At 39.4% G+C, this 57,671-nt stretch carries 55 protein-coding genes and 1 other annotated feature (2 of these 56 cut by a window edge); of the genes, 3 read left to right on the top strand and 52 right to left on the bottom strand.

Annotation, left to right across the window (positions count from 1 at the left end; genetic code table 11):
• The 6 genes from fapR to PQ479_RS13185 form a co-directional block, all read right to left on the bottom strand.
• Nucleotides 1-472, bottom strand: partial view of a transcription factor FapR gene (gene fapR, locus PQ479_RS13210; RefSeq protein WP_047987832.1) — the 5' portion only. It extends 131 nt beyond the left edge of the window; 472 of the gene's 603 nt are visible here — the first part of the coding sequence; its start codon is at nucleotides 470-472; the stop codon falls past the left edge of the window.
• Between the two features lie 82 nt (nucleotides 473-554).
• Nucleotides 555-2,603 carry an ATP-dependent DNA helicase RecG gene (gene recG, locus PQ479_RS13205; RefSeq protein WP_047987831.1) on the bottom strand — a complete coding sequence of 683 codons (2,049 nt, stop codon included), beginning with the start codon at nucleotides 2,601-2,603 and terminating at the stop codon, nucleotides 555-557.
• Nucleotides 2,600-3,487 carry an L-serine ammonia-lyase, iron-sulfur-dependent, subunit alpha gene (gene sdaAA, locus PQ479_RS13200; protein ID WP_047987830.1) on the bottom strand — a complete coding sequence of 296 codons (888 nt, stop codon included), beginning with the start codon at nucleotides 3,485-3,487 and terminating at the stop codon, nucleotides 2,600-2,602. Before sdaAA ends, recG begins: the two co-directional genes overlap by 4 nt.
• Before the next feature lie 12 nt (nucleotides 3,488-3,499).
• Nucleotides 3,500-4,162: an L-serine ammonia-lyase, iron-sulfur-dependent subunit beta gene (gene sdaAB / locus PQ479_RS13195; RefSeq protein ID WP_047987829.1), complete on the bottom strand. Its 663-nt coding sequence runs from the start codon at nucleotides 4,160-4,162 to the stop codon at nucleotides 3,500-3,502.
• A 379-nt stretch (nucleotides 4,163-4,541) separates the two neighbouring features.
• On the bottom strand, nucleotides 4,542-6,227 hold the full coding sequence (locus tag PQ479_RS13190) for a DAK2 domain-containing protein (protein ID WP_047987828.1): 1,686 nt from the start codon (nucleotides 6,225-6,227) through the stop codon (nucleotides 4,542-4,544).
• 23 nt (nucleotides 6,228-6,250) lie between these two features.
• Nucleotides 6,251-6,613 (bottom strand): Asp23/Gls24 family envelope stress response protein, encoded by a 363-nt coding sequence (locus PQ479_RS13185; RefSeq protein WP_047987827.1) that lies wholly within the window; start codon nucleotides 6,611-6,613, stop codon nucleotides 6,251-6,253.
• Nucleotides 6,614-6,836: 223 nt separating this feature from the next.
• Between PQ479_RS13185 and rpmB the strand changes: the two genes are divergently transcribed.
• Nucleotides 6,837-7,025, top strand: coding sequence for a 50S ribosomal protein L28 (gene rpmB, locus PQ479_RS13180; protein ID WP_047987826.1), 189 nt, complete (start codon nucleotides 6,837-6,839; stop codon nucleotides 7,023-7,025).
• A gap of 47 nt (nucleotides 7,026-7,072) precedes the next feature.
• Here the strand turns inward: rpmB and spoVM are convergent, their stop codons facing one another.
• The 16 genes from spoVM to PQ479_RS13095 all read right to left on the bottom strand — a co-directional run bounded on the left by spoVM (nucleotide 7,073) and on the right by PQ479_RS13095 (nucleotide 24,009).
• Complete coding sequence (spoVM, locus tag PQ479_RS13175; protein WP_045486487.1) at nucleotides 7,073-7,153, bottom strand: stage V sporulation protein SpoVM; 81 nt, start codon at nucleotides 7,151-7,153, stop codon at nucleotides 7,073-7,075.
• 535 nt (nucleotides 7,154-7,688) lie between these two features.
• Entirely contained in the window at nucleotides 7,689-7,970 is a 282-nt protein-coding gene (locus PQ479_RS13170; protein WP_047987825.1) for a GNAT family N-acetyltransferase, read from the bottom strand.
• Nucleotides 7,967-8,215, bottom strand: a complete 249-nt coding sequence (locus PQ479_RS13165; RefSeq protein WP_047987824.1) for a (4Fe-4S)-binding protein — start codon at nucleotides 8,213-8,215, stop codon at nucleotides 7,967-7,969. The genes PQ479_RS13170 and PQ479_RS13165 overlap by 4 nt, the downstream gene beginning before the upstream one ends.
• A 332-nt stretch (nucleotides 8,216-8,547) precedes the next feature.
• Nucleotides 8,548-9,195 (bottom strand): ribulose-phosphate 3-epimerase, encoded by a 648-nt coding sequence (rpe, locus tag PQ479_RS13155; protein ID WP_047987823.1) that lies wholly within the window; start codon nucleotides 9,193-9,195, stop codon nucleotides 8,548-8,550.
• Nucleotides 9,192-10,079, bottom strand: coding sequence for a ribosome small subunit-dependent GTPase A (rsgA, locus tag PQ479_RS13150; protein WP_047987822.1), 888 nt, complete (start codon nucleotides 10,077-10,079; stop codon nucleotides 9,192-9,194). The genes rpe and rsgA overlap by 4 nt, the downstream gene beginning before the upstream one ends.
• Nucleotides 10,080-10,099: 20 nt before the next feature.
• Nucleotides 10,100-12,178: a Stk1 family PASTA domain-containing Ser/Thr kinase gene (gene pknB, locus PQ479_RS13145; protein WP_047987821.1), complete on the bottom strand. Its 2,079-nt coding sequence runs from the start codon at nucleotides 12,176-12,178 to the stop codon at nucleotides 10,100-10,102.
• Nucleotides 12,175-12,936 (bottom strand): Stp1/IreP family PP2C-type Ser/Thr phosphatase, encoded by a 762-nt coding sequence (locus tag PQ479_RS13140; RefSeq protein ID WP_273717028.1) that lies wholly within the window; start codon nucleotides 12,934-12,936, stop codon nucleotides 12,175-12,177. The genes pknB and PQ479_RS13140 overlap by 4 nt, the downstream gene beginning before the upstream one ends.
• Nucleotides 12,937-12,983: 47 nt before the next feature.
• On the bottom strand, nucleotides 12,984-14,330 hold the full coding sequence (gene rsmB, locus PQ479_RS13135) for a 16S rRNA (cytosine(967)-C(5))-methyltransferase RsmB (RefSeq protein ID WP_047987819.1): 1,347 nt from the start codon (nucleotides 14,328-14,330) through the stop codon (nucleotides 12,984-12,986).
• Nucleotides 14,327-15,265: a methionyl-tRNA formyltransferase gene (gene fmt, locus PQ479_RS13130; RefSeq protein WP_047987818.1), complete on the bottom strand. Its 939-nt coding sequence runs from the start codon at nucleotides 15,263-15,265 to the stop codon at nucleotides 14,327-14,329. Before fmt ends, rsmB begins: the two co-directional genes overlap by 4 nt.
• A 23-nt stretch (nucleotides 15,266-15,288) precedes the next feature.
• Nucleotides 15,289-17,697, bottom strand: coding sequence for a primosomal protein N' (priA, locus tag PQ479_RS13125; protein ID WP_273717026.1), 2,409 nt, complete (start codon nucleotides 17,695-17,697; stop codon nucleotides 15,289-15,291).
• Complete coding sequence (gene coaBC / locus PQ479_RS13120) at nucleotides 17,697-18,914, bottom strand: bifunctional phosphopantothenoylcysteine decarboxylase/phosphopantothenate--cysteine ligase CoaBC (RefSeq protein WP_047987816.1); 1,218 nt, start codon at nucleotides 18,912-18,914, stop codon at nucleotides 17,697-17,699. The genes priA and coaBC overlap by 1 nt, the downstream gene beginning before the upstream one ends.
• 83 nt (nucleotides 18,915-18,997) lie before the next feature.
• Entirely contained in the window at nucleotides 18,998-19,216 is a 219-nt protein-coding gene (rpoZ, locus tag PQ479_RS13115) for a DNA-directed RNA polymerase subunit omega (RefSeq protein WP_047987815.1), read from the bottom strand.
• A gap of 1 nt (nucleotide 19,217) precedes the next feature.
• A complete protein-coding gene (gene gmk / locus PQ479_RS13110) occupies nucleotides 19,218-19,832 on the bottom strand; it encodes a guanylate kinase (RefSeq protein ID WP_047987814.1) in 615 nt (204 codons plus the stop codon).
• A 46-nt stretch (nucleotides 19,833-19,878) separates the two neighbouring features.
• Nucleotides 19,879-20,142 (bottom strand): extracellular matrix/biofilm regulator RemA, encoded by a 264-nt coding sequence (gene remA / locus PQ479_RS13105; protein ID WP_047987813.1) that lies wholly within the window; start codon nucleotides 20,140-20,142, stop codon nucleotides 19,879-19,881.
• A 93-nt stretch (nucleotides 20,143-20,235) separates the two neighbouring features.
• A complete protein-coding gene (locus tag PQ479_RS13100) occupies nucleotides 20,236-21,117 on the bottom strand; it encodes a YicC/YloC family endoribonuclease (protein WP_047987812.1) in 882 nt (293 codons plus the stop codon).
• A gap of 183 nt (nucleotides 21,118-21,300) precedes the next feature.
• Nucleotides 21,301-24,009, bottom strand: a complete 2,709-nt coding sequence (locus tag PQ479_RS13095) for a calcium-translocating P-type ATPase, SERCA-type (RefSeq protein ID WP_047987811.1) — start codon at nucleotides 24,007-24,009, stop codon at nucleotides 21,301-21,303.
• A gap of 247 nt (nucleotides 24,010-24,256) precedes the next feature.
• On the opposite strand from PQ479_RS13095, the gene PQ479_RS13090 reads away from it, so the two are divergent.
• Nucleotides 24,257-25,975 (top strand): Rqc2 family fibronectin-binding protein, encoded by a 1,719-nt coding sequence (locus PQ479_RS13090; protein WP_047987810.1) that lies wholly within the window; start codon nucleotides 24,257-24,259, stop codon nucleotides 25,973-25,975.
• A 173-nt stretch (nucleotides 25,976-26,148) separates the two neighbouring features.
• On the opposite strand, the gene moaA is transcribed toward PQ479_RS13090, so the two are convergent.
• The 26 genes from moaA to spoIIGA all read right to left on the bottom strand — a co-directional run bounded on the left by moaA (nucleotide 26,149) and on the right by spoIIGA (nucleotide 53,486).
• The gene (moaA, locus tag PQ479_RS13085; RefSeq protein ID WP_047987809.1) at nucleotides 26,149-27,174 is read right to left on the bottom strand and encodes a GTP 3',8-cyclase MoaA; all 1,026 of its coding nucleotides are present in this window, start codon (nucleotides 27,172-27,174) and stop codon (nucleotides 26,149-26,151) included.
• Nucleotides 27,175-27,584: 410 nt separating this feature from the next.
• Nucleotides 27,585-27,950: a DUF3888 domain-containing protein gene (locus tag PQ479_RS13080; protein WP_047987808.1), complete on the bottom strand. Its 366-nt coding sequence runs from the start codon at nucleotides 27,948-27,950 to the stop codon at nucleotides 27,585-27,587.
• Between the two features lie 593 nt (nucleotides 27,951-28,543).
• Nucleotides 28,544-29,179 carry an orotate phosphoribosyltransferase gene (gene pyrE, locus PQ479_RS13075; protein ID WP_047987807.1) on the bottom strand — a complete coding sequence of 212 codons (636 nt, stop codon included), beginning with the start codon at nucleotides 29,177-29,179 and terminating at the stop codon, nucleotides 28,544-28,546.
• Nucleotides 29,160-29,888 carry an orotidine-5'-phosphate decarboxylase gene (gene pyrF, locus PQ479_RS13070; protein WP_047987806.1) on the bottom strand — a complete coding sequence of 243 codons (729 nt, stop codon included), beginning with the start codon at nucleotides 29,886-29,888 and terminating at the stop codon, nucleotides 29,160-29,162. The genes pyrE and pyrF overlap by 20 nt, the downstream gene beginning before the upstream one ends.
• Complete coding sequence (locus PQ479_RS13065) at nucleotides 29,867-30,802, bottom strand: dihydroorotate dehydrogenase (RefSeq protein ID WP_047987805.1); 936 nt, start codon at nucleotides 30,800-30,802, stop codon at nucleotides 29,867-29,869. The genes pyrF and PQ479_RS13065 overlap by 22 nt, the downstream gene beginning before the upstream one ends.
• Nucleotides 30,799-31,581 (bottom strand): dihydroorotate dehydrogenase electron transfer subunit, encoded by a 783-nt coding sequence (locus tag PQ479_RS13060; protein WP_047987804.1) that lies wholly within the window; start codon nucleotides 31,579-31,581, stop codon nucleotides 30,799-30,801. Before PQ479_RS13060 ends, PQ479_RS13065 begins: the two co-directional genes overlap by 4 nt.
• 17 nt (nucleotides 31,582-31,598) lie before the next feature.
• A complete protein-coding gene (carB, locus tag PQ479_RS13055; protein ID WP_047987803.1) occupies nucleotides 31,599-34,790 on the bottom strand; it encodes a carbamoyl-phosphate synthase large subunit in 3,192 nt (1,063 codons plus the stop codon).
• 17 nt (nucleotides 34,791-34,807) lie between these two features.
• Nucleotides 34,808-35,899 carry a carbamoyl phosphate synthase small subunit gene (locus PQ479_RS13050; protein WP_047987802.1) on the bottom strand — a complete coding sequence of 364 codons (1,092 nt, stop codon included), beginning with the start codon at nucleotides 35,897-35,899 and terminating at the stop codon, nucleotides 34,808-34,810.
• Entirely contained in the window at nucleotides 35,896-37,179 is a 1,284-nt protein-coding gene (locus tag PQ479_RS13045) for a dihydroorotase (protein ID WP_047987801.1), read from the bottom strand. Before PQ479_RS13045 ends, PQ479_RS13050 begins: the two co-directional genes overlap by 4 nt.
• Before the next feature lie 24 nt (nucleotides 37,180-37,203).
• Entirely contained in the window at nucleotides 37,204-38,112 is a 909-nt protein-coding gene (locus tag PQ479_RS13040) for an aspartate carbamoyltransferase catalytic subunit (RefSeq protein WP_047987800.1), read from the bottom strand.
• A 147-nt stretch (nucleotides 38,113-38,259) separates the two neighbouring features.
• The gene (locus tag PQ479_RS13035) at nucleotides 38,260-39,606 is read right to left on the bottom strand and encodes a uracil-xanthine permease family protein (protein ID WP_047987799.1); all 1,347 of its coding nucleotides are present in this window, start codon (nucleotides 39,604-39,606) and stop codon (nucleotides 38,260-38,262) included.
• Between the two features lie 156 nt (nucleotides 39,607-39,762).
• Entirely contained in the window at nucleotides 39,763-40,299 is a 537-nt protein-coding gene (gene pyrR / locus PQ479_RS13030) for a bifunctional pyr operon transcriptional regulator/uracil phosphoribosyltransferase PyrR (RefSeq protein ID WP_047987798.1), read from the bottom strand.
• A 203-nt stretch (nucleotides 40,300-40,502) separates the two neighbouring features.
• Nucleotides 40,503-41,417, bottom strand: coding sequence for an RluA family pseudouridine synthase (locus PQ479_RS13025; protein ID WP_047987797.1), 915 nt, complete (start codon nucleotides 41,415-41,417; stop codon nucleotides 40,503-40,505).
• On the bottom strand, nucleotides 41,417-41,887 hold the full coding sequence (gene lspA / locus PQ479_RS13020; protein WP_047987796.1) for a signal peptidase II: 471 nt from the start codon (nucleotides 41,885-41,887) through the stop codon (nucleotides 41,417-41,419). Before lspA ends, PQ479_RS13025 begins: the two co-directional genes overlap by 1 nt.
• Nucleotides 41,888-41,963: 76 nt before the next feature.
• Nucleotides 41,964-42,644, bottom strand: a complete 681-nt coding sequence (locus tag PQ479_RS13015) for a TraR/DksA C4-type zinc finger protein (protein ID WP_047987795.1) — start codon at nucleotides 42,642-42,644, stop codon at nucleotides 41,964-41,966.
• Nucleotides 42,645-42,831: 187 nt separating this feature from the next.
• On the bottom strand, nucleotides 42,832-45,612 hold the full coding sequence (ileS, locus tag PQ479_RS13010; protein WP_047987794.1) for an isoleucine--tRNA ligase: 2,781 nt from the start codon (nucleotides 45,610-45,612) through the stop codon (nucleotides 42,832-42,834).
• A gap of 92 nt (nucleotides 45,613-45,704) precedes the next feature.
• Nucleotides 45,705-45,927, bottom strand: a binding site (T-box leader).
• 53 nt (nucleotides 45,928-45,980) lie between these two features.
• Nucleotides 45,981-46,472, bottom strand: a complete 492-nt coding sequence (locus PQ479_RS13005; protein ID WP_047987793.1) for a DivIVA domain-containing protein — start codon at nucleotides 46,470-46,472, stop codon at nucleotides 45,981-45,983.
• 101 nt (nucleotides 46,473-46,573) lie between these two features.
• Entirely contained in the window at nucleotides 46,574-47,347 is a 774-nt protein-coding gene (locus PQ479_RS13000) for a YlmH family RNA-binding protein (protein WP_047988011.1), read from the bottom strand.
• 22 nt (nucleotides 47,348-47,369) lie between these two features.
• Nucleotides 47,370-47,624 carry a YggT family protein gene (locus PQ479_RS12995; protein WP_047988010.1) on the bottom strand — a complete coding sequence of 85 codons (255 nt, stop codon included), beginning with the start codon at nucleotides 47,622-47,624 and terminating at the stop codon, nucleotides 47,370-47,372.
• A 39-nt stretch (nucleotides 47,625-47,663) separates the two neighbouring features.
• Nucleotides 47,664-48,155: a cell division protein SepF gene (locus PQ479_RS12990; protein ID WP_047987792.1), complete on the bottom strand. Its 492-nt coding sequence runs from the start codon at nucleotides 48,153-48,155 to the stop codon at nucleotides 47,664-47,666.
• A gap of 27 nt (nucleotides 48,156-48,182) precedes the next feature.
• The gene (locus PQ479_RS12985) at nucleotides 48,183-48,872 is read right to left on the bottom strand and encodes a YggS family pyridoxal phosphate-dependent enzyme (RefSeq protein WP_047987791.1); all 690 of its coding nucleotides are present in this window, start codon (nucleotides 48,870-48,872) and stop codon (nucleotides 48,183-48,185) included.
• Nucleotides 48,872-49,702 (bottom strand): peptidoglycan editing factor PgeF, encoded by an 831-nt coding sequence (gene pgeF, locus PQ479_RS12980; RefSeq protein WP_047987790.1) that lies wholly within the window; start codon nucleotides 49,700-49,702, stop codon nucleotides 48,872-48,874. Before pgeF ends, PQ479_RS12985 begins: the two co-directional genes overlap by 1 nt.
• 94 nt (nucleotides 49,703-49,796) lie before the next feature.
• Nucleotides 49,797-50,090, bottom strand: coding sequence for a YlmC/YmxH family sporulation protein (locus PQ479_RS12975; RefSeq protein WP_047987789.1), 294 nt, complete (start codon nucleotides 50,088-50,090; stop codon nucleotides 49,797-49,799).
• A gap of 393 nt (nucleotides 50,091-50,483) precedes the next feature.
• The gene (gene sigG / locus PQ479_RS12970) at nucleotides 50,484-51,269 is read right to left on the bottom strand and encodes an RNA polymerase sporulation sigma factor SigG (RefSeq protein ID WP_047987788.1); all 786 of its coding nucleotides are present in this window, start codon (nucleotides 51,267-51,269) and stop codon (nucleotides 50,484-50,486) included.
• Nucleotides 51,270-51,820: 551 nt separating this feature from the next.
• Nucleotides 51,821-52,540, bottom strand: a complete 720-nt coding sequence (sigE, locus tag PQ479_RS12965; RefSeq protein ID WP_047987787.1) for an RNA polymerase sporulation sigma factor SigE — start codon at nucleotides 52,538-52,540, stop codon at nucleotides 51,821-51,823.
• A 16-nt stretch (nucleotides 52,541-52,556) separates the two neighbouring features.
• Nucleotides 52,557-53,486, bottom strand: coding sequence for a sigma-E processing peptidase SpoIIGA (gene spoIIGA, locus PQ479_RS12960; protein ID WP_047987786.1), 930 nt, complete (start codon nucleotides 53,484-53,486; stop codon nucleotides 52,557-52,559).
• Between the two features lie 394 nt (nucleotides 53,487-53,880).
• Between spoIIGA and PQ479_RS12955 the strand changes: the two genes are divergently transcribed.
• Complete coding sequence (locus PQ479_RS12955; RefSeq protein ID WP_273717025.1) at nucleotides 53,881-54,297, top strand: hypothetical protein; 417 nt, start codon at nucleotides 53,881-53,883, stop codon at nucleotides 54,295-54,297.
• Nucleotides 54,298-54,329: 32 nt separating this feature from the next.
• Here the strand turns inward: PQ479_RS12955 and ftsZ are convergent, their stop codons facing one another.
• The 4 genes from ftsZ to PQ479_RS12935 form a co-directional block, all read right to left on the bottom strand.
• Nucleotides 54,330-55,478 carry a cell division protein FtsZ gene (ftsZ, locus tag PQ479_RS12950; protein ID WP_047987784.1) on the bottom strand — a complete coding sequence of 383 codons (1,149 nt, stop codon included), beginning with the start codon at nucleotides 55,476-55,478 and terminating at the stop codon, nucleotides 54,330-54,332.
• 33 nt (nucleotides 55,479-55,511) lie between these two features.
• On the bottom strand, nucleotides 55,512-56,804 hold the full coding sequence (gene ftsA / locus PQ479_RS12945) for a cell division protein FtsA (protein ID WP_047987783.1): 1,293 nt from the start codon (nucleotides 56,802-56,804) through the stop codon (nucleotides 55,512-55,514).
• A gap of 213 nt (nucleotides 56,805-57,017) precedes the next feature.
• Nucleotides 57,018-57,389, bottom strand: a complete 372-nt coding sequence (locus tag PQ479_RS12940) for a small basic family protein (RefSeq protein ID WP_047987782.1) — start codon at nucleotides 57,387-57,389, stop codon at nucleotides 57,018-57,020.
• A gap of 5 nt (nucleotides 57,390-57,394) precedes the next feature.
• Nucleotides 57,395-57,671, bottom strand: partial view of a DUF881 domain-containing protein gene (locus PQ479_RS12935; RefSeq protein WP_047987781.1) — the 3' portion only. The gene runs 440 nt beyond the window's last position; only the last 277 of its 717 coding nucleotides appear in the window; the start codon falls outside the window, past its right edge — the gene reads right to left on this strand; the stop codon is at nucleotides 57,395-57,397.

Raw genomic sequence — 57,671 nt, 5'->3', positions numbered from 1 at the left:
GCTCTTTTTCCGTCCGTAAAACCTCGGCTTTTGCGATCACGCGTTCTTGTGCTCGTACTTGCCTTGTGAACCGAATAGTCGCCTTATTAGTTAAAGCCATTTCATCATTGATAATGGCGACAGCTAGTGAGTTGGCTTGTGCAAATAAGTGATGGCCTCTGGCAATACCTGTTTTTGCAAATACTTGCTCCGGTTGTATATCTAAAATTGAAATCGCACGATCGTCAAGTTGTAAGTCGACAATCTCACCAATGACTTCTTCCGGTTGCAAAGCTTTCACATCATCAAGCTGCTGCTTAGCTACATCCTTAATTCGTTCTCTTAATTCGGGAATCGCAAGCTCCATTCGATCTAAGCGAATTGTTTGTATGCTGACACTAAAATGGCTCGATAAAGCCTCGTCTGTCATAAATGGATCATTTTCTAATGTTTCTTTCAGTAATCTTTGTCTATCCCTTTTTTTAAGCTTCATATTCTGCACCATCCATCTTTATATGACTAGGTACTAAGAGTAGTATATAATTCTTAGGTAATCATTTCAATACTAAAATTTATTAATCCAGCTTTTCTCCATCAAAAACACCTTGTTCCATTAGGTATTCCCTTAACTTTTGAAAGGCATCATCTTGCCAAAAAACATCACTATTTATAAACTTTGACGCATCTGCCCGTGCTACTTCAAGCGCACGGTAATCGTGGACAACATCAGCCACCTTAAAATTAGGCAAGCCACTCTGTTTTTCACCAAAAAAATCACCTGGTCCACGTAATTCTAAGTCTTTCTCAGATAAAACAAAACCATCATTCGTTTCAGTCATGATACGCATTCGTTCTTTTCCTACTTCAGACTTAGGATCAGCTAATAAAATACAATACGATTGCTCTGAACCACGACCCACTCTCCCTCTTAATTGGTGAAGTTGCGACAGGCCAAACCGCTCGGCATCATAGATCACCATAACCGTTGCATTCGGGACGTTTACACCCACTTCTACAACCGTAGTAGAAACCAGTATTTGGACATCATTTTTACTAAACGCATTCATAACCTCTTCTTTTTCATCCGAATGCAAACGACCATGCATGAGGCCAACTTGATACTGACCCGTAAAAAACTGTTGAATCGTCATATGGACATCTAATGCATTTTGTAAATCAAGCTTTTCCGACTCTTCAATTAATGGACAGATGACATAGGCCTGTCTACCTGCCACTAGTTCTTTTTTTATAAAATCCATTACGCGCTCAAATGTATCTGGTTTCGTCCAATACGTTTCAATTTCTTTACGACCTGCTGGCAATTCATCAATAATTGACACATCCATATCTCCAAAAACAGAGATCGCTAACGTTCTCGGTATCGGTGTTGCCGTCATAAATAGAACGTCTGGATTCTCCCCTTTACTTCTTAAAGCACGTCTTTGCTCTACGCCAAAACGATGCTGCTCATCGGTGATAACTAAAGCTAAATTGTGATAAATAACCTCATCCTGAATGAGAGCGTGCGTACCCACAACAATATCAATATCTCCATTCTGTAACTGTTGTAGGAGCTCTTTCCGCTTTTTTCCTTTTACTTTTCCAGTTAAAAGACAAACCTTTATACCAAACGGTTCAAGTAGCTTTTGTAATGATTGTTCATGCTGTTCCGCTAAAATTTCTGTAGGAACCATCATGGCCGCTTGATAACCTGCCTGAACGATACCAAACATACAGATCGCAGCCACAACCGTTTTACCTGCGCCTACATCACCTTGTAATAATCGATTCATCCGATACGGAGATTGAATATCTGTCATAATTTCTTGCACAACTCTTTGTTGGGCATTCGTTAATGGAAATGGCAATTTTGCTTTAAATTGATCCATTTCTTTGATTGGCAATAAGGTCGCCTTTCCACCAGATTGCTCTCTTTGCCCTTTTCGAAAAGCTTGCATTTTTAATTGAAAAAGTAAAAATTCCTCATAAATCATTCGACGCCTTGCGTGTTTGAGCTGTTCCTTCGATTGGGGAAAATGAAGCTGATAAATGGCGTCCTGGCGGTTAGGAAGTTTATATTGTTCCAACAAATAGGACGGTAAATTTTCTTCCATTTGACTTAAAAATTGTGTACAAGCATTCTTAATATAACGCTTAATGGCCTTACTCGTTAGCTTACCAGCAGCTGAATATATCGGTTCCACTTTACCCGTACTAGAGCTTTGACCAAAATTAGCTTGACTTGCTGTAATCGTCATACGATGCTGGTCCCATTTTCCTGTTACGGTAACTTCTTCACCAAGCTTAAATTTACTTTTTAAATATGGCTGGTTAAAAAATGTCACAGTTATCAAAACTTGATTCACGAGTAGTCTGATAGTTAAGCGACTCTTTTTTTTGCTAAAAAAACGCATCGATGGCTCACTATGGACTACTCCTAAAACCGTAACACGTTCATCATGTTTGACATCGTGTAAATCACGTATATGATAGTCCTCATATCGGAATGGGAGGTACTCTAGCAAATCAAGGATAGTTTCCACTTTAATAGCTTGTAACTGCTCACAAGCTTCATCTCCTATGCCGTGTACTTCTTTTACCGATTGTTTGATCATATTACTCATTGATTAACGACAGCACTACCAAAAATCTTAGCCGCTAATGCTCGCCCTGTTGGTGTAGCAGCTAAACCACCTTCACCCGTTTCACGTAAAGTTTCTGGCATCGTTTGTCCGATTCGATACATGGCGTCAATCACTTCATCACAAGGAATTCGACTAGTAATTCCTGCCAAAGCCATATCAGCAGCAACAATTGCGTTAGAAGCACCCATCGCATTCCTTTTTACACAGGGAACTTCAACTAATCCTGCCACAGGATCACAAACTAGGCCTAACATATTTTTCAAAGCGATAGCCATGGCTTCTGCAGACTGTTTTGGGGTCCCTCCTGCTAATTCTACAAGTGCGGCAGCGGCCATCCCAGTAGCTGATCCTACCTCCGCTTGGCAGCCTCCAGCCGCTCCAGAAATCGATGCGTTATTAGCCACTACAAAACCAAATGCACCTGCAACAAATAAATAACGAATCATTTGCTCTTCCGTTGGGTTTAGTTTATTTTTCATACCAAATAAAACACCAGGAACAACACCCGCAGATCCAGCTGTAGGGGTCGCACAAATCGTTCCCATAGCCGCATTCACTTCATTTGTTGCAACCGCTTTACTAACGGCATCAAGTAATACTTCACTTGAGAGAAATTGACCTTGTTGGATATATCTTTGTAATAAAACCGCATCCCCACCAGTTAGTCCAGACACAGAGCGAACATCTTCAGATATCCCTCTTTCAACAGCCGCTTCCATCACTTGTAGATTTTTACGCATTTTATCATAAATATCTTCTCTTGATTTATCGGTTACATCCATTTCTTGTTCAATCATTATTTCTGATATTTGTTTATTCTCACGTTCTGCTTTTTCAATCAGTTCCGCAACATTTTTAAACATATTCATTCTCCCTTATTCATGAATTTTTGTTACATGTTCAATATGAGGTAGTTTGTTTAATTCATGTAAGACATCTGTATCGACGTTCTGATCCACTTCAATGACCATTAACGCCTCTTGTCCTTTCTCTTTACGGGAAACCTCCATATGTCCGATATTCATACTTTTTGCAGCTAGTACGTTAGCAACAGCTGCGATCACACCCGCTCGATCATTATGCACCACTAATATAGCAGGGTGATTACCAGAAAGCTTTAATTCAAAACCATTTAATTCAATGATTTCAATTTTTCCGCCTCCAATCGAAATACCGACAAGCTCAATTCTTTCCCCACCATGCTCTAAGACAACTTTAACGGTATTAGGGTGTTCCATTTTAGCTTCTTCTTCGATAAAGTGTATCTCCATGCCTTTTGCCTTTGCTAAGTCGATCGCTTTGGGAAGCCTCGGATCATCTGTTTCAAAATCTAGAATACCTGCCACAAGCGCGACATCTGTCCCGTGTCCTTTATAGGTTTTTTCAAAGGAACCAAATAAATGAAAACTTGCTTTTACTGGCTCTTTACCAAATAATGTTCTGGCAACTTTACCAATTCGGGCAGCCCCAGCTGTATGTGAACTGGATGGTCCAACCATAACCGGACCTATAATATCAAAAACTGTACGATATTTCATCGACATTACTCCTTTTATATGAAAGTGCTAACATAGAGCATTGCTCGCCGCTACCGAAAATCCTGCTCCGCGTCCTGCGGGGTGGCACTGAACTAACTAGCTTCGCCATGTCGGTTTTGACTGTTCGCTTACTAAAGACATTCATTTCAGCTCTGAAACAGTAGATATCTCGTCATGACAACCTCATCCGATAGTGTCTGACATAACTTGATAGCTTCGTTACTATATATTAAAAAAATGTTTATCCTTCATAGCCATTCTCTTTTATCTTAGCATGAATTAAAGGAAACGTTAACTATATTAGTCTTTTCCTCATGAAAAAAACTGCTTATTCACGAGGAATAAACAGCTTTTCGTTATTCGTTATCAATGCCCTACTTTATTCTACTGAAATAATGAATGAATAAAGTGGTTGGTCACCTTTATGGAGATCAATCTCTACCTCAGGGTAGCTTTCTTCAATATATTGATAAATAAGCTCAGATTCTTCATCTGTTGCATCTTCACCTTGAAGAATCGTCACGATTTCACTATCCTCATCGATCATTTGATCCATAAGTTTTTTCGTTACATCTAACTTATCTTCTCCACAACTAACGATTTTCTTATCAGAAATTCCCATAAAGTCGTCTTTTTTAATTTCAAGTCCATCCATAGACGTATCACGTACAGCGAATGTCACTTGGCCCGATTTAATCTCAGACATAGCCGACTCCATTAAACCAGCATTCTCTTCCAAACCTTGATTTGGGTTAAATGCTAGTAAGGCAGCTAAACCTTGTGGAACTGTTTTTGATTTCACAACCGAAACATTTTCTGTAGCAACTTCAGCAGCTTGGTCGGCTGCCATAATAATGTTGCTATTATTAGGTAAAATGATGATGTTCTTCGCATGAACTTCTTCAATTGCTTTTACAATATCTTCCGTACTTGGATTCATTGTTTGCCCGCCTTCAATGACGACGCCAGCCCCTAAGCCTTTAAATAACTTCCCTACGCCTTCGCCCATCGTTACAGCAATGATTCCAAATTCACTTTTTTCTTTTGGTGTCTGTTCTGAGGTCGTTGTTTCTTCATAAACAGCATGTCCTTCTTCTAAAAGACTTGTATGCTGCTCGCGCATGTTTTCGATCTTAATATGAATCATCTCGCCATAGACTTGAGCTCGCGATAAAACTTCACCAGGAGTTTCAGCATGGATATGTACCTTTAAAAGGTCTTCATCTGAAACAACTAATAACGAGTCACCGATTTCACTCAAGCTCTCACGAAAAGCATTTTCATTATATGGAGACTCTTTTAATTTTCCCTCTTCAAATCTAACCATTACTTCTGTACAGTAGCCATAAACAATATCTTCTGTCGACATATGACTTTGAGCATGATGCTCAACCTTAATTAATGTATCCATTGCATTCGATTCTTCAGCAAACTCGGCACTTACTTCGCCGCCGCGTAAAATCGCTAAAAACCCTTCATAGATATAAATTAATCCTTGGCCACCAGAATCAACAACCCCAACTTCTTTAAGAACAGGTAATAAATCTGGTGTACGCTTAAGCGAGGCTTTTCCTTCTTTGAGTAAATCCTCCATTACTTTTACGATATCAGATTGTTTCTTGGCTGATGAAACGGCTTGTTTGGCAGCATCCTTTGCGACAGTTAATATCGTTCCTTCAACGGGTTTCATAACAGCTTTATAAGCTGTCTCTACTCCACGTTCAAAAGCTTGAGCAAACTCTGTAGCATTGATTTCCTTTTTTCCCTCAACCGCTTTAGAAAACCCGCGGAATAATTGAGAGAGGATAACTCCTGAATTACCTCGAGCTCCCATTAATAAACCTTTAGCAAAAGCACTAGCAACCTTACCTACATCTTCACTTGTTTGCTGTTTCACTTCTTTAACACCAGAAGTAATCGACAGATTCATATTTGTTCCAGTATCACCATCTGGAACAGGGAAAACATTTAAAGAATCTACAACCTTTACATGGCGTGACAATTGGCCGGCCCCTTCAATGAACATTTGAGCCAGCTTTTGACCTTCAATCTGTTTTATTGACACTTACATTTCCTCCTTAACAGCACCTACGGATTCGTGACACGAACCCCTTGAACGAAAATATTCACGGAATCCACATCAAGACCTAACATTTGTTCTAATTGATATTTGACTTTTGTTTGAACATTATAAGCTACTTCTGAAATTTTTGTACCGTAACTTACAATGATATACATATCAATGTGAATTTCTTCTTCTACTTCACGAATCACGACACCTTTTCGGAAGTTCTCTTTACCTAATAATTCACTTAACCCATCTTTTATTTGTTTTTGAGAAGCCATTCCAACGATTCCGTAACAATCTACAGCCGCTCCACCTGCAATTGTCGCGACAACCTCAGTTGAAACATCTACAACACCTAAATGTGTTTTTAATTCGATAGACAATGTACATTCCTCCTTATGAGTCAACGACTTTTTGGGTTATAGCCATTTTACTATAATCTAGGTATTTTTAAAAGCGCTTTTGAAAGCGTACCATAAACAAGGTGTCAAGTCCATTTACTTGATCATATTTGGTGAATTCTATTGCATTCTCTTATGTGCTATGCTAATATATTCAAGTATGATTCGGATGAATTCGTATTGTATCAATAAGGAGGTGCTTTCCATGGCTCGTAAATGTTACATTACTGGAAAACAGGCTAAAAGCGGTAACAAACGTTCTCACGCTTTAAATAAAACAAAGCGCAGTTGGGGTGTAAACGTTCAAAAGGTTCGTATTTTAGTTGACGGCAAGCCTAAGCGTGTATACGTTTCTGCACGTGCTCTTAAATCAGGTAAAGTAGAACGCGTATAATTGAAAATGAACGAAACAAAAAAACACCGGGATTCGGTGTTTTTTTGTTACCCTTTTTTAAATGAGCTTAGAATGACCTTCACAAATCCACCTATAAATTTCGGTAGCTTGATAGTGTAGAATTTCATAAATCCTCCTCCTCAAACTGATATGACCAACGAATTTACTGCATATAATGACATGTGGGTCATCTATAACTTCCGTACGAAAAGCAAATTCTAGCTAGCCTTTAAGCTAGTTATATACTAGGGGCGTCTTGTATGACGCTCAGCTAAGCTAGATAAGCTCTTTCTTTACTAGTATATTCACCGCTTATAAACTATGCATACTTTTTTCTTAACTGTGAATGACCGATGATCCAAATTCACTTTTCTTTACAATCAAGCTTATGCCACATAATTATAAATATGACAGATCTACAAACAAAGAAAAGACATCATCACCAATTACTGGCGATGATACCTTTTGTGTAATAGTTAGTGCTAATACTCATAGGCGGACGTCTACTTGCTGCTACCGAAAATCATGCTCCACGTCCTATGGTGTGCTGATTGGCTACGCCCCTAGATCTCAGCTCTACCACTACGTCCCGAGGGAGTCTCCGCATGACTCGTCCACTATAACCGGTTCCTTCAGTACCTTTGAACCATTACATCGATTACATTAACGGGATGCTAGGATTTCTTGATATGATTCGTTCTTTTCGAATTCAGATTTTGCAAATGGGCAAAGTGGAATGATTTTTTTCCCTTCTTCTTTCATGCGTTCAACGACGGAAGCCACTAATTTGGCAGCTAGTCCTTCTCCACGCATTGAATTATCAACAAATGTATGGTCAATGATAATTTTATCAGCCCCTATTGGCACAAAGGTAATTTCACCAACGACTTCTCCATGATCATTCTTTACGACATGTCTTTTTTCTTCTTTTGTAATCGTAATCATTGTACATCCCTCTTTTCTACGTATTGCAAAGCACCGCTTGGACACTTTTTGATCGTTTCAATCACTTGATTTGCCTGTTCACGATCTGCACGTATCCAAGGCTTCCTTTTCACATCAAAAACTTCTGGTAAGCTTTGGACACAGTTACCTGAGTGTGTACAGATCTCTTTATTAAAATAAACATCTACATCCTCACCTTGATACCTTCTGTAATCACTCGCTATTAATTCTTCATGTTTAGTCATGTCACCGCCTCCATCCTAATTTAGTTACTTACTTTTATTCCCCTTTTAGACTCTTACTAAAACTTCACACGTCTTGCAGCCTGTTGGAGCGGATCCCACGTACCATTATAAGGCGGAGCATAGGCTAAATCTAAATGTTGCAACTCATCAATATGTATCCCACTGTAAAGGGCTACAGTCAGAACATCAATACGTTTATCAACCCCATTGCCTCCGGTTGTTTCAGCTGTTATGTATTCGATAAACTATGGATAATAAAAACCGATGACCTTTTACTAAAAAAATCATCGGTTTGTTTTTTTAAGTTGATGCTAAAGGCAATGTGCTGCTTTTTATTTGTTTCGAATGGCCTTTATGGCTTCACTTCGATTTGGTTGATTGTAGATAGCAGAGCCTGCTACGAGTACGTTGGCTCCTGCTTCCACACATAGTTTGGCGGTTTCTGCATTAACCCCACCGTCAACCTCAATTTCTACTTCTAATTCTTTTTCCGCTACAAGCTTTGCTACGGCTTCAATCTTAGGTAAAACAGAATGGATAAAAGATTGCCCACCAAATCCGGGATTTACAGTCATAAATAAGATTAAGTCAACATCGTCAAGAATGGGTTCAAGCACACTAACAGAAGTCGCTGGATTAATCACGACACCTGCTTTTACACCTTGCTCTTTGATTAAATGAACCGTTCGATGTAAATGTGGACAAGCTTCGACATGGACAGAAATAATGTCTGCTCCAGCTTTCACGAAATCACTAATGTACGCATCTGGGTTTTCAATCATTAAATGTACATCTAATGGCAGCTTCGTTAAAGGTCGAATTGCTTCCACAACGAGAGGTCCTATCGTAATATTTGGAACAAAATGTCCATCCATAACGTCGATATGAATATAATCCGCTCCACCCTTTTCTACATCGATAATTTCAGCACCTAACTTTGAAAAGTCAGCAGATAATATGGAAGGGGCAATCTTGATCATCGGTCATATCTCCTTTTTTGGGTCAGAATTTCTTCTAAAAACTGTTGATAATGCTCATACCTCGAGGCCGCAATCTCTCCTTGCTCAACCGCATCCTTTACCGCACATTTTGGCTCAGACGTATGTGTGCATCCTCGGAACTTACATTGAGCTAAACGTTCAAGCATTTCTGGAAAATACTCACTTAACTCTTCACCTTCCATTTGCGCAAAGTCTAAAGAACTAAACCCCGGCGTATCTGCAATCAGACCCTCACCAACTTGGATAAGTTCTACATGGCGTGTTGTATGTTTTCCTCGCCCTAAATGATTCGATATTTCATTCGTTTCAATTTTTAAGTCAGCATCTAATACATTTAACAAAGATGATTTCCCTACACCAGATTGTCCAGCAATGACTGATATTTGATCTTTAATAAATGGTAGTAGTTGCTGTGCGGAAGTTTCATCAAGTGTTGTCGTTAACAAGACCGTATAACCGATTTTTTCATACACGCTCTGATACTGTTTGATTGTTTCTACCAGTGTTTCATCGACCAAATCCATCTTGCTTATAATAATAAGTGGTTCAATCCGATTAGATTCAATATGCACTAAAAAACGGTCTAGTAACGCTGCACTGAAACCTGGTTCTTGTGCCGAAAAAACGAGCAATGCTTGGTCTACATTAGCAATCGGTGGGCGAATTAGTTCATTTTTACGCCGAGCGACATCTAGAATATATCCATCCGTACGATTGGCGGCCTCAAATTCAACAGTATCACCAACAAGTGGCTTAATGCCACGGTTACGGAAGTTCCCACGACCGCGACATTGGTACAGTTCATCTCCAGCTTGAACATAATAAAACCCACTTAAAGCTTTCATAATCTTTCCGGTTGCCATGTATACCCTCCAACATTTTGTTATTGATTATATTTCACTACTTCAGATAAATCTTCATTTAATTCGCCATTCACGAACGTTTGAACGATACCGTCCTGTTCTTCACTAACAAGCAAATGAATAATGAATTCTTTCGTTTCCGTTATTTGTTCGTCAACGACAACTCTTTCTTCACCATTTGATTGTACATCCGTGACAACAATACGAATATCAAAAGCCGTACCTGCTAGGTCAGATGGAATTTCCGGCGTTATCCGGACACGTCGCTCTTCTGTCCCCACATCTGCATCCTCTTCTGGTGGCTCTTCCTCATCAGGCTCTGGCTCTTCAACCGGCTCAGGTCCCTTTGAAAGAATGACCCTGACCGTATCTCCAGGTAACAAATTGGAGTATGCATCAGGTGAATAGCTAATAACATGGTCTTCTTCAATCGACACATGGAAATCTTCACGGAAATCCGCCTCAAGACCTTGCTCATCAAAATACTCTTCTACTTCACTGCGACTCATGCCATCCAATGGTTGTAGTCGAAAACGAGAATCGACACTGTACTTTAATTCAATTTCGGTTTCACCTGGTACAACAAGCTCCCCTCTAGAAGGTGTTTGTTCCAAGACGATACCCGGTGTCTGTGTACTTTCCACTTCTTCCGTTTTGACCGCGAAACCTAAATCTTCTAAAATTCTCGTTGCTCTTTCAATCGGTTCACCAATGACACTAGGAATTTCAACTTCTTCATCTGCTAGTAAAACATATAAATGAACAGTTGCTCCCTCTTTAACTACCGAACCAGCAGAAGGCCTTTGTCTGACAACCTGTTCACCTTCAAATTCATCTTCTTCATTAACTTGATTACTCGTAACCTCATGTAACTCAAACACTAAATCAATCCCTAAATCAATCAATTCCTCTTCAGCTTCCTCAACCGTCATGTGAGTAAAATCAGGCACTTCAACCTCATCAACCTTAAATAAACCCGGCATAAAAGCAAAAGTGGCAATCCCAGCGAATAACAATACAATTAAGGCAATGCCAATTCCTATTAACCATCTTTTCGCTTTGGATTTCTTTTTCTTTGGCTTTTTCTCCTTTTTCTTATCAGCTGGTTCCTTTGATTCAGTTTCTTGCTCAGACTTCACCTGAGCCATTTCTGTCTTTGAAGGGGTTGCTTCAATTGTTTTACTTAAGTCAGGCTGGTTTGATAATGATTTAATAATTGGAATCGCTTTTGTGACTTCATGATCGTGATCATGTAAGACAAAAGGCTCTTCATTCACTCGTCCAGGATCCATCGCTGTTTCTAAATCGTATCTCATCGAACGAATCGATTCATAACGATGAAGCGGGTCCTTAACTGTTGCTTTTCGTATTATATTCTCAATACTTTGCGGTAAGCTCGGAATCATCGCTTTTGCTGAAGGAATATCATTTTGCAAATGCTTAATAGCAATAGATACAGCCGTATCACCTGAAAAAGGCAAATTACCTGTTAGCATTTCAAAAAAGACAATACCTAATGAATATAAGTCCGATTTGTAGGTAACATGTCCACCTCTAGCTTGCTCTGGCGATAAATAATGAACAGACCCCATCACCGAATTCGTATGAGTAATCGTTGCTGTACTCATCGCTCTTGCAATACCAAAATCGGCAACCTTTGCCACACCATCGTCACGAATTAAAATATTATGTGGCTTAATGTCACGATGAACAATATGATTATCATGAGCATGAGAAATTGCACTGAGAATTTGATCCATAATCTCAATAGCTTGGTGTAAAGGTAGTGGGCCAACATCTTCAATAAGTTCTTTCAATGTTTGCCCTTTCACATACTCCATGACAATATAGTACGTATCACCATCTTCACCGACATCATAAATATTCACCACATTATCATGGGCTAAACTCGTTGCGGCTTGAGCCTCTCGCCTGAACCTTTTAATAAATTGATTATCGCTAGAAAAGTGGGGTTGCAATACTTTCACTGCTACCATACGGTCTAGAATGACATCGAGCGCCAAATAAACATGGGCCATTCCACCGCCACCAATAACTTCTTTTACTTCATAGCGACCATTAATTCTTTGTCCAATCATTGTTCCATTTCACTTTCTTGTTCATGATAAGCTGGATATTTGACTAATGCTACGGTGATATTGTCCTCTCCGCCGCGCTCATTGGCTAAGTTCACAAGAGCATTCGCCTTTTCCTCTAGCGTTCCTTCTGCTTTTATTACTTGTTCAAAATCACTCAACCCTACTTTGTCTGATAGCCCATCTGAACAAAGCAGAACGAGTTCATTCCCTTCAACAAAGAACGTTTGTACATCAGGTAATATCTCTCTTTCTGTCCCGAGTGCACGAAGTACCACATTTCTACGCGGGTGATTCTCTGCTTCTTCTACAGTAATTTGACCTGATTTGACCAACTCCTGTACAAGGGAATGATCACTCGTTTTAGCTAAAAAACCAAAATCATTTTTTAAATAAATACGACTGTCACCAATATGGCCAATCGTTATGTACTCCTTTGTACAAATAGCTAGAACAAGCGTCGTACCCATTCCGTGACACTCCGAGTTGGATTCTGCATGTTTATAAAGCTGGCCATTGACCACTTGCACTTGCTCATTCAACCACTTTTCCGCTTCTTTTGCACTGGCTAGAGTAGGATTCTTTGACCAAGCTTCATCAAAGAAATCCTTCGTCATTAAACTAGCAACGTCTCCTGCTAAATGTCCTCCCATACCATCAGCTACGACGGCAAGAATACCTGTTTCGTTCGTGAAAATCCCACCATTATCCTCATTGTGTGACCGAATTTGTCCGGTATCTGTTTGAAATGCATAAGACAATTCCATACGTAACACAATCCCCTTTCTTCTCTTCCTACGTAACTCCCCTACTGCTTCATTAAGCAAGCAATGTAAAAGCCGTCTGTCTCGAAATCTTGCGGCAAAATCGTGACACTTCCTTCTGCAAAGCCTTTCACGTTACTAACCTGATGAGGTAATCGCTCTGAAAGTGACTTGTCCCATTGAAACTCTGGATGTGTTTGTAAGAATTGTTCAACAATGGCTTCATTCTCTTCTTTATCAATCGTACATGTACTATAAACTAATCGTCCACCTTTTTTTAATAATGGTGCGACCGCCTCTAAGAGGCTTTTTTGAAGAGCAGCAATATCCTTAATATCGGATTCTTGCTTTAACCATTTAATATCTGGCTTTCTTCTAATAACCCCCAACCCACTACAAGGTGCATCTAATAAAATTTTATCAAATGATTCATGCTCAGTTTCTGAACTAAATGTACGAACATCGCCTGATTTTGCCTCAATCATGGTTAGGCCTAATCTTTTTGCTTGATCTTGTATGAGCTTTACTTTGTGCTCATGCAGATCAATTGACACCAACATTCCTTGATTATTCATTTGTTCGGCAAGGTGGGTCGATTTCCCTCCAGGTGCCGCACAACTATCTAGAACTTTTTCATTTGGAAGAGGACCGAGTGCACGAGCTACAAGCATAGAGCTTTCATCCTGAGCCGTGAACAACCCTTGCTCAAAAGCTTTCGTTGTAAAGGGATTACCTTCTTTAATCACTAATGCGTCCGGTGACAATGTCCCATTTACCGCCTTGACACCTTCTTGCTCTAATAACGTAATCAATTCAATTGGTGTTGTTATTAATTGATTGACACGAATCGTTATTACCGGTGGCTTTAAGCTTGTGACCATCATTTCAATAGTTGCCTGTTCACCGTATACTTCTAACCAGCGGCGAACCATCCATTTTGGAAAACTATATTCAAATGCAAGTCGTTTCGTTTGGTTCTTAAGTGAATCAAATGTTGGAACACCATCCCGTTGTATGGAACGTAACACACCATTAACGAGTGATCCTGTGCCTTCGTGACCTCTTTTTTTCGCAATCGTTACAGCCTCATGAATAATAGCCCGATCAGGGATACGTTCTAAGTATACGAATTGATATAACGACATTTTTAATAAGGTTGTGACCCAGGGCTCTAACGATTCAAGCCCTTTTTTGACAAAAGGTGTTAAGAAAAACGTCAAAGAAAGCTTTCTTTGAATGGTCCCGTATACAAGCTCCGTTAATAAACCAATGTCCTTCTTATCCACGTGCCCATTCTTAATCGTTTGATTTAGCAATAAATTGCTATAGGCCTTTTTGTCTTCTACTTGCATCAAAATATTTAAGGCAACTTCTCTAACATCTTTTTTCATTCTTTATCTCCCAGTTTCTCGCCGAGTTCGATAGTCGTTCCTCGTAAAAATGTATCTGCGGTCATTCTTTTCTTACCTGCTGGTTGTATATCTTCCATTTTTAAAGCTGTTTTATTACCAGTAGCAACAATAAAGCCATCTTCTTCCATTTCAATAATCTCACCTGGTGTAGCTTGCTTATTTGTTGTTACTTTACTTGCCCACCATACTTTTATAGGCTTTCCACGAAAGCTTGTATAGGCAACCGGCCAAGGGTGTAAGCCACGGATTTGGTTATACAGCTCTTCACCTGTACGTGACCAATTTAACTCTTCCATCTCTCTTGAAATATTCCGGGCAAAGGTCGCCTCTTGATCATTTTGACGTTTAGCTACCAATGAACCATCTACTAATTGCGGAATCGTTTCCATCAATAAGGATGCTCCGGCTTGACTTAGCTTGTCATGGACCGTTCCTACATGATCCTCTTCTTCTATTGGAACACGCACCTGTGTCAAAATATCGCCAGCATCTAGTTTCTCAACCATATACATAATCGTGACACCCGTCTCGCTTTCCCCATCAATAATCGACTGGTGTATCGGTGCTCCTCCACGATATTTTGGTAATAAGGAAGCATGAACGTTCACACATCCAAGTCGAGGAAAATCTAACAATGCTTTTGGTAAAATCTGACCGTAAGCAGCTGTCACAATGAGATCAGGCTCATACTCAAAAATAAGCTCTAATTCTTCTTTAACTCGCACTTTTTCTGGTTGCAGGACAGGGATGTTTAACTCTGTTGCTGCTACCTTTACCGGCGGCGGTGTTAATACTTTCTTTCTACCAACTGGACGGTCAGGTTGAGTGACAACAGCTACAACCTCATATACTTCTGCTAATTGCTTTAAAACGGGTACTGAAAAATCAGGTGTCCCCATAAAAACGATTTTCATCTTTTCACTGCCTTTCAATGACATTACATAAATATAAACGGGTTTAAATCCATGTGAATTTGTAAATTCCCCTGATTTGTTTCTTTTAAATAGTGATCTTGAATATTTCTTAATGTCTCTATTAACCGAGGTTCATTTCTGTATTTTATCATGCATTGATAGCGATATCTATCTTTTAGCCGAGCGAGAGGTGATGCAACAGGGCCTAGTACAATCGTAGATGGCTGTAAGTCTCGCTTTAAAACTTGAACAATTTTTTCACTGACTGAGATTACTTTCGTTAACTCCTGATCAGATATATTAATAAGAGCCATATAATAATAAGGAGGATAACCCGCCAGTCTTCGATTATTCATCTCTTTACGGTAAAACTCATGATAGTCATGTGCTTGTACAAGCTGAATACTATAGTGCTCAGGTGTATATGTTTGAATAAATACCTCGCCAGGTAATGTATGCCTACCCGCTCTTCCACTTACTTGTTCCATTAATTGAAAGGTGCGTTCCGCTGCACGAAAATCTGGAATATGCAACATCGAATCTGCCGCTAATACGCCCACTAATGTAATTGAAGGAAAGTCTAACCCCTTTGCAATCATTTGCGTGCCAAGTAAAATATCTGCTTCTCCTCGTTCAAAGGATTCTAGCAATCGTTCGTGTGAGCCTTTACGTGATGTCGTATCAACATCCATACGGATGACCCGTGCTTGTGGCAGTAGCTTCGTTAACTCTTCTTCTACTTTTTGAGTCCCTGAACCAAAAAAACGAATATGCTCACTTTGACACGAATCACACGTTTTTGGCATCTGCCGTTCATCACCACAATAGTGACATTTGAGTTTATGCTGATGACGGTGATAAGTAAACGAGACATCACAATGTGTACACGTAGCCACATAGCCACAGTCCCGGCACATGATAAATGTTGAATGTCCCCGCCGATTTAGGAAAAGGACAATTTGTTCCTGTTTTTCTAACTTCTCTTTCATTTTCTCCATTAAAACTTCTGAGAACATGGAGCGGTTTCCGTTACGCAGCTCTTCTCTCATATCAACAATCTCGACAGTAGGCATGTCACGGTTATTTACACGTTCCAATAATTCTAACAGCGTATAGACTTCTTTTTTGGCACGAGCATAGGACTCTAATGACGGTGTTGCACTACCTAATATCACAGGACATTGATGATACTCCCCTCGATAAATCGCTACATCCCTTGCATGGTAGCGTGGATTATCCTCTTGTTTATACGTCGTTTCATGCTCTTCATCAATAATAATCATCCCTAAATGCTGGAATGGGGCAAAAATCGCCGAACGTGCTCCTACAACCACTTTTACTTCTTGTCTTTGAATTTTCCGCCATTCATCTAACTTCTCGCCTGCCGACAAACCAGAATGAAGAACAGCAACTAGATCACCAAATCTCCCTTTAAAACGTTTGACCATCTGTGGCGTGAGTGAGATCTCTGGCACAAGCATAATCGCTTCCTTGCCTTGCTCAACTACTTGAGCAATCGCTTGAAGATATACCTCTGTTTTGCCACTGCCTGTCACACCATGTAATAAAAAAGTTTCATGCTTTCTATGTTCGATTTTTTCCGCAATCGGAGCTAAAACCGCTTTTTGCTTTGCCGTTAATGCGAATGCATGCTCCTGCTCAATAGTAAGGTCTTTCATCGCCTCACGATATACCTTTTGCTCAAACTCTCTTATAAAACCTTTCTCAAGTAACGGCTGCAAAGTCTGGCGGGTTGTTTTCAAATCTTGAAGAACTTGATTGGTCGCTTTCGGTTGTTTTTGATGTACTAAATGATGAAGAATTTGTAGCTGTTTTTTCGCTCTCCCCGATAAGTCAGCTTCCATTGCTTCAAGTGTATACGGCTCATTGAGTGTAAGCATTCGTATGTATTTTTGCTTTGCCTTTTCAATTACTTTATATTTTTCAATTAGCTCACCAGATAGTAACAAAGCTTGTAATTCGATTTTTTCTTGTTTATTTAACTCTTTCATCACTTCAGTTGAAATAGAACTTTTCTGACCAAATAATGCTTGAACAAAAAGGGGTAAGTCTTGTTTATTTGTTGCTAGCACCCACTCTTTTTTCACTTTTGATTTTAATGCCGCTGGCAGCATCACTTGAAAAGCTGAGATTTGATAACTTAAAGTTTCAGCAGCAAGCCACTTTCCTACATCGATTAACTCACTTGTTAAGACAGGTTCCATATCTTGGAGCTCGAGCACTTTTTTTAATTGCTTGAATTCAGATTCATTCGTTAGTTCAACAATGAACCCTTGGATTTTTCTTGGACCAAATGGAACGATGACTCGCATTCCTGGCTTTATATAGGCTTGCCATTCAGCTGGAACAAGATAATCGAATAATCGGTCGGTCTGAGCACTCGGTACATCAACAGAAACCTTAGCAATCATTATGATTGGTTCCTTTTCATATATGCTTCAATTTCAGTTAATATCTTGTCTGCCACTTCTACTTTTTGTGCTTGAGGAACTTCAAAACGATGTCCGTCTTTCGTAAAAATAACCACTTCATTCGTATCGCCTTTAAAACCAGCACCCTCTTGACTAATATCATTGGCAACAATTACATCTAAATGCTTTCTTTCTAATTTACCTAGAGCATTCTCTTCTACATTATTGGTTTCTGCCGCAAAACCTATAAGAACTTGGTCTTGCTTCAATGCTCCTAGCTTTGCCAATATGTCTTGTGTTCGTTCTAATTGTAAAGACCAGTCCCCAGGTTGTTTTTTTCGCTTTTGTTCAAACGTCTCTGCTGGTCGATAATCCGCAACAGCCGCTGATTTAATCATAATATCTGTTTGTTCGAACCGTTCAATCACTTCTTGATACATATCTTGTGCAGAAAGAACTTGAACGACTTTCACACCTAGTGGAGGTTCTATATTTGTTGGCCCCGTTATTAAGGTGACATCTGCACCACGTAAATAAGCAATTTTCGCCAGCGCATAACCCATTTTCCCCGAAGAGTGATTGGTAAAATATCGAACTGGGTCAATTTTTTCTTGAGTAGGTCCTGCCGTTATTAAAACGCTCTTCCCAGCTAAATGACTCCCTTTATTATCTGAACGAATAAAGGCTTGCTCTAAGTATTCAACGATTTCCTCTGGCTCAGCTAAACGCCCTTTTCCGATCCAACCGCAGGCTAAATAACCCGCATTTGCATCAATGAATTGAATACCATCCTCCATGAGCTGTTGCATATTCCTTTGGACAGCAGGTTGATTGTACATATTCACATTCATAGCAGGTGCCATATAAATAGGGGCCTTTGTGGCTAGTAATGTCGTTGTGAGCATATCATCTGCTAAACCATTTGCTAGTTTCCCGATTATATTGGCGGTAGCTGGAGCAATAATAAACGCATCCGCCCAATCCGCTAATTCAATATGAGCAATTTTTGTCGGATCTGGCTCTATAAATGTATTCGTATACACAGGCTCTCTTGATAAAGCCTGAAACGTTAACGGTGTTACAAACTCTGTTGCTGATTCGGTCATAATTACTTTGACATGTGCTCCAGCCTGCACCAATTTACTCGTTAAAGCTGCAGCCTTAAACGCCGCAATACCACCCGTGACACCGATAACAATCTTTTTATCTTTTAACATAATGTTCACCTCATCCATAACCAATCTTTATCATAATAGATAAGAAAACAACCTACTCTTTTGTTAAGTAGGTTGCCTTCACATTATTCGTCTTCCTTGATTTCCATTCTTTCAAAGCGGAGCTGTTCACCCACAATTTCTTCTAAAGCAAGACCTACCGGCTTATATGAATGTGGTTTTGTTACAAGCGGACCTCTTGATGTATCCTCTTTCATCTCACGAGCACGTTTTGCTGATACTGTTACTAGTGTATATTTTGAATCTAATTTATCCATTAATGAATCAATAGAAGGATATAACATATTATTGAACCTCCACAAGTTGAGTATATTTTTCGATTAATCTTTCACGTTTACAATGTTCTGCCGTTACAATCGCTTTAATTCGTTCTACAGCTAAATGAACCTCATCATTTTCTACGACATAATCATAACGCTTCATCATATCAATTTCTTCTTTAGCGACTGTCATTCTTTTGTTAATAATTTCCTCTGTTTCCGTTCCTCTACCAACGATCCGGCTGCGTAATTCAGCTAAGCTTGGTGGCATTAAGAAAATGAACACACCTTCTGGAAAGCGCTCTCGAACCTTTAGAGCTCCTTGAACTTCAATTTCAAGGATAATATCTTGACCTTTATTAATTGTTTCACGTACATAATCTACGGGCGTACCATAATAATTCCCCACATATTCCGCCCACTCTAGTAGTTGGTCATTTTTTATCATTTCTTCAAAATGTTCTTTTTCCTTAAAGAAATAATTGACTCCATCGACCTCCCCTTGTCGAGGCTTTCTTGTTGTCGCAGAAACAGAATATTGAATATCTGTATCTTGTTGTCTTAAAGCCCCACATACCGTTCCTTTACCTACGCCGGCAGGGCCAGATAAAACAATTAATAATCCTTTTTCTTTATCCATTGAAACCTCCTACTATTTTAAGAAAGAAAAAGTAAAGCAAACAAGCCTACGCTTCCTCTGCTCCTTCTTCTTTTGTTGATAAACGTTGTGCAACTGTTTCTGGTTGAACCGCACTTAAAATAACATGGTCGCTATCAGCAATAATGACAGCACGTGTGCGTCGTCCGTAAGTTGCATCAATTAACATATTCCGGTCACGAGCATCTTGTATGATTCGTTTGATAGGTGCTGATTCAGGACTGACAATTGAAATGATCCGATTGGCTGATACGATGTTTCCGAATCCGATGTTTATTAGTTTAATATTCATGCCCGATTCCTCCACTTTAGAAGAGCCTTCTACTCTTTTCATTTTTATCCAAACTAATGTTACTATATACGAAAATCCGTTCGATTTCTAGCTTTATTCTACATTTTGTACTTGTTCTTTCAATTTCTCCATTAAACTTTTTTGTAAAACAACCTGTTGCTTCACTTGTAAATCGATCGCTTTTGACCCTATTGTATTAGCTTCACGATTCATTTCCTGAACGAGAAAATCAAGCTTTCTCCCGATCGGCTGGTCTTCAAGCAAAATCGCCTTAAACTGTTCCCAATGCGATTGGAGACGCGAAAGCTCTTCACTAATATCTGATTTATCCAAGATTAAGCCTAGCTCCGTGACCATTCTTCCTTCATCTAATTGAGCTTCCAAAACTATATCTTTTAAGCGCTGAAAAAGCTTTTCCTCTTGAACCTTGTTAACTTCTGGTACGAGAGCTTTTAGCAACGTGACTGAATGATTTAGTTCCGTTAATAATTCGTTAAAATGGGTGTTAATTGAACTACCTTCTCTTTCACGCATGACATTTACTTCTGTACACGCTTTTTGAATCGCCTCTACGATCCGTTTATCTAATCCCGAAACATCACTTTCTTCTTCCACCCATTCAGTCAAATGCTCATGTTGTAGAACATGTTCCATACTGAGTGTTTCATTGGATGATAAAAATTCACGAATCTGTTCAGCCTTGTCCTTATATTGCTGTAACAAATGCCAATTCACCTTAAAATGTTTAGAAACAAGTGACTCACCATCGACCTTAACAAATACATCTACTTTCCCGCGATGAATGACTGATTTCACCTCTTTACGAATCACATCCTCAAGAAATAAAAAGCGGCGTGGCAATCTTATATTGCTACATTCAAAAAAACGATGATTAACTGTTCGTATTTCAACTTGAATTGTGCATTGTTCATTTGACACGGTTGCTTGTCCATAACCAGTCATACTTTTCACCATATGTATCACATCCACTCCTCTATTTTACCTAATTTTACTTTGGTCAACAAGTATCGTTTCATATGAACAAATCTGTTCCTCTTACAAGCGTACCGGCAAAAATACGTCAAAAAACTGCCCACATTCAACATGGGCAGTTTTGGTCGGTCCTTCTTTTAATGGTTTCAGACTATATTTCGGTTTTTAAGATTTTCGCTTGAACAATTGGAACCCACCTATTACAACCGTTGGAATGGCCGCCATACCAAGAACGAGTAACCATTCTCTCAAATCAAGTGAAACCGTGTGGAAAATAGTTTGTAACGGTGGATAATATATAACAACTAACATTAACAACGTTGATAATAACACTGCATAAACTAAATATTTATTTTCAAAAGGGTTACGGTGGTAGACGGAGTACTCACTCCGACAATCAAAGACATGAATAAGCTGAGCCATCACTAGTGTCACAAAGGCCACAGTTTGTGCTCGGATTAATTCATCCGGATGCCCTTGTAAGGTGAGCCAAAAAGCAATAATTGTAACGATCCCTATCATAAAACCTCTACTTATAATTTTCCATGCTAACCCACGAGCAAAGACACCTTCAAATTGGCTCCGTGGTTTCCGTTTCATCACATCGCCTTCAGCTTGATCCATTCCTAACGCTAAGGCTGGTAATCCATCTGTCACAAGATTTATCCAGAGAATTTGGATTGCAACGAGTGGTAGAGGCATACCCAAAACCATAGCAATCAGCATGACTAAAATTTCTCCCACATTGGAAGCGAGCATATACCGAATAAATTTGCGGATATTTTCATAGATATTCCGTCCTTCTTTTATCGCTTCCTTAATCGTTGCAAAATTATCATCACTTAAAATAAGCGCAGAGGCTTCTTTGGCTACATCTGTTCCAGTAATCCCCATCGCAATACCAATATTGGCGGCTTTTATGGCAGGTGCATCATTCACACCATCTCCAGTCATAGCAACGACATGTCCCTTTTCCTGTAAGGCTTTAACAATTTTTAATTTATGCTCTGGTGTTACACGTGCATACACATCAACCTCATCAACGACCTGGGCGAGCTCCTCCATCGACATACGTGAGAGCTCTTTACCTGTTAATGACCGACCGTATTTTTGCATAATCCCAATTTCTTGTGCAATGGCACAAGCTGTGAGCTGATGGTCACCCGTAATCATCACGGTTTTAATACCCGCTTCTTTACATTCACGCACAGATTCAATTACTTCAGGTCTTGGTGGGTCAATCATGCCTTGAATGCCCACTAACGTCAATTGACGCTCTGCCATCGAGGCTTGTGAACATGTTTCGCCTTGGTTTAATGGTTTATAAGCGACAGCAATCGTTCTTAATGCGTGGCTTGCCATACTTGTTAATGTTGCGTCCACCTCCGCCTTTCGCTTTGGTGTAAAGGCTTCTTTGCCATTTTGATAAAGGAGTGATTGACACTGACCTAATACAACATCTGGCGCACCCTTTGTCACGACAAATTGTCTGCCGCTCCTATCTTCTACGATGACACTCATCATTTTTCGTGTGGAGTCAAATGGAAATTCATGCACCCGTGTATAATGCTCGTCTAGTTTCTGGTCATGATAACCAGCTTTCATGCCTGCTACAATTAATGCCCCTTCCGTCGGGTCACCATCAATCAAATATTGACGTGCTTCTTTTCTAAGTAATCCCTTCCGATCCGTTTTCTCCATAAGCTTCGCATTATTACATAACATAGAAAAGCTTAATAGTTGTAATAAGTTTTTTTCACGTTGCACTTCCACAGGCTTTCCACCGAAAAGGAAAGAACCATTGGGCTCATAACCATTGCCGGTCACTTTCCAACCTTTCCCTGCCGTCCAAACCTGGGTGACTGTCATATTATTTTGTGTTAATGTTCCAGTCTTGTCTGAACAAATAACTGTGGCACAACCTAATGTTTCAACTGCAGGCAACTTACGAACAATCGCTTTTCGTTTGATCATCCTTTGAACACCGAGTGCTAACGCAACGGTTACAATTGCCGGTAATCCTTCTGGAATCGCAGCAACAGCTAAAGAAACCCCTGATAAAAACATTGTATAAATGTCATAACCTTGTAGAACACCTGCTGCCACAACCATGGCTGTTAATAGTAAAGCGATAATAATGAGAATTTTTCCAAGTTGCTCGAGCCTTCTTTGTAATGGTGTTTCTAAGGACTGTGTCGTTTGAAGAAGATGAGCAATCTTTCCCATCTCTGTGTTCATTCCTGTGGCTATCACTACACCCGTTCCATTTCCTTGTGTAATGAGCGTGCCCATAAAGGCCATATTTTTTTGGTCACCCATTTCAAGCTTGTCAGCTTGTATAGCTTGAGCTTGTTTTTGTACGGGTACGGACTCACCTGTTAAAGAGGATTCTTCGGCACTAAGAGCATTGGCCTTCAGCAAGCGAATGTCTGCCCCTACCCGATCTCCACTTTTCAGCTTGACAATATCTCCTGGAACTACTTGGCTTGAGAGGATTTTCTCCCAAATACCATTTCGTAATACATTCATCTGTGGAGCAGACAGTTCCTTTAATGCTTCTAGGGACTTTTCTGCTTTTCTTTCTTGGACAAATCCCAAAACTCCGTTTAATAAAACGATAAACATAATCGTAATGGCATCAATATACTCACCTAATAAGCCTGAGATTAACGTTGCAACAAGTAAAACGAGAACCATAAAATCTTTAAACTGCGAGATAAATAAGGCTAGGCTTGATATTTTCTTTCCGTCGTCTAACTTATTAGCCCCAAAAAGTTTCAAACGTTTTGATACTTCTTTTTCTGACAAACCTTGTGTTGCGTTGGTCCCTAACTCTTTTTCCACATCCTCTGCTTTTTTTCGATACCAATCCACTTTCTCACCTCACAAGCTTTTACTCTCTGACAACTGCACATTCATGGGAGTATTTATGCTCCTACAAGCGATCTTATTCAGTCTCGTCCCAAAACATGCTATACTCAATGAAGCAAATGTGGATTTCTAGCTGAAAGGTAAAAAATGGACCATGAATTCTCACTACTAAAACACTCACCATACTTTCTGTAGTGATGATAGCAACATAAATAGAGTGGATTATACGTAAATGAAAGAGGTGAAGCCGATGTCATTTGATGGAATGATGACAAGAGCGGTTGTGAAGGAAAGTCATGACCTATTGAAGACAGGTCGAATAAATAAAATATATCAACCATTTAAAACAGAGTTGATTGTATCCATTCGTGCTAAAGGAAAAAGTTATTCATTACTCCTATCTGCGAATGCTCAATTTGCACGTGCACATTTAACAGAGGAGAAATATTCAAACCCACAAACGCCACCGATGTTTTGTATGCTGTTACGCAAGCATCTTGAAGGTGCCTTTATTGAAGATATTACTCAACTTGGTTCCGAACGAATGATGATGATTGATTGTCAAACGAAGGATGAACTCGGTGATGAAACTAAAAAAAGGTTAATCATTGAAATTATGGGTAAGCACAGTAATATTGTCTTAATTGATAAACAAACAAACATGATTATAGATAGTATCAAACATGTTAGTTTTGCCCAAAGCAGCTATCGAGCGGTTTTACCTGGTCAAGAATATAAACGTCCACCCATTCAAGATAAAATTGATCCTATGCAGGCAACAAGTGAAGATATTTTACAGAAGATTGATTTTAATGCAGGCAAAATCGACCGACAAATTGTCGAACAATTCACAGGCGTATCACCCTTAATAGGACGTGAAATCATCGACCGAGCCAAAATGGTCAATTCCCGTTCTTTACTCGATGCTTTTTTTGCTGTTATGGAACCTATCAAGGAGCATCAGTACTATCCGCAAATGGTCATATCCAACTCAAAGGAATTTTTTACGGTCGTACCCTTGCACCACCTAAAAGGAGAATCACGCGAATTTTCAACTGTCAGTGAAATGCTTGATCGTTACTTTTACGGTAAAGCGGAACGCGATCGTGTTCGTCAGCAAGCACATGATTTAGAGCGCTTCTTACAAAATGAATTACAAAAAAACAAAAAGAAAATAACAAAGCTAGAACGCACGTTAGAAGATGCTGATAAGGCCCATGAATATCAAAAGAAGGGCGAACTTTTAACCGCACATATGCACGTAATGAAGCGTGGCGATCAAAGGGTTTCTGTCGTTGATTATTACGATCCAGATGGACAAGAATTAACGATTACGCTCGATCCACAAAAGTCTCCATCTGATAACGCTCAATCCTATTTTAAAAGATATACAAAAGCAAAAAATTCCATTGCAATTGTCATGGAGCAAATTGAAGCGGCTCAGAAGGAAATCGTCTATTTCGAACAACTCATCCAGCAAATGGAAAGTGCTGCACCTAAGGACATCGAGGAAATTCGAGAAGAGCTCGTGGAAGAAGGATATTTGCGTAAACGTCCTCAAAAAGGTGATAAAAAGAAGAAAAAGGATCATAAACCTCTTTTGGAACGGTATGTATCTACATCAGGCTTGGAGTTTTTTGTTGGTAAAAACAATAAACAAAACGATTATTTAACGAATCGTTTTGCTAGGCAGGATGAAATTTGGTTCCATACAAAGGATATTCCTGGTTCCCATGTCGTCATTAGAAGTACGGAACCAGATGAGCAAACCTTAATAGAAGCAGCCACCATCGCTGCCTTCTTTAGCAAAGCCAAACTATCAAGCTCAGTCCCTGTTGATTACACAAAAATTCGACATGTAAAAAAACCAAACGGAGCTAAGCCAGGTTATGTAATTTATGACAACCAAACGACATTATACGTAACACCCAATGAGGATTTAGTGCTGCAATTACGGCAAAAAGGATAATAGTCATTTGTTATATTCAACAAAAAGAGAGAGCCTTTTTTGGCTCCCTCTCTTTCTCTTATTCGCTCCATTGGTGCTCCAATCGTAAATTTTGTAAAGAACTTTTTTGTAAGTAAAAATAGAACCTCACAATGGAGATTCTATTTTTTAGTTCGAAGTATTCACCTATTTACTTATCCACCGATATGAGACATTTCTATTTTCGGACGATTATTATTTCCATCTAATGAACGTTCAACGGAGTAACGATCGTCACGTTTATTCCAGCTTTGTTGAATTTCTTGTATGATCTCCTCATCACTGTGACCGTCCCTTAATAAGGACTTAAAATCGTGACCTTTCGTTGCGAATAAGCACGTGTATAATGAACCTTCTACAGAAAGTCTTGCACGTGTACAAGAATGGCAAAAAGCATCTGAAACGGAGGAAATGACACCTACCTCATCATCAGAACCGATGTATTTAAATCTTGAGGCAACCTCACCGGTGTAGGCTGGCTCTAAAGCCTCTAAAGGCATTTCGGCATGTAATCGTTCAATAATCTCTTGCTTTGTAATAACTTCATCGTACTTCCAGCCATTAGACGTTCCTACGTCCATGTATTCAATAAAACGTAGCATATATCCTTTTTCACGGAAAAATTTAGCCATGGGGACAATATCGCTGTCATTAACTCCCTTTTGCACAACCATATTCACTTTAACCCCTAGACCAGCGTCTGAAGCTGCTTGCATTCCTTTTAAGACCGGCTCTATTCCTATCCCCTTGCCATTAATTCGACCAAATTTTTCACTATCAAGACTATCTAAGCTAACGGTTACACGTTTTAATCCAGCTTCTTTTAAAGCTTTTGCGTGTCGCGGTAATAAGACTCCATTCGTTGTCATCGCAATATCTTCAATGCCTGTTGATTGAGATAGTTTCGCAATCAGTTCTGGTAAATCCTTTCTCATCAAAGGTTCACCACCGGTAATTCTAAGCTTTTGAAGTGATGTCGCACGATGAAAAAGCATAACTAATCTGTTCAATTCTTCAAAACTTAATATTTCATCCTTTTTCAAGAATTGGTAATCTGGCCCAAATATTTCTGCTGGCATACAATAATGGCAGCGGAAATTACATCGATCTGTTACTGAAATCCGAAGATCTTTTAATGGGCGCTTGAAATAATCGAAAATCGCCTCATTTTGATTGGTCATACTTACACACTCCTAACTAACTCAACACGTTCTATACATATGTTATTATTCTACCATGAAATCATATACTCGTATAATATACAAGTATTCATAACTTTCTTTTTTTGATTAGTTGAGGTCTTTTGTATGAAAGTGGACTTCGGATGATGGGTTGTGCCTTGAAGTTAGCTGGTCATCCATCTTGCTGTAAAAAGAAAGTTAATGATGATACTACTGCTACACCACTGCAATCATTGAAAAAAGAAGAAGCTGAGTGATTAAGTAAGAGGCTGGGACACAAGATTTTCAGTAACTAAAAAAGTCGAATTATTATTAAAATTGCTAACACAGCATATTACAATAGTTCGGCTTTCTGTATTTAGATAATAAAATATAAATGTTTCATTTGGGTTTGGACACAGCTAAATTAGTTATGTCCCAGCACCTTTAATATTTTCAACCTTAACACCCTTTAATGAAATAAGATATTCAATTAAAACATTACCTTCTGGTGGATTATGAGGACCCGTATATGTGTTGTATTCAACAATAGCAGTATAATCATAATCTTCATTGTCATTTTGTTTTATAGACTTAATCTCCGCATTCCACAAGTCAAATTCTCTGTCTGGATATACATCATTTATAGCTTTATTTGTAGCCGGATATAATAGTGTTAAAATTAATTTTGTTTCAATGGATTGTTCAGTAACAGCATCAGCTACATTTATATTTGCTAATAGAATTATCAAAGTGGATAATACCGTTAAAGTTAGCATGAATTTCCACCTGCGCATTACGAATACCTCCTTTTTTTATTAAGTTGTCCAAAAGCGTCATATTAATATACCTTGGGGAGTACTATTATGTTCATCGACCTGTTCTTTCTCTATTTTCTCCTCGATCATGTCGACCTCGGTTACTCATCGACCTGTTCTTTCTCTATTTCCCCCTCGATCATGTCGACCTCGGCTACTCATCGACCTGTTCTTTCTCTATTTTCTCCTCGATCATGTCGACCTCGGCTACTCATCGACATGTTCTTTCTCTATTTTCTCCTCGATCATGTCGACCTCGGCTACTCATCGACCTGTTCTTTCTCTATTTTCCCCTCGATCATGTCGACCTAGGCTACTGATCGACCTGTTCTTTCCCTTTTTTCTCCTCGATCATGTCGACCTAGGCTATTCATCGACATGTTCTTTCTCTATTTTCTCCTCGATCATGTCTACCTCGACTTTTCATCGACATGTTCTTTCTCTATTTTCTCCTCGATCATGTCGACCTCGGCCATCCTTCGGTATGTTCTTCCTCAGCATTCTCCCTTAGTCATGTCGACCGTTTATAAACAAAAAAAAAGCGATAGCTACCCATCGCTTTAAACTTTTTTTTAAACTAGTGACATCCATCGTTCATCGCTTGGATCTTTTCGCCACTCTGTGAGCTTCTCCCAGTCAGAGCTTGTGATAACCCCTTTTTCTTTTGCTACTTCCACTAAAGTCGTATAATTGGACAAGACGGCTGTTTGTAACTCTGCTTCCCGTAAGTTATGGTTTGCTTTTTCTAACTCATATGTAAAAATAGCTACAATTCCTAGCACTTCTGCTCCGGCTTCGCGGATTGCTTTTGCTGATGTAATCGCACTTCCACCAGTCGAAATTAAGTCCTCTACGATGACGACTTTTTGGCCACGCTTGATTAAACCTTCAATTTGACTTTGCTTACCATGACTTTTTGCTTTACCACGAATGTAAGCCATAGGTAGATGAAGCTCTTCACTAACCCAGGCAGCATGTGGGATACCAGCTGTTGCTGTACCTGCCACGACTTCAACTTCCGGATAATGCTCTTGAATTAACGCTGCTAAGCCTTTGGCGATTTCTTTACGAACGATAGGATAAGACATCGTTAAACGATTATCGCAATAAATCGGCGACTTTAACCCAGAGCTCCAAGTAAACGGTTCGTTAGGGCTTAAGCTAACAGCTTCAATATGTAATAAATGCTCAGCAATTTGTTTTTTCATGATTACCCTCCCATTTGGCTTTCATCGTTTGATAGGTTTGATATGGTGTTTCACTAGTTGTTATACTACGACCGACAACAATCGCATAACTACCGAGTTCTCTCGCTGCTTCTGGCGTTACAACACGTTTTTGATCAGCTACATCATCACTAGCTTGCCGAATTCCAGGCGTCACGGTTAAAAAATCCTGACCACAATACCCTCGAATAAGCGGTACTTCTTTAGCTGAACAAACCACACCATCTAACCCTGCTTCCTGTGCTTGCTTTGCATAATGAATGACAACATCTTCTAACGGTTCCCAAATACAAAGCTCATCCTTTAACATCGCTTGATCTGTACTTGTTAATTGAGTGACAGCAATCAATTTTGGACGAACGGATCCTGCTTTCGTTCCGGCCTCCAAGCCTTCTAAAGCCGCCTTCATCATCTCTTTACCACCTGCAGCATGAACGTTAATCATATCAATGCCGAGTCCTGCTAGTACTTTCATCGCTCTTTTTACAGTGTTAGGAATATCATGCAACTTAATGTCTAAAAAAATCGAATGTCCTTGCTCCTTTAATTCATGAATCGCTTGAGCCCCTTCTCGATAAAACATTTCCATTCCGACTTTCAAGTACAGCTTCTCTTCTTTAAATGCAGCTAACAATTCTTTTCTTTTCTCAGCATTATCTAAATCTAATGCTATGATGAGTGGACGTTGCATAATTCTTTCCAGCTCCCCCCGATTAGTTCTGAAATATGGTCAACCCCTAATTCATCAAGCCTTCCAGGCAATTCTTCAATGATTTTTGGACAGGCATAAGGGTCCACAAAATTTTGCGTACCGACAGCGACAGCACTTGCACCTGCTAAGAAAAACTCAATTACATCATCAACATTTGTAATCCCGCCCATTCCAATAATCGGAATATCAACTACTTGACTAACTTGATGTATCATGCGAATGGCAACTGGTTTGATTGCTGGCCCTGATAGTCCACCAGATTGATTGGCTAAAATAGGCTTTCTTGTTTTGAGATCAATTCGCATGCCTAGTAATGTATTAATCATCGTAAGTCCGTCTGCACCAGCTTGCTCAACGGCTTGAGCCATCGCCACAATATCAGAGACATTCGGTGACAGCTTTACATACACCGGTACTTGCGAAACACGCTTTACCTCTTTGGTCAGTTCTGCTGCTACTTCTGGAATCGTACCAAAAGCGATACCGCCTTTTTTGACATTGGGGCACGATATATTCAATTCAAGAGCTGTGACATTAGGACTTTGTGAAACTTTTTCCGCTACTTCCAAATAATCAGCCATTTCAGAACCTGCGACATTGGCTACAATTGGTACATCATAACGCTCAAGCCATGGTAACTCTTCCTCGCATACCTTAACTAGTCCTGGGTTTTGTAATCCAATCGCATTTAACAACCCTGCCTTCGTTTCCGCTAACCTTGGTGTTGGATTACCATATCTAGGTTCTACTGTGGTTGCCTTAACTGCAATGGCACCAAGTTCGCTTAAATCATAAAACTGAGCATACTCTTTTCCAAACCCAAAACAACCAGAAGCTGGCATAACTGGATTTTTCATAGATAATCCTGGTAACTCTATCGCTAATCGATTCATAAAACAACCTCCCCCACTCGGAATACTGGGCCATCTGTACATACCTTTTTATAACTGGCTCCATCTGGGTCATTAGCCAAATGACAAACACAAGCAAGACAAGCACCAATCCCACAGCCCATCCTTTCCTCTAAGGATAAGAAGCCACGAGCATTCGGATATAGATTCGTTAACGCTTGTAACATCGCATTTGGCCCACACGCATATAATGTATCAAAAGATATATCATGTTCTCTAATCGCGTCCGTAACAAAGCCTTTTAAACCATAACTACCATCTATCGTTGTTATAAGGGTTGGTCCTAATTTCTGAAACTCTTCTTCATAAAAGACCGCACCTTTTGACTGGAAGCCAAGGATATGAATAACCTTGACTCCCTTCTCTTGTAGTTTTTGAGAGAGATAGTAAAGAGGTGGTACACCAATTCCTCCACCAACAAGGACAGCTACTTCGCCACTTTTCGTCTCCTCCACCGGAAAACCTTTTCCCAGTGGCCCTAATACATCCACAGTCATTCCACTCATTTTTGCTGCTAACCGTTTCGTTCCAGCTCCTTCAACGCGGTAAAGCATCGTTAACGTTTGCTCATCCGCATTAACATCACAAATACTTAATGGCCTCCGTAATAAAATATCGTCATATTCATCAATTTTCAGATGCACAAATTGACCAGGCTCTGTCATTTGTTTGACTAAAGGACCCTCGCATTTTAGTTCGTAAATACTTTCTGCGATTTGTTTCTGACTTGTAACCGTTAAGATTCCTTGCTTTCTCACCATGTGCTCCCCCTCACTTCTTACGCGTTCATTTGTGGCATACTTTCCGATGAAAAAGTGATTGACTCTATCACGGATAATAATGCTGCGGCTGTATCAATCGATGTTAAACAAACAACACCATTCTCGACGGATTCACGGCGGATTCGGAAACCATCACGGGCAGGCTGTTTGCCTCTCGTTAACGTGTTAATCACAAATTGCGCTTGACCTTGGCGAATGACATCTAAAAGATGTGGCTTCTCATCACCGATTTTATTAACGACCGTAACTGGGATATTCAGACTACTAATTAGTTCTGCTGTGCCAGCCGTTGCCAAAATATCATAACCAATTGCATGGAAGCGTTCCACGAGGCACATCGCTTCTTCTTTATCCTTATCAGCGACTGTAAAAAGAACGGCCCCGTGCTTAGGAATATTCATACCCGAAGCTATTAAACCTTTATATAAGGCTTTTTCAAGTGTACGGTCACGCCCCATCACTTCTCCAGTTGATTTCATTTCTGGCCCTAGAGTTATATCAACACGACGTAACTTCGCAAAAGAGAATACAGGAACTTTGACAGATACTTCTTTTGCTTCAGGATGATAGCCCGTTTCATAACCTAACTGAGGTAATGTTTGACCAAGCATCACTTTTGTTGCTAAGTTTGCCATCGGAACACCGGTAATTTTACTTAAAAAAGGCACTGTTCTAGAAGAACGTGGATTCACTTCTAATACATATACTTCATCACGGTGCCAAACAAATTGGATGTTTAGTAAACCAACAATGTTAAGCCCTCTTGCAATTTTAATCGTTCTATCTACTAATCTTTGCTTTAACTCGTCTGGCACGGTTTGTGGTGGATATACCGCAATCGAGTCACCTGAGTGAACACCTGCACGTTCAATATGCTCCATAATGCCTGGTATATAAACATTTTCACCATCAGAAATGGCATCTACTTCTAGTTCTTTTCCAGTTAAATAACGGTCAACTAATACTGGATGCTTCGGATTCACTTTAACCGCTCGTGCCATATAGTTCAGTAGCTCTTCTTGCTTATAGACGATTTCCATGGCACGCCCACCGAGCACATAAGAAGGTCTTACAAGGACAGGATAACCAATATCGTTCGCAATCTTGACTGCTTCTTCAACCGAGGTAGCCGTTTTTCCGAGCGGCTGTGGAATGTCTAACGCAAGTAAGCTTTGCTCAAACTTATCACGATCCTCCGCACGGTCCATATCATCAAGTGACGTACCGATTATTTTGACGCCACGATTTTGTAATCCTTCTGCCAAATTAATCGCTGTTTGTCCACCAAATTGGACAATCACTCCTTCTGGCTGTTCATGGTCAATCACATGCATGACATCTTCAATCGTTAATGGCTCAAAGTATAATTTATCAGAGGTAGAAAAATCAGTTGAAACTGTTTCTGGGTTATTATTCATAATAATCGCTTCATAACCCGCTTCTTTAATCGCCCAAACCGAATGGACAGTCGCATAATCAAACTCAATCCCTTGCCCAATCCGTATCGGGCCAGAACCTAATACAAGAATACTTTTCTTATCTGTACGAATGGACTCCATTTCTTCCTCATACGTACCGTAGAAATATGGTGTCGCTGATTCAAATTCTGCTGCACAAGTATCAACCATCTTATAAACCGGCATCATTTGATTAGCTTTTCTTTGTTCATAAATCTCTACTTCTGTTACATCCCAAAAACTTGCAATAACTTCATCTGAAAAGCCACGCTCTTTCACCGTTTTCAAAAGCTGCAAATCATTTTTGGCTTCTTTTAATTGCCCTTCATAACGGACGATTTTTTCTAACTTTCTTAGAAAATAACGGTCAATTTTTGTCGCTTCGTAAAGGTCCTCTAAAGCAAAACCACGGCGATAAAGTTCGGCTAGCTCAAATAAACGTTGGTCATCAGCATGTTGGATTCGATGAACTAACTCCTCATTAGATAAGTCATCAAGCTCAGCGTCATGAAGGTGGGCATATCCTGCTTCTAATGAGCGTACCGCTTTTAATAAGGACTCCTCAATGTTACGGCCAATCGCCATAACTTCTCCTGTTGCTTTCATTTGTGTACCTAATTTACGGTTAGCAGCATTAAACTTGTCAAATGGCCAGCGTGGAATCTTGGCAACGACATAATCAAGTGCTGGTTCAAAGCTTGCATAGGTCGTTCCAGTTACCGGGTTTTTAATTTCGTCTAAACTATATCCACAAGCAATTTTAGCTGCCATTTTGGCGATAGGATACCCCGTTGCTTTTGATGCAAGAGCAGAAGAACGACTGACACGTGGATTTACTTCAATAATGTAATATTGATTGCTATGTGGATCGAGTGCAAACTGAACGTTACAACCACCTTCAATCCCTAGGGCACGGATAATTTTTAAGCTTGAATTTCTTAACATCTGATAATCACGGTCTGTTAATGTTTGACTCGGGGCAAACACAATCGAGTCACCTGTATGTACACCAACGGGGTCAAAGTTCTCCATATTACAAACGACAATCGCTTGGTCTTTTCCATCCCGCATAACCTCATATTCGACCTCTTTAAATCCAGCGATACTTTTTTCAATGAGACATTGGGTCACAGGACTGTACTTTAATCCACTTGATACAATTTCCACTAATTCTTCATCATTCGAACAAATGCCTCCGCCCGTACCACCAAGCGTATAAGCCGGACGTACGATAACGGGGTAGCCAATCTTAGCGACAAAAATCTTAGCCTCTTCAAGCGTATGAACAATTTCACTTTCAGGTACAGGTTCATGAAGCTCATGCATTAAAGCCCGGAATTGCTCACGGTCTTCTGCTTGCTTAATCGCCGCTAAGTCTGTTCCTAACAATTCAATGTTGTATGTGGCTAAAATACCCGATTCATCCAGCTCCATCGCCATATTTAAACCCGTTTGTCCTCCTAATGTAGCGACGATTCCATCCGGGCGTTCTTTTCTAATAATGCGACTAACAAATTCAAGTGTAATTGGTTCTATATACACGCGGTCAGCCATCGTTGTATCTGTCATTATTGTTGCTGGGTTAGAGTTAATAAGAATAACCTCATAACCCTCTTCTTTTAAGGCCTGACATGCCTGAGTACCCGCATAATCAAATTCTGCCGCTTGACCAATCACAATCGGACCTGAGCCGATTACTAAAATTCTATGAATATCTGAACGTTTTGCCATCCTACTTCTCCCCTTCGTTACACATGCAATGGTTGTTTTTTATGTTCGCGAATCATGTTCATAAACGTATCGAATAAGTAATTAGCATCATGTGGTCCTGGTGACGCTTCTGGGTGGTATTGAACACTGAAGGCTGGATAGTTGATATGCTTTAAACCTTCTATCGTCCCATCATTGACAGCTTCATGTGTTAGCTCTAACTCCGTATTGGCTAATGAATCGAGGTCAACCGTATATCCATGATTTTGTGCCGTAATGTCAATCTTTCCTGTTGAGATTTCGCGCACCGGATGGTTAGAACCGCGATGCCCAAAGCGTAAACGACTCGTTGTCGCTCCGTTCGCCAATGCTAAAAGCTGATGACCTAAACAAATCCCAAAAATCGGAATCTTACCGATAATTCCTTTTATCATTTCAATCGCCTCTGGTACATCCTCTGGATTACCAGGCCCATTACTTAATAAAACACCGTCTGCACCTAAACGAATGATTTCCTCAGCACTTGTTTTGTAAGGGACAACAACGACATCACATTGGCGCTCAATTAACCCATGAAGGATACCGTGCTTCATACCAAAATCAACAAGCACGACTCTTTTCCCTTTTCCAGGTACATGATAAGGTTCCTTTGTTGAAACAAGCTCTACTTGATTACGCATCCACTTACTCATTTTTAAGTCTTTCACAACTTGTGTAACGTCGACGTCCACGTCGCAAATTCTTCCTTTTAAAGTGCCATGTTCTCGTATTAATCTCGTTAACTTACGAGTATCAATTCCTGCTAATCCAGGGATATTTTTTGCCTCTAGCAACGTATGCAAAGATTCTTCACTACGCCAGTGACTTGGCTCAAGCTCTATTTCCTTGACGATTAAACCGTGAATCGCTGGAGATATCGACTCAAAATCATCACGATTAATGCCGTAATTACCAATTAAAGGATAGGTTAACGTGACAATTTGTCCACAGTAGGAAGGGTCAGATAAAATCTCTTGATAACCGGTCATCCCCGTGTTAAAAACAACCTCACCACTCATTTCCATATCTGCCCCAAAGCCATAACCTTGATAAATGTCACCATTTTCTAAGATTAATAGTTTCTCTCTCATTTGATTACACTCCCTTGTTTCTTCTCCCAAACTTTTTGTCCACTTACAAACGTGTAAATGGGCCACCCTTGACAATTCCAGCCGTTAAACGGTGTATTTTTACCTTTAGATACAAAACTTTCATTCTCTATTTTCTCTTCTAACTTTAGGTCAATAACCGTTAAATCAGCCATGGCCCCTTCTTTGAGGCTTCCTTTATTTAAACGGAATGTTTTGGCAGGAAGTAATGTGAACCAATCGACTAATTGCTTTAAGCTCCACTTACCTGTTTGAACAAAATTCGTATAAAGAAGCGGAAAAGCCGTTTCTAAACCAACAATTCCAAATGGTGCCTTTTCTATTGGTAATGCTTTTTCCTCTGCGGTATGTGGAGCATGATCCGTCGCAATGAAATCAATCGTTCCATCTAACAAACCTTCAAGTAATGCCGCTTGGTCTTCTTTCCCTCGTAATGGTGGATTCATCTTATAATTCGTATCTAAACCAGGAATGTTTGCGTCATTTAAAAGTAAATGATGTGGCGTCACTTCCGCCGTCACATGAATCCCCGCTCTTTTGGCATCGCGAACAACTCGTACAGATTCCTTTGTACTAATATGACACACATGATAGTGGGCTCCTGCTGCTTCTGCTAATAAAACATCTCTAGCGATATGCACAGATTCACATACAGATGGAATTCCTGCTAAACCATGACTCTTTGAAAATTCACCTTCGTGAACGGCACCATTATGTATAAGCGTATTTTCCTCACAATGAGCAACGATCGCCATATCCAGCTCAGCTGCTCTAGTCATGGCTTGCAGCATTTTATCTGCCGATTGAACACCGACACCATCATCTGTAAATGCAAACGCTCCTGCTTCTTTTAATGCTTGAAAATCGGTAATTTCATCACCTAATTGTCTCGTTGTTATCGCTGCATATGGAAGCACATTAATATGACCCGTTTCTTTAATCCTATTGGTTAACCATTCCATTTGTTCTTTTGTATCTGGGACAGGACGAGTATTTGGCATTGCACAAATCGTTGTAAATCCACCTTTTGCCGCTGCAAGTGTTCCTGTTTCAATCGTTTCCTTTTTCTCACCACCAGGCTCACGCAAATGTACGTGAACATCGATAAAACCAGGTGTAATAAGTTTGCCAAATAGTTCAATGATTTCTTCAAAGGACCCTTCTGTATCAAAAGAAATCTTCCCATTTCTTATTGCGATATCTTTTTTTACCTGCTCACCATGTTCTCCTAAAATACATCCACCTTTTAATAAAATGCTCATCTACTCCGCCTCCCAGTTCATGATTTATATTAATTCTGTTAACACATTTTTTAAGACAGCCATTCTTACAGCGACACCATTTTCCATCTGCTTAAAAATTCTTGAGCGTTCACACTCTACTAATTCACTTGCAATCTCAACACCACGATTTACTGGGGCTGGATGAAGAATGATCGCCGCTTGCTTCATTTTTTTCTCACGTTCCAGCGTTAATCCATATTGCTGTAAGTACTGGTCTTTAGTAAACGTCATTTGACCATCATGGCGTTCATGCTGAATTCTTAATAACATCAATACATCAGCACGCCCGATGCCTTCATCCATAGAAACATAGGCATACCTCTCTTCAAAACCGTCCATCCATTCTTTCGGTCCTGAAATCGAAACACGTGCTCCAAGCTTCGTTAATATCTCGGCATTGGAACGAGCAACACGACTATGACTCATATCTCCACAAATAACAATTTCGAGATTTTGAAAGGTTTTGAACTCTTGTTTTATCGTTAATAAATCTAATAAAGATTGAGTAGGATGATGACCGCAACCGTCACCAGCATTGATAATTGGAATATTTAATTGAGCAAGCTGTTGGAAATAGGCATCTTCAGGATGGCGAATGACAAGAGCATTGGCACCAATTGCCTCTAACGTTTTCGCTGTGTCATACAGTGTCTCACCCTTTTGGACACTCGATGTTTCTGCTGAAAAGTTTAACACGTCTACTCCAAGTTTTTTTTCCGCTACTTCAAAGCTGAATTTCGTTCTTGTACTCGCTTCATAAAATAAGTTAGCAACAAACAGTTGACGGTTTGGAAACCACTGTCCACCTTTAGCAAAATATTGGGCGTCCTCTAAAAGTTGGTAAACCTTAGTTAAACTCAAGTTCGTTAAAGTTGTTAATCCTTTTACCTCGCTTGCAGCAAGCTCAATCATTCGAATCCCTCCATTTTTGTCATGGCGATAAAAAAAACGCCCTAAATTATCCATTTAGGGCGTAGAGAAAGTAACACCTGTTTTTTTATAACATGTGCCCTTTCTCAAAGCCCCTTTTAAGTCTCTCTGTACTTGTTTAAAGGATGCTTACTTATTTTCTTTTTGGTTTTCAACACTTATCTCTTCATCTGAAAAGAGCTGACTATTCTCACCAAAAGCTGCTTTCTTATCTGGTAAAATAATGTGTAGGAATACCCCTACAAATGTTGCTAAGGCCATACTGGCAATTTGAAACTCATCTGAAACCTTTAAGTAAGCTCCACCAATTCCAATGACTAAAATCGTAGATGCGATAACTAAGTTTCTTTTAATCCCAAAGTCAACTTTGTTTTCAATCAGCATTCTTAATCCAGATGAAGCAATAACACCAAAGAGTAAGATGGAGATTCCACCCATAACCGCAGATGGAATCGAAGAGATAACCGCTGAAATCTTACCAATGAAAGCGAACATGACGGCGATGACCGCAGTTCCTCCGATGACATAGACACTGAACACACGTGTCATTGCTAATACCCCAATATTTTCACCATACGTTGTATTTGGCGGACCACCAACGAGTGCTGCCACAATCGAAGCAACCCCGTCTCCCATTATCGAGCGATGTAAGCCTGGCTTTTCGATAAAGTTACGACCTGCTACTTTACTTAAAACCATTTGTTGGCCAATATGCTCCGCTAATGTAACAGCGGCAACTGGAACCATTACAAAGATAATTGCCCAAGAGAAATTTGGTGTATACGTGATAAACGGCAACATGACATCAGGTGCTTGAAACCACGGTGTTGCTTTGACATCTGTAAAATCGACCAAGCCTTGTACAGCTGCGAAAATGTATCCACTTGCTACACCAAATAAAATCGGAATAAGGCTAAAAAACCCTTTAAAGAACATATTGGCAATAAGTGTAACCGCTAATGTAAACAAAGCGACGATAAAGTGCTGTAAGCTATAAACCTTCGTAATCCCATCATCTAGTGTAATATTCATTGCCATATCAACGGCTGTACTAGCTAGACCTAATCCGATAACCATAATGATTGGCCCAACAACCGCTGGTGGTAAAATATTCATTAACCATTTTACACCACTTGTTTTAATCGCAATTGCGACTAATCCGTAGACAATCCCAGCAAAAAATGTCCCGACCATCACTCCTTCTGGACCACCTAAAGCTGTTGCTGTAATGATTGGACTAATAAAAGCGAATGAGGAACCTAGATAGGCAGGAATTTGTCCTCTTGTAATAAGTAAGTAGGCAAGCGTTCCTAAACCACTTGATAATAGTGCGACAGCTGGGCTTAATCCGACAAGCGCCGGTACTAAAATCGTTGCGCCAAACATGGCAAATAAGTGCTGTAAGCTTAAAACAACCCATTTATCGAACCTTGGAACATCTCTTACTCCTAAAACCTCATTTTGTTGTTGACTCATACTGTTGTTCCTCCCATGACTCTTACGCAAAAACCCTCTTAACCAAACAGCAGCTAAGAGGGTTCCATAGAATCATCACATGTCCATTTACCGCCATGCGACTCCCTATGTTGCTCTTGCCAGCCTCTCTGGACTGTTTTAAAGAGTTTTCTTATTTTATTTTTTACTTAATTGAACTTGGTCGATTTTATCTACTTCTTTTAAGGCAGCTACAATAATTTCTGATTTCGACGTTGGCACATTCTTCCCCACATAATCAGGTCGAATTGGTAATTCACGATGGCCTCTATCTACTAAAACAGCCAGTTGAATTTGTGCAGGTCTTCCTAAATCAATTAAGGCATCCAAAGCAGCTCGAACGGTTCTTCCTGTATATAACACATCATCAACAAGAATCACTTTGCGATTTTCGATATTAATTGGAATATTTGTACCTTGAATAACAGGGTCTTCACTGTCGGTTTTATGCGATAAATCATCACGATATAACGTAATATCGATTTCACCGACTGCAATCGTTTTGCCTTCAATCTTTTCAATTCTTTCGGCTAAACGTTCTGCTAGATAAATCCCTCTCGTTTTAATTCCGACGAGCACGCAGTCCTCAATGCCTTTATTGCGCTCAATAATTTCATGAGCAATTCTTGTAGTCGCTCTTGAAATCGCTTGTTCGTCTAAAATGACTTGAGACATATTCTTCTAACCTCCCTTACCACATTTCCCTTTACAGCACCAAAAAAACCTCTTGTCACCGATGACAAGAGGGCATAGTTAAATAAACACAATAAGTCATAATTCGACCTATATAGTTACTTACTGTTCCTTCTTAGCCTCACGGGACTATAATTAAAGGGTTATTAAGTTCTTATATACTATCTCACAAAAGCAGTTTAGTGTCAACTAATAATTCGAAGATGTGCGAGTAATTTTTCCATATCTTCTGGAATTGGTCTTTCAAATTCAATCCACTCACCAGATGTTGGATGTTCAAATCCAAGCACCGCCGCATGTAGAGCTTGACCTTCGATTTCTAACGTTTTCTTTGGGCCATATTTCGGATCGCCAGCTAAAGGAAAACCAATATATTTCATATGCACACGAATTTGATGGGTTCTACCGGTTTCAAGCTCACATTCTACATACGTATAATCTGTAAAACGTTCCATGACTTTAAAATGAGTAACCGCATCACGTGAATGCTCTTCTGTAACCGTCATGCTTTGTCGGTCTTTTTTATCACGACCAATCGGTGCATCAATCGTCCCGCTTTGATGCGAGATGACACCATGGACAATCGCCTTATACAGACGTTTCGTCGTTTTTGCCTTTAATTGATCAACTAACGATTCATGGGCTTTATCATTTTTGGCAACCATGAGTAGACCAGATGTATCTTTATCAATACGGTGGACTATGCCCGGTCTAATAACGCCATTGATACCTGAGAGGTCTTGGCAATGATACATAAGTGCATTGACCAATGTCCCCGTGTAATGACCTGGAGCTGGGTGTACAACCATACCTCGAGGTTTATTTACGACAATAACATCTGCATCCTCAAAAACGATGTCAAGCGGAATATTTTCAGCGACTACCTCAAGTACTTCAGGCTCGGGGATCGACCAGACGACGACATCACCTTCGGCCACTTTATAATTACTCTTGACGACCGCCCCATTAACTTGTACAAGCTTATCTTTTATCCACTGCTGGACTTGTGTTCTTGAACAATCTTGACTTTGTAACGATACAAATTTATCAATTCTTACTCCTGATTCGTCTGAGCTAACCTCATACGTTAAAACTTCCATTACTTCTTCTTCTCCTTTTTTGCTTGACGCTCATCCATAAACATTTTAATAAATAAAAGAGCAACACCTATACATAATGCGGAATCAGCTACATTAAAAATCGCAAAATTGTAACCAAATGGATATGTATCAATAAAGTCGACAACTTCACCTCTGAAAACTCGGTCGATGAAATTACCAATTGCTCCACCTAAAATGAGTCCTAATGACGTTCCATACAAGACATTATACTTTCCTTCTTTTTGCATAAAATAAACGATACCAATAATAACCACAACCGTTACGATATAGAAAAACCACATTTGTCCTTCTAAAATGCCAAAAGCGGCCCCTGTATTTCGGTGTGAGGTAAAATAAAGGAATCCATCAATTAATGGAATACGTTGGCCTAACTCCATTTGAGTCGCAACGATCCATTTTGTTATTTGATCTAAAACAATGATGAGAGCTGCAATAATATAATAAATCACAGAAATCCTCCGTTCTCTTCTTCATGCCATTCTTTAGCATTATAGCACAAAAAGAGGGGAAAGATCCCCTCTTACCTTACTCATCACGACTCTCTTCATCCTCTTCTTCTAAATAATCTCGAAGGCGACGATTATTCTGGACATGCACATGTTCTGCCCCTTTAAAGCCTTCCAGATCTGTCGATAAGAAACCATCTAATTCATCGACATACCCAATCTCTTCTTCCTCTTGATCTGTTGCTGGGTCTTCATAAATATTAGGTCGCTCATTGTAACTGGCCACCGCTTGATAAGCATCTTCTGCATCAAACTCTGTTTCGGTATCATCTCCATCATAATTATAACGCTCTGGACTAACAAGTACATCTTCTTCGACCGGACGATAATCCTCTACATGAGAATTCGCTTCTTCAATCACCGTTTTTGCCAGTGGATTGGCCTCTAAACGTTCAAGCGGGATTTCTTTACCTGTTTTCTCACAAATCCCAAACGTTCCCTCCTCAAACTTTTGAAGTGCCGCTTTGACTTGCTCATATTCATCTTCAGCATGTTCTTCTAAAGCAAAATCCTTTTCTCGTTCATATAAGTCAGTGGCATTATCAGCAGGATGATTATCATATTGGGATAATTCCGTACTTGAGTCTGCTTCACTTTGATGTAACTCACTTTCTTGGTACCGTTTTAGCTTTTGTTCTAGCTGTTCTTTTTGTTCGGTTAACTGTGTGTAAATATGCTGATAACTCTTGTCTATTTTCATTGGTTTTTCACCTTCCCTATCGTTATTGAATATACATATATTAGCTTGCCACGAAAAAATCTTTTCTAGACAAACCGTCGTAAAAAATTACTTACTAAATGCCTTCCCTTCATTTAAATTTTTTAATCATACGATAAATGAATGCCAAAAAAACAGCTCCACCTAAAACGTGGAGCTGTTATAGCTTTTATTCTGTTCCTTCTTCTTGGTAATAATTTTGAACCGTTTCAGCACAAGATGTACATAAAGTTGGGTGCTCTGCATGTGATCCGACTGTAGTCGTTACAGTCCAACAACGCTCACATGTTTCGCCATCCGCCGCTTCAACAAACACGGCTATCCCTTCAAAAGTGACAGCTTGTTCTACCTTTTTGTTAAGGCCTTTGACGAGATTCACTTTTGACACAATAAAGAGCTTTTCTAATCCGTCAATTCCTTGTAATAGCTCATAATTATCGTCATCCGCATACAACGTTAACGATGCTGCCAGTGACTTACCGATAATTTTCTCATTTCGTGCTTGTTCTAGAGCTTTTAAGACGTCCGAACGAATGGACATGAATTGATTCCATGTTGCTTTTAAGGATTCAACATCACCGAATGAACGAGCTTCCGGCATATCTGATAATTGAACACTTCCTTCAACGGCATTAGGAATATTTTCCCAAACCTCATCGGCAGTATGCGATAAAATAGGTGATATTAACTTCGATAATTTAACAACCGTTTCATACATCACCGTTTGAATTGCACGACGTGAAGGATGATTTGCATGTTCAATATAAAGCGTATCTTTAGCAAGGTCCATATAGAATGAACTCAACTCAATCGTACAGAAATTATGCAAGGTATGATAAACGCTTGAAAAATTATATTCTTCATATCCTTTTTTCACTTTTTCAACGACTTCATTCAACTTTACAAGCATAAAGAGGTTCACACCATGCAAATCCTCATCTTCCACTCGATCTGTAGCAGGGTTAAAATCATGGAGATTCCCGAGTAAGAAACGGAATGTATTTCTAATTTTACGATAAGACTCAGAAACTTGTTTTAAAATCTCATCAGAGACGCGAACATCGGCTTGATAATCAACCGACGCCACCCATAATCGTAATATATCAGCACCAAGCTGCTTCATGACATCATTTGGCACAACAACATTCCCGATCGACTTACTCATTTTACGACCTTGGCCATCTAAAGCAAAACCGTGACTTAAAATCCCTTTGTATGGAGCCTTACCTGTTACAGCAACACCTGTCGATAAAGAGGAGTTGAACCAACCACGATACTGGTCAGATCCTTCCAAATAAAGGTCTGCTGGACGTTGTAATCCTTCTCTTTCCTCTAATACAGCTTGATGTGATGAGCCCGAATCAAACCATACATCCATAATGTCCATCTCTCTTGTGAAAGTTCCATTTGGACTATGAATAGAGGTGAATCCTTGTGGTAATAGCTCACTTGTTTCCCACTCAAACCAAATATTAGAGCCGTGTTCACGGAAAAGATTCGAGACATGCTCAATTGTTTCATCCGTAATAATCGGTTGGCCATCTTCCCCATAAAAAACAGGGATTGGCACACCCCATGCACGTTGGCGAGAAATACACCAATCTCCACGGTCACGAACCATATTAAATAATCGGGTTTCTCCCCATTTAGGAATCCACTCAACCTCTTCAATCGCTTGTAGAAGCTCCCCGCGGAAATTCTCAATAGAAGCAAACCATTGCGAAGTCGCACGATAGATCACTGGCTTTTTTGTACGCCAATCATGAGCATACGAGTGTGTAATAAAGGAAAGTTTTAATAAAGCTCCTACACTTTCTAACTTTTCGCCAATTGGTTTATTAGCCACATCGTAAAATAACCCTTCAAATCCAGGAGCTTCATCTGTTAAATAACCTTTATCATCCACAGGGCATAATACGTCTAAACCATACTTTTGACCAACGATATAGTCATCCTCACCATGACCTGGTGCCGTGTGAACACACCCCGTACCAGCATCTAATGTGACATGTTCACCTAAAATGACAACCGAGTGGCGGTCATAAATAGGATGTTTCGTTTGAACAAATTCCAATTGAGAACCTTTTAGTGTTTGAACCGTTTCATACCTTTCCCATTCCAGCTCTTTTTCTAACGTTTCTAACAGACCAGTTGCCACTACATATTTAACACCATTGACTTTGACAACACTATAGTCTAATTCCGGGTGAACACTAATCGCTAAGTTAGCAGGAATTGTCCACGGAGTCGTCGTCCAAATGATGAATTTCTCATCACCTGCTAATACATCTTTACCATCTACAACATCAAATGTTACATAAATCGATGGTGAACGTTTATCATGATATTCAATTTCAGCTTCTGCGAGCGCTGACTCTGAAGACGGTGACCAATACACGGGCTTTTTCCCTTTATAGATATACCCCTTTTTAGCCATCTCACCAAACACTTTAATTTGTTGTGCTTCATATGCCTTATCTAAAGTAATATACGGATTCCACCAATCGCCACGCACTCCTAGGCGAAGAAATTGCTCACGTTGACGGTCGATTTGTTTTAACGCATATTCTTCACATAGCTTACGAAATGCTGCTACACTCATTTCTTTACGCTTTACTTTTCCACTTTTCGTTAACGCTGTTTCAATCGGTAAACCGTGCGTATCCCAGCCAGGTACATAAGGGGCATGATAGCCTGACATGGATTTATAACGTACAATGATATCCTTTAAAATTTTATTTAGAGCATGTCCCATATGAATATCACCGTTCGCATATGGTGGTCCATCATGTAGGATAAAAAGCGGCCTTCCCTCTGTACGTTTTTGTACTTGTGCATAAATATCCTCTGAGCTCCATTTTTCTTGACGCTTTGGCTCGTTTTGCGGTAAATTTCCTCGCATCGGAAAATTCGTTTTTGGCATTAGTAATGTTCTTTTATATTCAACCATTACTGAACCCTCCTTCATTTTTCGCTTTGCAGCTTGGTTGTTAACTCATTCCTTCTATTTTGGACAAATAAAAAAAGTCCTCTTATCCCTAGGTTAGGGACGAGAAGACTACCCGTGGTACCACCCTAATGAGCATGTCTCAAAAGCATGCCCACTCTTCATCCTTAACGTGAATGAAACGTTACCTCTTACTATGTATATTTCAGAAGTAAGACTAAAAGGTGATTTCACAATAGCTACGTTAATCGAGCTCCCACCATCCTCGAATCGCTATATACCGTTTGCTATGCTACTATCCTTTATACTCGTCTTTCAATTATTGAAATTAGTCATATTATATGACAGACTTGATGATATCGCAAGTGAGCTTATGAGTTACTAGGCTCTTCTTCTTCCTTCTCGACCGCAAACTGATCCCAATCATCGGTTTGAAGCATCTCTAATTGAGCTTCAATTAACATTTTGAAGCGCATTTTGTAAACAGAAGCCTGTTTTTTGATTTCTTCCATTTCAATCATCACTTTACGTGATTTGTTTAATGCATCGTTTATAATACGATCGGCATTTTTTTCGGCTTCCTTCACGATAAGTTGTGCTTCTTTTTGAGCATTTCTTCTTACTTCTTCAGCAGACTCTTGAGCAACCAATATTGATTTATTTAACGTTTCTTCAATATTTTTAAAATGCTCAAGTTTCTCCTCAAGCTCATTAACTTGTGTAAATAACTCTTTTTTCTCTGTAATAATGGATTCATAATCCTTAATTACTTGGTCTAAAAATTCATTTACCTCATCTTCATCATAGCCACGAAAAGCCCTTGTAAATTCTTTATTATGAATATCTAATGGCGTTAAAGGCAAATTAGCCACCTCCGTCAATCTATTATTAAAGTTCATTGTCTCCTAATTGCTAATTCGACAAGTTTTTCTAAAACCCTCTTTTTATCCTTTAAACATAATAACTAATGCTTCGTTTGGTACAAAATACGGACTTTATCTTTTTTTGTCTTACCTTCAATAGAAACGAGCTGGCTTCTTCCCAATCCACGTACCGAAAAATGATCACCTGCTTCTACTTGAAAAGAGCCTGACTCGATCAATTTCCAATTTACCTTTACATAACCTTTTGTGAAATAGGGCTCTAATTTCGAGCGTGACACTCGATATATTTCAGCCAAAATCACATCGAGGCGCAAAGAAGAAACCGTTCCTGATTGTTGCCGCCATGTTTCTACCGCGTTCATTTGTTCAGAAAAATAGAGCGCTTCTAGTGAAACTGTTGCTTTTCCAATCGATGTCACATTGGATTCTACATATAAGGCCGTTTCTTTTGCCACAATTAGTTGTATACGGTTATCCATAATCAAGATATCACCAAACTTTTCACGCTTTAAGCCGACAGACATTAATGAACCTAATATATCACGATGACTAAGTGTCACAAATTTACTCGGATAGTTTAATTCAAAAAGGACACAGTCATAGTCTTGCTCGCAGTGCTCAATAAAAACAGGTGTAAGCAAGGCTCGCTTTCGTTCAACCTCAAAGCGTCCACCAAAAAAAGAAAGTCGCAATTCATCATCTGTTCCAATTATTGTCGCTAAGATTTCTTGCTCACGTGGATTTAAAAAATCAGTGAGCCTTTCTTTATAGAAATCCTTTACTTCTTCTTTCCAAGAGAGAACTTGATCAACAAAAACTCGTTCCTCTTCTCTAAAATGCTGATAGATGGAAATCTTGCTCACTCCATTTCATTTTCTAACGAAGTCCAAATAAAACCAACACACCTTGAGAAGCAATCCTTAATACGATAATTGCAACAATTGGTGAGAGGTCAATCATACCTAACGGTGGAATGATTCTTCTAAATGGTTCTAGAAATGGTTCAACAATGGAGCCTAAAAATTGACCAAAAGAAGACTCTCTTGCATTAGGGAACCAACTCATAAAAATATAGATAATCACTAAGAATGAATACATAACCATTAAATTCGATATCATCGATCCAATCATCTGTAACAAAAAACTCACCACCTTTATAAATGAGCAACTCTAATTTTGAAATTGCTCCTGTACCATATCTGTAATTGTACCAGATACATCAACATTATCTGGGGTACATAAAAAGATATTCCCACCTAGCTTTTGAATATCCCCACCAATAGCATACACTGTTCCACTTAAAAAATCGACTATTCGCTTTGCTTGTTCATGAGAAATTCGTTGTAAATTAATGATAACTGCTTTTCGATTTTTCAAATGATCGGCAATGTCTTGTGCTTCATCATACGTTCTAGGCTCAAAAAGAATGACTTTTGAAGCACTTTTTTGGATGCTTTGTAAACTGACAACATTTTGACCACTACCTGGTTCTTTTGCTTTGGATGAAGTCTGTGCTTGAGCAGGTGAAGAAAATGACTGCTGTGAACGTGTCTTTCTCGTCTTCGGCTCCTCATATGAGGTTTCTTCATTCACAAATTCTTCATATTCCTGCACATCATCCTCTAATTCAAAATAACGTTTAAATTTCGATTTAATGCTCATCACTTTTCCCTCCTATATCGATATCGATTAGTATTCTTTACCGACCAAAGCTGTTCCAACACGGATGAATGTTGCTCCTTCTTCTAATGCAACATGATAATCATTCGACATGCCCATTGATAGTTCATGACACGGGGCATGTCGATATTGCTTTCGTTCAATTTCTTCTTTCAGTTCACGTAGATGACGAAAAATCGGTCGCGTTAATTCAGGGTCATCATAAAATGGGGCCATCGTCATTAAACCGACAACTTCAATCGCCTCAAATTCAGCTAACTGTTCTATAAAGCTAAAAAGCTCTTCCGCCGTTACACCTGATTTGGTTTCTTCTCCTGAGACGTTTACCTGAACAAAGCACCGAACTTTTTGTCCCTTATTGGCACGCTTGTCCATTTCCTTCGCTAAGGAAAGTCTATCAAGTGAATGAAAATAATCAAACTTATCAATCACATGTTTCACTTTTTTTGATTGCAAAGAACCGATAAAATGCCAAGTACCTTGTTGACCAAGTGCTTGCCATTTTTGCACACCCTCTTCCGCTCGATTTTCACCGATATGTTCGATTCCAGCACGAAGGGCAGCAACTGTTGTATCTTCACTCACATATTTCGTTACGGCAATTACCTTGATTTCTTCTACATGCCTTTCAACCTTTTGGCATATAGCTGTTATATGTTCTTGTAACTCTTGTACATTTTTTGATACATCTACACTCATCACTTACATACCACCCGTCCGATAAAACTCATTAACCTTCCTGTCTTACCTTGATCTCTACGATGTGAGAAAAACAAAGAATCCTCATCATGCGTGCAAAATGATGACTGATAGATTTGCTCTTTCTTTAATCCATAATCAAGAAAACGTAAGTAATGAAGTTTCCTTAAATCTAATAAATAATGACCAGGCCTTGTTTGAACCGTCACTTCTTTTAATTGCTCTTCACCGAATTGCGCAGCTACTCTTTCAGCCACATATGTATCAACTTCATAAGCATTTTGGCTAATGCACGGGCCAATAGCCACTTCTATTTGGTCGAGTGGAACTTGCTCTTCTTTCTCCCAAATAGATAGCATCTTAGTACCTATACCCAAAACGGTCCCTTTCCAACCAGCATGTGCCAAACCAATAAAAGGTTTTGTTTTTGATCGATAATAGAGCGGTACACAGTCAGCGTAAAGGCTCGTCAAAAGGATATTCGACTGATCCGTATACAGACCATCTGTGCTTTTAATCGCTGTATCCAGATACCTTGCACCCTTGCCTTTATCCTCTTCCGTTATTTTCTTAATCGAAGCTTCATGAACCTGCTCAGAACTTACCCAAGAATCGAGGGGAACCCCTAAGATTCCCGCCACCATTTGACGATTCTTTTGAACATGCTCTTGTAGATCTGGAACATGAAAACCCATATTTAAGGAGAGAAAATGGCCTGTACTGTTACCCCCATTTTTTGTCGTAAAGCCGGCTATTAGATCTTTATTATCGGCTACCCAAGGCTTTAACTGAAGTAATTGATCGTGTTCTTGAACAAATGGTTCTGTCACGCCATCCCCGCTCCTTTATTACAAAATATATTTACCTCATACACATTTATTTTACCATAAGATAACATAACCAATAAACGACTTTCTTCACCATTTACCGCCTTTTTGTTTGTGATTGCCGAAAAGCGTTGTCAGAAAATGCTTTGATCGATTCAGGAACTTCTACAATAATGACATCCGAGCCAATTTTAATGATGTTATCCCATGGTATGATGACCTCTGCTTCATTTCGTCCAAGTAAACCCATCACCTTATTTGTGCCATTAATAATCATCGCTTCAATTCTACCAGTAGTTAAGTTAATATCTAAGTCGGTCACATGTCCAAGACGTCGACCATTTTCCATATTTACGATATCTTTTGATTGTAAATCAGATATTTTCATCATTAAAATCCCCATCCTTTTTACATGTCTTACAACCACTATATGCAGGACATCCTTAAAATATCTATACCTAACTAAAATCACGATTTTATCAAAGGAAGTAAAAATGAAATAATCTTTCTGAGTGCAAAATTGTATAAAGTTTCCACGTCCATAGTGGTGGTAAGTAACTCTCCTTATTTGGTTGCCTTTTATATTTTTGTATAAAAGTTGGCTAACGCTGGAATGCGGAGCACTAATTGCCGCTACCGAAAATCATGCTCCGTGTCAATCTGTGGAAAGCATGCCCCCATTCCCATAGCGATATCCTAAGGAACGAACTATCGCCTGTAGCGAACTTCCATATAAAAAACTACCCGATGCACGCATACATTCAGGTAGTTTTGGATTCATCTATTAACTTTGAGCATGTTTGTTCATTTGTTGGATAGCAGCCTTTTCTAGTCTTGAAACTTGCGCTTGGGAAATGCCAATTTCATCTGCTACTTCCATTTGTGTTTTACCTTGATAAAAACGCATATTTAATATCATTTTCTCTCTGTCGTTTAAACGTACCATCGCCTCTTTTAAGGCAATTTCTTCGACCCAATTAATGTCTTTATTACGTTCGTCACTGATTTGATCCATCACAAAAATCGGATCGCCACCATCATTATAAATCGGTTCAAAGAGAGATACTGGATCTTGAATGGCATCTAAGGCAAAAACGACATCTTCCTTTGGCACTTCTAATATTTTGGCTATTTCTTGAACAGTTGGTTCTTTTTCTCGTTTCTTTTCAGCCATCAATTGATCACGTACTTGCAAAGCTTTATAGGCAATATCTCGTAACGAGCGAGAAACACGAATCGGATTATTATCTCGTAAATAGCGACGAATTTCTCCGATAATCATCGGAACGGCATAGGTTGAGAACTTGACATTCTGACCTAAATCAAAATTATCAATTGATTTCATTAAGCCAATACAACCAACTTGAAATAAATCATCAACAAATTCACCGCGATTGTTAAAGCGTTGAATCACACTTAAGACTAACCTCAAATTACCATTTACGAGTTTCTCTCTTGCACTATAATCACCTGCTTGTAGCTCAACAAACAATTCACGCATTTCTGAGTTTTTTAATACTGGTAACTTTGATGTATCTACACCGCATATTTCAACTTTATTTCGTGTCACTTCTTCTTACCCTCCTGACTCGGGAGATGATGTCAAAATAAGTATCTCCTCAGCAGGAAAAAATATGCACAGCTTCATTCCCTTTTTTACACATAATTTGGAAGAAGCTATGCTATGACAATAACGAAACGTCGTAATTATTTTTTTGTATGAAAGTTACTTAGGAGCGATGGGTTGTGCCTTGACGTTAGCTGGTCATCCATCTTACGATAGATGACCTAAGCGGGAGACTGCTCCCTTTTTTGTGCGTGCGACTCCTAATGGTGATGGAGTTGTATGAAGGGCCAAATGTTTAAGATGTCGCCACTTCTTTTATCTTTGTAGGTGGCGAAGTGAATGGGGCTACGCCATGTGGGTTTTGTATGGAAGTTAGTGCGAACATGGAGCGTTACTCGTCGCTACCGAAAATTATGCTCCGAGACAGTTGAGTGGCACTCAGTTAACCAGTGCAACCTAAGGTCTCAACTTTGACACTATGTCTCACAGGAGTTCTTCACTTATTGGTTGTAGTTATAGATGACATGCTGTGTTCATCATAGTAATAGACCGATTTACACCATTTTGTTAAATTCCTTTTGTAGTCGTTTAATAATTCGTTTTTCTAGTCGAGAAATATAGGATTGTGAGATACCTAACATATCCGCCACATCTTTCTGTGTTTTTTCTTCATCACCCGCAAGACCAAATCGAAGCTCCATGATTTGTTTTTCTCGCTCATTCAGTGTGTGTAAGGCTTTAACAAGTAACTTCCTGTCTACTTTGTCTTCAATTCCTTTTGTAATGATGTCTTCCTCTGTTCCTAGGACATCGGAAAGTAATAATTCATTGCCATCCCAATCAATATTTAGTGGCTCATCAAAAGATACTTCGGAACGAGTTTTATTATTTCTTCGTAAATACATAAGAATTTCATTTTCAATACATCTCGAAGCATACGTAGCTAATTTAATTTTTTTTTCTGGATTAAATGTATTGACGGCTTTGATTAAACCGATTGTACCGATACTAATTAAATCTTCGATATTGATTCCTGTATTCTCAAACTTCCTTGCAATGTAAACGACCAGTCTGAGGTTTCGTTCAATTAGTACTGAACGGACGGCTTTGTCACCACTAGGCAACTTCTGCAGGAGATGTGCTTCCTCTTCTTTTGTTAATGGAGGTGGCAAAGCTTCACTACCACCTATGTAATATATTTCATCGGATTTCATTCCGAGACGGTGCATGATTTTATACCAAAAAAGTGTAAGTCTTAATTTCATCTTTTTCATATTGTTCCTCCTTTTATCATTGGGCTACCTTTTCTACAACGGGACCTTGCACAAGTTTTGGGTGAATAATACTTCTAAAATGCTGTTCTGCTGATAAAGCCCCTTCTTGGATTCCAACCAATACTTTTTTTGTTTCAAATAATTGATTTTGACAAATGATTTCAACCTGATCAGGCTTCAGAGCAGTCAAAAACGGATTCCCCTGTCCTACTGCTCGATAAGGTATAATTCTCACCCTATCCATTAGTTCTTCTGTTTCTGGTAAGAGATCCTCTACACTTTCACCTATCTTTAACAGTTGACCAATGACTTCCTCTCCATATACATCTCGTAATATACGAGCTTCTACAATTAATACTGGCCATTTCGTAATTGGACAAACTAATTGATTACCAGTATCAACCAACCCTTTCATTTCTACTTTTTGTCCATTTAATATAATTCGAACCATAGCAATTTGTTCTGATTGAAACTTCCTTGTTTCGATCATGTCAAAATTTTGCTTGGCGAAATACCAAACAAGCGGAAAGCCTAATAGGACAAATACCCAACTAATTGTACTTCCCATATAAATGCCACTAGGAAGAGCAAATTGCGAAAGGATGTCCACTTCCGTTTGCCAAAAAAAGTGAAGAGCAAATAAAGCACCGCCGGTCATAAATGTAACAAAGTAAAAACCGAATAAATGCCTCATAAAATAACGTAATCGTTGATAACCAAAAGCAATCCACACAATGAGTGCCGAATACGATAATTTAAACCATGGCATATGGACGATGTCTGCTAGCGATGTAAACATGAGAATAACAATAAACGATGCTACTATACTGGCCATGATAAATCGTAAATGCTTAAAAGGACTTTTTAATAAGATGGCTGTTAGTGCAATGAGTAAATAATCAATGAATAGGTTTAATAGCCAAATGAGGTCAAGATAAATCGTCATATTTGACTCCCTCACTCATAGTTTTTATTAGTATAAAACTTTCACAAGGCTATGTCTGTCACTTCATGACGACTTTTTACTTGTTATTTTGAAAGATAATTGCTTTTTCTGTCTAAATATTTTTTGAGGAAATGATATGGAAAATAAAAGGGGGAGTTAAGGGCAAGAGTTTGTGCCTTGAAGTTAGTTGGTCATCCACCTTGCGATAAATGACTTAATAGGACATTGCTCCCTTTTTGTGCATGCGACTCCTAGTGGAAATGGAGTTGTATGAAGGACCAACTGTTTAAAGTGCCACCACTACTTTCACCTTTTTTTGTGGTGAAGTGAATGTAGGTTCTGCATACTCGGGGTTCCTTCCTTTTTTTCTGCCCGCAACCCCGTGATTCTACGTTTGCTCGGGCTTCTTATCGCTTTTTCTGCTCGCAACCCCGTGATTCCACGTTTGCTCGGGCTTCCTTTCGCTTTTTCTGCCCGCAACCCCGTGATTCCACGTTTGCTCGGGCTTCCTTTCGCTTTTTCTGCCCGCAAACCCGTGATTCGGCTTTTGCTCGGGCTTCCTTTCGCTTTTTCTGCTCGTAACCCCGTGATTCCACGTTTGCTCGGGCTTCCTATCGCTTTTTCTGCTCGCAACCCCGTGATTCTACGTTTGCTCGGGCTTCCTTTCGCTTTTTCTGCCCGCAAACCCGTGATTCCACGTTTGCTCTGGCTTCCTTTCGCTTTTTCTGCTCGCAACCCCGTGATTCGGCTTTTGCTCGGGCTTGCTATCCCTTCTTTTAGCCTCATCCCGCGCATGAAAAACCCCCTATGAAACTTCCATAAGGGGTTGTTGGTTGTTGGTTATTAGCGATTGCGGTTTCTGCGATTTCTTAGAAATGTTGGAATATCTAAGGTATCAAGTTGCTCATCACTATTTTGATTCTTTTGTGGTTGGGACTGTGAGTAACGTGGTTCTTTTTGAACCTGTGGTTCCTCTTGCTTAGCTTTAGGTTTGTTCATTTTTTGTGAAGAACTTGGACGGTGTTGAACTTGGTTCTCCCCATCCTCAAAACCTGTCGCAATAACTGTAACAACAATTTCATCTTTTAAGTTTTCATTAATAACAGAACCAAAGATCATATTAACTTCAGAATCAGATGCAGCTGAGACAATTTCAGCAGCCTCATGTACTTCATATAAACTTAAATTTGAACCACCGGTAATGTTCATGAGTACACCTTGTGCTCCATCAACAGATGTTTCAAGTAACGGACTTGAAATGGCTTTTTTCGCCGCTTCTGCCGCTCTGTTTTCACCTGTAGCAATCCCGATCCCCATGAGAGCAGAACCTTTTTCACTCATAATTGTTTTAACATCCGCAAAATCAAGGTTAATTAAACCAGGTACAGCAATTAAATCCGAGATACCTTGTACACCTTGTCTCAATACATTATCCGCTTCACGAAACGCTTCTAACATTGGTGTATTTTTATCGACAATTTCCAATAAACGATCATTAGGAATAACAATCAATGTATCTACTTTTTCTTTTAAAGCTTCAATACCTGCAGCTGCTTGAGTTTGGCGCTTACGTCCTTCGAAGGTGAATGGTCTTGTCACAACTCCTACCGTTAAAGCTCCTAGCTCTTTAGCAACTTCAGCAATGACTGGAGCTGCGCCTGTACCAGTACCTCCGCCCATTCCTGCTGTAATAAAGACCATATCTGAGCCTTGTAAGACTTCTTCTAATTGCTCGCGACTCTCTTCAGCTGCCTTTTTTCCGATTTCTGGATTGGCTCCTGCACCAAGTCCTCTCGTTAATTTACCACCTAATTGTAATTTTGCTTCTGCTTTTGAAAGGTGAAGAGCCTGAGCATCTGTATTTACTGCAATAAAATCAACACCTTGTAAACCATTCTCAATCATTCGATTGACGGCGTTACTTCCTCCGCCACCAACACCAATAACTTTAATTTGTGCTAATTGATCCATATCCATTTCAAACTCTAACATGTGAGGTCCTCCTAATCAGACTAACATTGACTTCTATTCAAAAAATACTTTAAAGAAATTCTTCACTTTTGCTTTTGGTTTTTCACTTTTTGCTTCTTTATTTTTTACCTTTTTCGCTGTCTGCGGCTCAAACTCTTCATCATACGATGAGTCGCCTTCTGAATCAGAAACTGCTGCTGCTACTTCCTTGCCTTGAACTTTCACATTTTTATAAGCAAATTGGATTAATCCAATACTTGTTGTATATTGCGATTCACGAACACCAATATAATCTGGAATCGCAATGCGGATATTACCCTCCAATAGCTCTCGTGCCAATTCTAATATTCCAGGAATCATAGCAGTACCACCCGTTAAGACATAACCGCCTGGGAAGTCTTTATAACCTAACTTCATTAACTCACGATAAATCAATTCAAACATTTCTTCAATTCTAGGCTCTATTATATGAGCTAATTCGAATTGATTAAAATTCTGAGCTTCATTTGAACCAATTACCGAAATAGTGAACGTTTCTTCTTCAGAAGCTTCGTCGATATAAGCATGTCCATACTTGGTTTTAATTCGCTCTGCTTCTTCAGTTGATGTGCGCAATCCAACAGCAATATCGTTGGTAATATGGTCACCACCTATTGGTAGGACAGTCGTTGCTTGTAATGAACCTTGTTCAAAAACTGAGATTGTAACAGAGCCACCACCAATATCAATTAAGCAAACACCTAAACCTTTTTCATCTTTTGATACAGCTACTGAACCAGCAGCTAATGGTTGTAAACATACATCGGCTATTTGTAACCCAGCTCTTTCCACACAACGAAGTAAATTATGTAAAATTGTCTTAGAACCCGTAATAATTGTCCCTTCCATTTCAAGTCTAACACCAATCATTCCACGAGGGTCATTAATTTCATCCAAACCATCAACAATAAATTGCTGTGGAATGACATCAATAATCTCTCTTTCTGGTGGAATAGATATCACTTGGGCTGCATCAATGACACGGGCAATATCTTCGTTTCCTATCTCGCGGTCAGGGCTTGAAACAGCCACTACCCCGTGACACGGCTGTAATTGAATATGATTCCCATTAATACCTACAACTACTTGTTTAATAGATAATCCAACCATTCTTTCAGCTTGTTCAACTGCTCGCTTAATCGATTGAACCGTCTCATCTATATCTACAATAGCACCTTTTTTTATGCCATTAGAAGGCGTTGTACCAACCCCAATAATATTAATGGTTCTATTCGAGATTTCTCCAATGATCACTCTGACATTGGATGTACCGATGTCTAAACTTACATAAATTTCACTGTTGTTCATTCTGTGGCACCTCCTTAATAAATGAACTAAATTCAACATTTAAGTCCTTCGTATTCTTTCTCCGTTAAAAAGCGACTTAATGATCAATCTATGAATGACTTTAATCTAACAAAATATAAATATTAAAAAAGATTAATTATTAATCATATTCAACATAAAGGCGCCTTTTTCCTTTTAAAAACCTAGTAAATCCGTAAAAACTTTAATCTTTAATCATACTGAACTTTTATTTTTACCTTTTTCTCTTTTAGCCCGCCATTTTGATAAGAGTTCACGACGTATAACCGCCATATTTTGAAATAAGCGAACGCCAAAAGCAAAAACAGCTGCTAAATATAAGTCTACACCAAGATGAACCCCTAGAAAAGCTAAACCTGCTGCTAATAAAATATTAAAAAAGAAACCTGATAAAAATACACCTTCATTAAAGCTATTTTGTAAATGTGCCCTTATCCCCCCAAAAAGTGTGTCAAAAGCCGCAAGAACAGCGATAGATAAATAACTTGAATACTCAGCAGGTACTCGAAATTCTGTTAAGAGCCCAAGGGCCACACCTATAATTAGTCCTAAAATCGGCAACCACATTACCTTTAATCCCCCTTTGTCTCTTCCATAAAACGTACTCTTGGAATTTGCTCATATGACGGTAGCGTCATATTCTCTTCCATTTGGAATGTTAAAGCATAACCAAAAGCTTCAAACTCCTCTACAGAAGCAGACACTAAAAGCTCATTATGTAGCTTTTCAGGGTCATCGCTAATTACAAAAATATCTAAAGGTAATGGCTGCACTCTTTTATAATTTAATTGTGGTACTCCATTGACGTCTCGAAAAGCAGAGGTAGTCAAAACTCTTTCCGTTCCGACA

Origin of the sequence: Alkalihalobacillus pseudalcaliphilus (assembly GCF_028610675.1) — a bacterium.
GTDB lineage: Bacteria > Bacillota > Bacilli > Bacillales > Bacillaceae_D > Alkalihalobacillus > Alkalihalobacillus pseudalcaliphilus.
The sequence above is the reverse complement of the archived record's forward strand: the minus strand, read 5'-3'. Positions and strand labels throughout refer to the sequence as shown.

Coding starts and splice junctions, on each gene's coding strand:
- recG (WP_047987831.1), bottom strand. CDS start 2,603: ATGAGTAATATGATCAAACAATCGGTAAAAGAAGTACACGGCATAGGA.
- sdaAA (WP_047987830.1), bottom strand. CDS start 3,487: ATGTTTAAAAATGTTGCGGAACTGATTGAAAAAGCAGAACGTGAGAAT.
- sdaAB (WP_047987829.1), bottom strand. CDS start 4,162: ATGAAATATCGTACAGTTTTTGATATTATAGGTCCGGTTATGGTTGGA.
- rpmB (WP_047987826.1), top strand. CDS start 6,837: ATGGCTCGTAAATGTTACATTACTGGAAAACAGGCTAAAAGCGGTAAC.
- spoVM (WP_045486487.1), bottom strand. CDS start 7,153: ATGAAATTCTACACTATCAAGCTACCGAAATTTATAGGTGGATTTGTG.
- PQ479_RS13170 (WP_047987825.1), bottom strand. CDS start 7,970: ATGATTACGATTACAAAAGAAGAAAAAAGACATGTCGTAAAGAATGAT.
- PQ479_RS13165 (WP_047987824.1), bottom strand. CDS start 8,215: ATGACTAAACATGAAGAATTAATAGCGAGTGATTACAGAAGGTATCAA.
- rpe (WP_047987823.1), bottom strand. CDS start 9,195: ATGATCAAGATTGCCCCTTCCATATTATCTGCTGACTTTTCAAAGTTA.
- rsgA (WP_047987822.1), bottom strand. CDS start 10,079: ATGGCAACCGGAAAGATTATGAAAGCTTTAAGTGGGTTTTATTATGTT.
- pknB (WP_047987821.1), bottom strand. CDS start 12,178: ATGATTGGACAAAGAATTAATGGTCGCTATGAAGTAAAAGAAGTTATT.
- rsmB (WP_047987819.1), bottom strand. CDS start 14,330: ATGAAAAAAGATGTTAGAGAAGTTGCCTTAAATATTTTGATGCAAGTA.
- fmt (WP_047987818.1), bottom strand. CDS start 15,265: ATGAAAATCGTTTTTATGGGGACACCTGATTTTTCAGTACCCGTTTTA.
- priA (WP_273717026.1), bottom strand. CDS start 17,697: ATGATTGCTAAGGTTTCTGTTGATGTACCGAGTGCTCAGACCGACCGA.
- coaBC (WP_047987816.1), bottom strand. CDS start 18,914: ATGTTAAAAGATAAAAAGATTGTTATCGGTGTCACGGGTGGTATTGCG.
- rpoZ (WP_047987815.1), bottom strand. CDS start 19,216: ATGTTATATCCTTCTATTGATTCATTAATGGATAAATTAGATTCAAAA.
- gmk (WP_047987814.1), bottom strand. CDS start 19,832: ATGGATAAAGAAAAAGGATTATTAATTGTTTTATCTGGCCCTGCCGGC.
- remA (WP_047987813.1), bottom strand. CDS start 20,142: ATGAATATTAAACTAATAAACATCGGATTCGGAAACATCGTATCAGCC.
- PQ479_RS13100 (WP_047987812.1), bottom strand. CDS start 21,117: ATGGTGAAAAGTATGACTGGTTATGGACAAGCAACCGTGTCAAATGAA.
- PQ479_RS13090 (WP_047987810.1), top strand. CDS start 24,257: ATGTCATTTGATGGAATGATGACAAGAGCGGTTGTGAAGGAAAGTCAT.
- moaA (WP_047987809.1), bottom strand. CDS start 27,174: ATGACCAATCAAAATGAGGCGATTTTCGATTATTTCAAGCGCCCATTA.
- PQ479_RS13080 (WP_047987808.1), bottom strand. CDS start 27,950: ATGCGCAGGTGGAAATTCATGCTAACTTTAACGGTATTATCCACTTTG.
- pyrE (WP_047987807.1), bottom strand. CDS start 29,179: ATGAAAAAACAAATTGCTGAGCATTTATTACATATTGAAGCTGTTAGC.
- pyrF (WP_047987806.1), bottom strand. CDS start 29,888: ATGCAACGTCCACTCATCATAGCATTAGATTTAGATAATGCTGAGAAA.
- PQ479_RS13065 (WP_047987805.1), bottom strand. CDS start 30,802: ATGAATCGATTAGCGATAGAGTTACCAGGATTATCTATGAAAAATCCA.
- PQ479_RS13060 (WP_047987804.1), bottom strand. CDS start 31,581: ATGGTGAGAAAGCAAGGAATCTTAACGGTTACAAGTCAGAAACAAATC.
- carB (WP_047987803.1), bottom strand. CDS start 34,790: ATGGCAAAACGTTCAGATATTCATAGAATTTTAGTAATCGGCTCAGGT.
- PQ479_RS13050 (WP_047987802.1), bottom strand. CDS start 35,899: ATGAGAGAGAAACTATTAATCTTAGAAAATGGTGACATTTATCAAGGT.
- PQ479_RS13045 (WP_047987801.1), bottom strand. CDS start 37,179: ATGAGCATTTTATTAAAAGGTGGATGTATTTTAGGAGAACATGGTGAG.
- PQ479_RS13040 (WP_047987800.1), bottom strand. CDS start 38,112: ATGATTGAGCTTGCTGCAAGCGAGGTAAAAGGATTAACAACTTTAACG.
- PQ479_RS13035 (WP_047987799.1), bottom strand. CDS start 39,606: ATGAGTCAACAACAAAATGAGGTTTTAGGAGTAAGAGATGTTCCAAGG.
- pyrR (WP_047987798.1), bottom strand. CDS start 40,299: ATGTCTCAAGTCATTTTAGACGAACAAGCGATTTCAAGAGCGACTACA.
- PQ479_RS13025 (WP_047987797.1), bottom strand. CDS start 41,417: ATGGAAGTTTTAACGTATGAGGTTAGCTCAGACGAATCAGGAGTAAGA.
- PQ479_RS13015 (WP_047987795.1), bottom strand. CDS start 42,644: ATGAAAATAGACAAGAGTTATCAGCATATTTACACACAGTTAACCGAA.
- ileS (WP_047987794.1), bottom strand. CDS start 45,612: ATGGTTGAATATAAAAGAACATTACTAATGCCAAAAACGAATTTTCCG.
- PQ479_RS12995 (WP_047988010.1), bottom strand. CDS start 47,624: ATGATTGGATCGATGATATCGAATTTAATGGTTATGTATTCATTCTTA.
- PQ479_RS12990 (WP_047987792.1), bottom strand. CDS start 48,155: ATGAGCATTAAATCGAAATTTAAACGTTATTTTGAATTAGAGGATGAT.
- PQ479_RS12985 (WP_047987791.1), bottom strand. CDS start 48,872: ATGAGTGTAGATGTATCAAAAAATGTACAAGAGTTACAAGAACATATA.
- PQ479_RS12975 (WP_047987789.1), bottom strand. CDS start 50,090: ATGATGAAAATATCTGATTTACAATCAAAAGATATCGTAAATATGGAA.
- sigE (WP_047987787.1), bottom strand. CDS start 52,540: ATGAAAAAGATGAAATTAAGACTTACACTTTTTTGGTATAAAATCATG.
- spoIIGA (WP_047987786.1), bottom strand. CDS start 53,486: ATGACGATTTATCTTGACCTCATTTGGCTATTAAACCTATTCATTGAT.
- ftsZ (WP_047987784.1), bottom strand. CDS start 55,478: ATGTTAGAGTTTGAAATGGATATGGATCAATTAGCACAAATTAAAGTT.
- ftsA (WP_047987783.1), bottom strand. CDS start 56,804: ATGAACAACAGTGAAATTTATGTAAGTTTAGACATCGGTACATCCAAT.
- PQ479_RS12940 (WP_047987782.1), bottom strand. CDS start 57,389: ATGTGGTTGCCGATTTTAGGACTAATTATAGGTGTGGCCCTTGGGCTC.